Source organism: Promicromonospora sukumoe (assembly GCF_014137995.1).
Classification (GTDB): domain Bacteria; phylum Actinomycetota; class Actinomycetes; order Actinomycetales; family Cellulomonadaceae; genus Promicromonospora; species Promicromonospora sukumoe.
Genome location: NZ_JACGWV010000002.1, coordinates 1 through 57,076, shown reverse-complemented (window position 1 = coordinate 57,076; position 57,076 = coordinate 1). Strand labels below are relative to the sequence as shown.

Annotated in this window: 52 protein-coding genes (1 of these 52 cut by a window edge); 34 read left to right on the top strand and 18 right to left on the bottom strand. The window is 73.3% G+C overall.

Annotated features, from left to right (window positions below; all coding sequences use genetic code 11):
* Positions 1–428, bottom strand: partial view of a DUF559 domain-containing protein gene (locus FHX71_RS30130; protein WP_182618825.1) — the 5' portion only. Its footprint begins 460 nt before the window's first position; the window shows 428 of its 888 coding nt (coding positions 1–428); it begins with the start codon at positions 426–428; its stop codon lies beyond the left edge, outside the window.
* Positions 429–561: 133 nt separating this feature from the next.
* A complete protein-coding gene (locus FHX71_RS17495) occupies positions 562–2,316 on the bottom strand; it encodes a helicase HerA-like domain-containing protein (protein WP_182618824.1) in 1,755 nt (584 codons plus the stop codon).
* Between the two features lie 93 nt (positions 2,317–2,409).
* Here FHX71_RS17495 and FHX71_RS17490 point away from each other — a divergent pair, with 93 nt between their 5' ends.
* Positions 2,410–3,291 carry a DegV family protein gene (locus FHX71_RS17490; protein WP_220490181.1) on the top strand — a complete coding sequence of 294 codons (882 nt, stop codon included), beginning with the start codon at positions 2,410–2,412 and terminating at the stop codon, positions 3,289–3,291.
* A 111-nt stretch (positions 3,292–3,402) separates the two neighbouring features.
* On the opposite strand, the gene FHX71_RS17485 is transcribed toward FHX71_RS17490, so the two are convergent.
* Positions 3,403–4,272: an alpha/beta fold hydrolase gene (locus tag FHX71_RS17485; protein ID WP_182618823.1), complete on the bottom strand. Its 870-nt coding sequence runs from the start codon at positions 4,270–4,272 to the stop codon at positions 3,403–3,405.
* Positions 4,273–4,534: 262 nt separating this feature from the next.
* Here FHX71_RS17485 and FHX71_RS29380 point away from each other — a divergent pair, with 262 nt between their 5' ends.
* From FHX71_RS29380 to holA, 6 genes are all read left to right on the top strand, one after another.
* Positions 4,535–5,536 (top strand): helix-hairpin-helix domain-containing protein, encoded by a 1,002-nt coding sequence (locus FHX71_RS29380; RefSeq protein ID WP_246403311.1) that lies wholly within the window; start codon positions 4,535–4,537, stop codon positions 5,534–5,536.
* Positions 5,533–8,028, top strand: coding sequence for a ComEC/Rec2 family competence protein (locus tag FHX71_RS17475; protein WP_182618822.1), 2,496 nt, complete (start codon positions 5,533–5,535; stop codon positions 8,026–8,028). The genes FHX71_RS29380 and FHX71_RS17475 overlap by 4 nt, the downstream gene beginning before the upstream one ends.
* Before the next feature lie 184 nt (positions 8,029–8,212).
* On the top strand, positions 8,213–8,959 hold the full coding sequence (locus FHX71_RS17470) for a hypothetical protein (RefSeq protein ID WP_182618821.1): 747 nt from the start codon (positions 8,213–8,215) through the stop codon (positions 8,957–8,959).
* A 10-nt stretch (positions 8,960–8,969) separates the two neighbouring features.
* Positions 8,970–9,659 carry an N-acetylmuramoyl-L-alanine amidase gene (locus FHX71_RS17465; RefSeq protein WP_182618820.1) on the top strand — a complete coding sequence of 230 codons (690 nt, stop codon included), beginning with the start codon at positions 8,970–8,972 and terminating at the stop codon, positions 9,657–9,659.
* Positions 9,656–10,519 carry a neocarzinostatin apoprotein domain-containing protein gene (locus tag FHX71_RS30125; protein ID WP_182618819.1) on the top strand — a complete coding sequence of 288 codons (864 nt, stop codon included), beginning with the start codon at positions 9,656–9,658 and terminating at the stop codon, positions 10,517–10,519. Before FHX71_RS17465 ends, FHX71_RS30125 begins: the two co-directional genes overlap by 4 nt.
* Positions 10,520–10,630: 111 nt before the next feature.
* Positions 10,631–11,572 (top strand): DNA polymerase III subunit delta, encoded by a 942-nt coding sequence (holA, locus tag FHX71_RS17455; protein ID WP_182618818.1) that lies wholly within the window; start codon positions 10,631–10,633, stop codon positions 11,570–11,572.
* A 205-nt stretch (positions 11,573–11,777) separates the two neighbouring features.
* On the opposite strand, the gene rpsT is transcribed toward holA, so the two are convergent.
* Positions 11,778–12,038, bottom strand: a complete 261-nt coding sequence (rpsT, locus tag FHX71_RS17450) for a 30S ribosomal protein S20 (protein WP_026365415.1) — start codon at positions 12,036–12,038, stop codon at positions 11,778–11,780.
* Between the two features lie 244 nt (positions 12,039–12,282).
* On the opposite strand from rpsT, the gene FHX71_RS17445 reads away from it, so the two are divergent.
* Entirely contained in the window at positions 12,283–13,404 is a 1,122-nt protein-coding gene (locus FHX71_RS17445) for a calcium:cation antiporter (protein ID WP_182618817.1), read from the top strand.
* A 112-nt stretch (positions 13,405–13,516) separates the two neighbouring features.
* Here FHX71_RS17445 and FHX71_RS17440 read toward each other — a convergent pair whose 3' ends face one another.
* The 3 genes from FHX71_RS17440 to FHX71_RS17430 form a co-directional block, all read right to left on the bottom strand.
* Positions 13,517–14,086, bottom strand: a complete 570-nt coding sequence (locus FHX71_RS17440; protein ID WP_312877099.1) for a type II toxin-antitoxin system PemK/MazF family toxin — start codon at positions 14,084–14,086, stop codon at positions 13,517–13,519.
* A gap of 102 nt (positions 14,087–14,188) precedes the next feature.
* The gene (locus FHX71_RS17435; protein WP_182618816.1) at positions 14,189–14,623 is read right to left on the bottom strand and encodes a type II toxin-antitoxin system PemK/MazF family toxin; all 435 of its coding nucleotides are present in this window, start codon (positions 14,621–14,623) and stop codon (positions 14,189–14,191) included.
* Positions 14,624–14,694: 71 nt separating this feature from the next.
* A complete protein-coding gene (locus FHX71_RS17430) occupies positions 14,695–15,483 on the bottom strand; it encodes an alpha/beta fold hydrolase (protein ID WP_182618815.1) in 789 nt (262 codons plus the stop codon).
* 87 nt (positions 15,484–15,570) lie between these two features.
* On the opposite strand from FHX71_RS17430, the gene FHX71_RS17425 reads away from it, so the two are divergent.
* Positions 15,571–16,461, top strand: a complete 891-nt coding sequence (locus FHX71_RS17425) for an aminoglycoside phosphotransferase family protein (RefSeq protein WP_182618814.1) — start codon at positions 15,571–15,573, stop codon at positions 16,459–16,461.
* Positions 16,462–16,468: 7 nt separating this feature from the next.
* Here FHX71_RS17425 and FHX71_RS17420 read toward each other — a convergent pair whose 3' ends face one another.
* The gene (locus FHX71_RS17420) at positions 16,469–17,209 is read right to left on the bottom strand and encodes a maleylpyruvate isomerase N-terminal domain-containing protein (RefSeq protein WP_182618813.1); all 741 of its coding nucleotides are present in this window, start codon (positions 17,207–17,209) and stop codon (positions 16,469–16,471) included.
* A 287-nt stretch (positions 17,210–17,496) separates the two neighbouring features.
* On the opposite strand from FHX71_RS17420, the gene FHX71_RS17415 reads away from it, so the two are divergent.
* Positions 17,497–18,906, top strand: coding sequence for a hemolysin family protein (locus FHX71_RS17415; protein WP_182618812.1), 1,410 nt, complete (start codon positions 17,497–17,499; stop codon positions 18,904–18,906).
* On the top strand, positions 18,903–19,949 hold the full coding sequence (locus FHX71_RS17410) for a hemolysin family protein (protein WP_182618811.1): 1,047 nt from the start codon (positions 18,903–18,905) through the stop codon (positions 19,947–19,949). Before FHX71_RS17415 ends, FHX71_RS17410 begins: the two co-directional genes overlap by 4 nt.
* A 24-nt stretch (positions 19,950–19,973) precedes the next feature.
* Here FHX71_RS17410 and FHX71_RS17405 read toward each other — a convergent pair whose 3' ends face one another.
* Entirely contained in the window at positions 19,974–20,546 is a 573-nt protein-coding gene (locus FHX71_RS17405; protein WP_182618810.1) for a type 1 glutamine amidotransferase domain-containing protein, read from the bottom strand.
* A 144-nt stretch (positions 20,547–20,690) separates the two neighbouring features.
* On the opposite strand from FHX71_RS17405, the gene lepA reads away from it, so the two are divergent.
* From lepA to FHX71_RS17385, 4 genes are all read left to right on the top strand, one after another.
* The gene (gene lepA / locus FHX71_RS17400; RefSeq protein WP_281383850.1) at positions 20,691–22,556 is read left to right on the top strand and encodes a translation elongation factor 4; all 1,866 of its coding nucleotides are present in this window, start codon (positions 20,691–20,693) and stop codon (positions 22,554–22,556) included.
* The gene (hemW, locus tag FHX71_RS17395; RefSeq protein WP_182618809.1) at positions 22,557–23,912 is read left to right on the top strand and encodes a radical SAM family heme chaperone HemW; all 1,356 of its coding nucleotides are present in this window, start codon (positions 22,557–22,559) and stop codon (positions 23,910–23,912) included.
* 139 nt (positions 23,913–24,051) lie between these two features.
* On the top strand, positions 24,052–25,071 hold the full coding sequence (locus FHX71_RS17390) for a hypothetical protein (protein WP_182618808.1): 1,020 nt from the start codon (positions 24,052–24,054) through the stop codon (positions 25,069–25,071).
* 92 nt (positions 25,072–25,163) lie between these two features.
* The gene (locus FHX71_RS17385; RefSeq protein ID WP_182618807.1) at positions 25,164–26,159 is read left to right on the top strand and encodes a DUF2189 domain-containing protein; all 996 of its coding nucleotides are present in this window, start codon (positions 25,164–25,166) and stop codon (positions 26,157–26,159) included.
* Between the two features lie 118 nt (positions 26,160–26,277).
* On the opposite strand, the gene FHX71_RS17380 is transcribed toward FHX71_RS17385, so the two are convergent.
* The 3 genes from FHX71_RS17380 to FHX71_RS17370 all read right to left on the bottom strand — a co-directional run bounded on the left by FHX71_RS17380 (position 26,278) and on the right by FHX71_RS17370 (position 27,996).
* Positions 26,278–26,802 (bottom strand): DUF4870 domain-containing protein, encoded by a 525-nt coding sequence (locus tag FHX71_RS17380; RefSeq protein WP_182618806.1) that lies wholly within the window; start codon positions 26,800–26,802, stop codon positions 26,278–26,280.
* A 24-nt stretch (positions 26,803–26,826) separates the two neighbouring features.
* Positions 26,827–27,690: a DUF3097 domain-containing protein gene (locus tag FHX71_RS17375; protein ID WP_182618805.1), complete on the bottom strand. Its 864-nt coding sequence runs from the start codon at positions 27,688–27,690 to the stop codon at positions 26,827–26,829.
* Positions 27,691–27,810: 120 nt separating this feature from the next.
* Positions 27,811–27,996 carry a hypothetical protein gene (locus tag FHX71_RS17370; protein ID WP_182618804.1) on the bottom strand — a complete coding sequence of 62 codons (186 nt, stop codon included), beginning with the start codon at positions 27,994–27,996 and terminating at the stop codon, positions 27,811–27,813.
* Positions 27,997–28,383: 387 nt separating this feature from the next.
* On the opposite strand from FHX71_RS17370, the gene hrcA reads away from it, so the two are divergent.
* From hrcA to FHX71_RS17355, 3 genes are read left to right on the top strand one after another with little or no spacing between them, the layout of a single operon-like run.
* Positions 28,384–29,403 (top strand): heat-inducible transcriptional repressor HrcA, encoded by a 1,020-nt coding sequence (hrcA, locus tag FHX71_RS17365; RefSeq protein ID WP_182618803.1) that lies wholly within the window; start codon positions 28,384–28,386, stop codon positions 29,401–29,403.
* Between the two features lie 28 nt (positions 29,404–29,431).
* On the top strand, positions 29,432–30,553 hold the full coding sequence (gene dnaJ / locus FHX71_RS17360; protein ID WP_182618802.1) for a molecular chaperone DnaJ: 1,122 nt from the start codon (positions 29,432–29,434) through the stop codon (positions 30,551–30,553).
* Between the two features lie 10 nt (positions 30,554–30,563).
* Positions 30,564–31,328: a 16S rRNA (uracil(1498)-N(3))-methyltransferase gene (locus FHX71_RS17355; RefSeq protein WP_182618801.1), complete on the top strand. Its 765-nt coding sequence runs from the start codon at positions 30,564–30,566 to the stop codon at positions 31,326–31,328.
* Positions 31,329–31,412: 84 nt separating this feature from the next.
* On the opposite strand, the gene FHX71_RS17350 is transcribed toward FHX71_RS17355, so the two are convergent.
* Entirely contained in the window at positions 31,413–32,312 is a 900-nt protein-coding gene (locus FHX71_RS17350) for an OmpA family protein (RefSeq protein ID WP_182618800.1), read from the bottom strand.
* The gene (locus FHX71_RS30120) at positions 32,309–34,249 is read right to left on the bottom strand and encodes a helix-hairpin-helix domain-containing protein (RefSeq protein ID WP_182618799.1); all 1,941 of its coding nucleotides are present in this window, start codon (positions 34,247–34,249) and stop codon (positions 32,309–32,311) included. Before FHX71_RS30120 ends, FHX71_RS17350 begins: the two co-directional genes overlap by 4 nt.
* A 254-nt stretch (positions 34,250–34,503) precedes the next feature.
* Here FHX71_RS30120 and FHX71_RS17340 point away from each other — a divergent pair, with 254 nt between their 5' ends.
* From FHX71_RS17340 to FHX71_RS17310, 7 genes are all read left to right on the top strand, one after another.
* On the top strand, positions 34,504–34,854 hold the full coding sequence (locus FHX71_RS17340) for a histidine triad nucleotide-binding protein (RefSeq protein WP_182618798.1): 351 nt from the start codon (positions 34,504–34,506) through the stop codon (positions 34,852–34,854).
* Between the two features lie 115 nt (positions 34,855–34,969).
* Positions 34,970–36,025: a PhoH family protein gene (locus FHX71_RS17335; protein WP_182618797.1), complete on the top strand. Its 1,056-nt coding sequence runs from the start codon at positions 34,970–34,972 to the stop codon at positions 36,023–36,025.
* Positions 36,022–36,474: an rRNA maturation RNase YbeY gene (gene ybeY / locus FHX71_RS17330; RefSeq protein ID WP_182618796.1), complete on the top strand. Its 453-nt coding sequence runs from the start codon at positions 36,022–36,024 to the stop codon at positions 36,472–36,474. Before FHX71_RS17335 ends, ybeY begins: the two co-directional genes overlap by 4 nt.
* A 5-nt stretch (positions 36,475–36,479) precedes the next feature.
* A complete protein-coding gene (locus FHX71_RS17325) occupies positions 36,480–37,859 on the top strand; it encodes a hemolysin family protein (protein ID WP_312877098.1) in 1,380 nt (459 codons plus the stop codon).
* Complete coding sequence (gene era, locus FHX71_RS17320) at positions 37,856–38,824, top strand: GTPase Era (protein ID WP_220490180.1); 969 nt, start codon at positions 37,856–37,858, stop codon at positions 38,822–38,824. The genes FHX71_RS17325 and era overlap by 4 nt, the downstream gene beginning before the upstream one ends.
* A 77-nt stretch (positions 38,825–38,901) precedes the next feature.
* The gene (locus FHX71_RS17315; protein ID WP_182618794.1) at positions 38,902–40,029 is read left to right on the top strand and encodes an ATP-binding protein; all 1,128 of its coding nucleotides are present in this window, start codon (positions 38,902–38,904) and stop codon (positions 40,027–40,029) included.
* A 56-nt stretch (positions 40,030–40,085) separates the two neighbouring features.
* On the top strand, positions 40,086–41,366 hold the full coding sequence (locus tag FHX71_RS17310) for a cytochrome P450 family protein (RefSeq protein ID WP_182618793.1): 1,281 nt from the start codon (positions 40,086–40,088) through the stop codon (positions 41,364–41,366).
* 80 nt (positions 41,367–41,446) lie between these two features.
* On the opposite strand, the gene FHX71_RS17305 is transcribed toward FHX71_RS17310, so the two are convergent.
* Positions 41,447–42,709 (bottom strand): FAD-dependent oxidoreductase, encoded by a 1,263-nt coding sequence (locus tag FHX71_RS17305; RefSeq protein WP_182618792.1) that lies wholly within the window; start codon positions 42,707–42,709, stop codon positions 41,447–41,449.
* 62 nt (positions 42,710–42,771) lie between these two features.
* Between FHX71_RS17305 and FHX71_RS17300 the strand changes: the two genes are divergently transcribed.
* On the top strand, positions 42,772–43,377 hold the full coding sequence (locus FHX71_RS17300; RefSeq protein ID WP_220490179.1) for a PadR family transcriptional regulator: 606 nt from the start codon (positions 42,772–42,774) through the stop codon (positions 43,375–43,377).
* Between the two features lie 53 nt (positions 43,378–43,430).
* Positions 43,431–45,011, top strand: coding sequence for an alpha/beta hydrolase family protein (locus FHX71_RS17295; RefSeq protein ID WP_182618791.1), 1,581 nt, complete (start codon positions 43,431–43,433; stop codon positions 45,009–45,011).
* A gap of 87 nt (positions 45,012–45,098) precedes the next feature.
* Here the strand turns inward: FHX71_RS17295 and FHX71_RS30115 are convergent, their stop codons facing one another.
* Entirely contained in the window at positions 45,099–45,992 is an 894-nt protein-coding gene (locus FHX71_RS30115; RefSeq protein WP_182618790.1) for a 4'-phosphopantetheinyl transferase family protein, read from the bottom strand.
* 221 nt (positions 45,993–46,213) lie between these two features.
* Between FHX71_RS30115 and FHX71_RS17285 the strand changes: the two genes are divergently transcribed.
* From FHX71_RS17285 to FHX71_RS17275, 3 genes are all read left to right on the top strand, one after another.
* The gene (locus FHX71_RS17285) at positions 46,214–48,373 is read left to right on the top strand and encodes a DUF7937 domain-containing protein (protein ID WP_182620084.1); all 2,160 of its coding nucleotides are present in this window, start codon (positions 46,214–46,216) and stop codon (positions 48,371–48,373) included.
* 256 nt (positions 48,374–48,629) lie between these two features.
* Positions 48,630–50,459, top strand: a complete 1,830-nt coding sequence (gene leuA / locus FHX71_RS17280) for a 2-isopropylmalate synthase (protein ID WP_376770141.1) — start codon at positions 48,630–48,632, stop codon at positions 50,457–50,459.
* 118 nt (positions 50,460–50,577) lie between these two features.
* A complete protein-coding gene (locus tag FHX71_RS17275) occupies positions 50,578–51,369 on the top strand; it encodes a DUF3626 domain-containing protein (protein ID WP_182618789.1) in 792 nt (263 codons plus the stop codon).
* On the opposite strand, the gene FHX71_RS17270 is transcribed toward FHX71_RS17275, so the two are convergent.
* Together FHX71_RS17270 and FHX71_RS17265 are read right to left on the bottom strand one after the other, a co-directional pair.
* Entirely contained in the window at positions 51,320–51,973 is a 654-nt protein-coding gene (locus tag FHX71_RS17270) for a GNAT family N-acetyltransferase (RefSeq protein ID WP_182618788.1), read from the bottom strand. The genes FHX71_RS17275 and FHX71_RS17270 overlap by 50 nt on opposite strands.
* The gene (locus FHX71_RS17265; protein WP_182618787.1) at positions 51,970–52,899 is read right to left on the bottom strand and encodes a DMT family transporter; all 930 of its coding nucleotides are present in this window, start codon (positions 52,897–52,899) and stop codon (positions 51,970–51,972) included. The genes FHX71_RS17270 and FHX71_RS17265 overlap by 4 nt, the downstream gene beginning before the upstream one ends.
* A 72-nt stretch (positions 52,900–52,971) precedes the next feature.
* On the opposite strand from FHX71_RS17265, the gene FHX71_RS17260 reads away from it, so the two are divergent.
* From FHX71_RS17260 to FHX71_RS17245, 4 genes are all read left to right on the top strand, one after another.
* Positions 52,972–53,544, top strand: a complete 573-nt coding sequence (locus tag FHX71_RS17260; protein ID WP_182618786.1) for a TetR/AcrR family transcriptional regulator — start codon at positions 52,972–52,974, stop codon at positions 53,542–53,544.
* Positions 53,545–53,625: 81 nt separating this feature from the next.
* Positions 53,626–55,293 (top strand): FAD-dependent monooxygenase, encoded by a 1,668-nt coding sequence (locus tag FHX71_RS17255; protein WP_182618785.1) that lies wholly within the window; start codon positions 53,626–53,628, stop codon positions 55,291–55,293.
* On the top strand, positions 55,290–55,913 hold the full coding sequence (locus tag FHX71_RS17250; protein WP_182618784.1) for a TetR/AcrR family transcriptional regulator: 624 nt from the start codon (positions 55,290–55,292) through the stop codon (positions 55,911–55,913). The genes FHX71_RS17255 and FHX71_RS17250 overlap by 4 nt, the downstream gene beginning before the upstream one ends.
* Before the next feature lie 55 nt (positions 55,914–55,968).
* Positions 55,969–57,076 (top strand): acetamidase/formamidase family protein (locus tag FHX71_RS17245; RefSeq protein ID WP_312877097.1); only part of this gene is annotated, 1,108 nt, incomplete at its 3' end.

Genomic DNA, 57,076 nt, shown 5'->3' with positions numbered 1-57,076 from the left:
GCGTCCCCCAGACCGACGAGACTGTCGCGGTCCAAGTTGTGTGCGACCTGGAGCCAGGTCTGAGCCGCCGACGTGATGCGTAGGCCGAACCGGTCGACGACATCGAGCTGCTTCTGACCGCAGAAGTGCGGTCTGATCGCGTATCGCTGCGGCCGCTCGCTTCTACGCGGTGTCACGACATGAACTGCCTGATCGTCCGCGAGCTGCCAGGGGAGGTCGACGCCGAGCAGCCGCAGGGCCGTCGTGCGGGCGAAGGCGGCGTTCGGATGCACCACGCGCGTGATCGCGCGGCAGCGGTCGATGAGCGACGGGTCGGCGTCATCGATGCGCACGCCCGACGTCGGAGCCGTGAACCGTACGGTTCGCAAGAGATGAGGACTGATATCGAGGTCTGGCGCCTCGGACACCGTGAAGATGCTGTTTGCCACCTCGTCAGGTTGCTCTGCCCCAGGTAGCCCCGCTGCTTGTCCACAGCCCCCGTTCCCTCTCCCCGTTGAGTGCTGGCTATTTGCGGAGATCCCTGCGTCAGGACAACAAATAGCCAGCACTCAACGAAAGGCTTTAACGCTTGCGGGTGCCGAAGAGGGAGCGGGTCAGCTCGCGGACCAGCACCGTGCCCGCCGTCTTCGCCAGCGAGCCCACCACGCGGTTCCGGTCCCGCGCGGCCTGCTCCTTGTGCCGGGCCTCCGTGCGCTCCCGGGTCGCGGTCTCCTTCTCGAGCCGGGCCCGCTCCTTGGCGAGCTCCTGCTCGTCCTCGGCCGCGGTCGCGGACCCCTCGGCGGCGGCACGGGCGGCCTCCTGCTCCTGCGCCTTCGCCTGGAGCAGCTCGAACGCCGACTCCGCGTCGACCGCGGCGCCGTACCTGGCCTGTCCGGGCGAGGCCGCGACCACGCGGTCGATCTCCGCGTCGCCGGCCGGGTCCATCGAGGCCTGCGGCGCACGCACCCGCGTCCATGCGACGGGCGACGGCGCGCCCTTCTCGGTCAGCACCGTGACCACCGCCTCGCCGGTACCGAGCTCCTGCAGCAGCCGCTCCAGGTCGTACGGCGACGTCGGGAACGTGCGGGCGGCGGCCCGCAGCGCGGTGGCGTCGTCGGGCGTGAAGGCGCGCAGCGCGTGCTGCACCCGGTTGCCGAGCTGCGCCAGGACGTCGGACGGCACGTCCTTGGGCGACTGCGTCACGAAGAAGACCCCGACCCCCTTGGACCGGATCAGCCGCACGGTCTGCACCACCTGCTGCAGGAAGTCCTTGGACGCGTCCGTGAACAGCAGGTGCGCCTCGTCGAAGAAGAACACCAGCTTGGGCTTGTCGGCGTCGCCCACCTCGGGCAGGTCCTGGAAGAGGTCCGCGAGCAGCCACATGAGGAACGTCGAGAAGAGCTGCGGCCGGTCCTGGACGGCGGGCAGCTCCAGCACGCTCAGCACGCCGAGGTCGCCCTTGGTCGCGATGAGGTCCGACGTCGAGAACGCGGGCTCGCCGAAGAACGCGTCGGCGCCCTGCCCCTCCAGCCCCACGATCTCGCGCAGGATGACGCCCGCCGTGGCCGCCGAGACACCGCCGATGCCCTTGAGCTCGCCCTTGCCCTCGTCCGAGGTGAGGTAGGCGATCACCGACTGCAGGTCCTTGAGGTCGAGCAGCGCCAGGCCCTTCTTGTCGGCCCAGTGGAAGATCAGCGTGAGGCTCGACTCCTGCGTCTCGTTCAGGCCGAGCACCTTGGACATCAGCAGCGGACCGAAGTCGGTGACCGTCGTCCGGATCGGCACGCCCTTGCCGATCCCGCCCAGCGAGTAGAACTCCACCGGGTACTGCGTGGGACGCCAGTCCTGCCCGATGCTCGCGGCGCGCTCCGCGACCTTCGGGTTGTCCGGGCCGGGCAGCGCGAGACCTGACAGGTCGCCCTTGACGTCCGCCAGGAACACCGGCACCCCGGCCAGCGAGAGCCCCTCGGCCATGCCCTGCAGCGTCTTGGTCTTGCCGGTTCCCGTGGCGCCCGCCACCAGGCCGTGCCGGTTCAGCATCGACAGCGCGAAACCCACCTGGACCTGCGGGTTCGGCGTCGCCTCCCCGCCGGGCTCGCCCTCCAGGAGGGCGCCGAGCGGCAGCGTGGCCTCCGCCGCGTAGCCCGCGGCGACCTCGGCCGCGTAGCCCGCGAGCGGGGCGGCGTCGTCCGCGGTCGCGCCCGCCGGGGGTGGTGCGGGGGCTTCGGGCGCCGACGGCGCCGGTTCGGCCGCACTTTCCGCGTCCTCAAGGGCCTTCTGGGCCGCCGCTGCTGCCGCCCGCAGAGCGGCGAGGTCTGGCGTCGATGCATCGGACATGTCTCGGATGCTAAGTCGGCCTCTGGTGCCGCGCGCGGGGAGGCCGTACGCGTTTCGCCGTCGGGTAACCGGCACGGTTAGAGTGTCGCGGTCATGCGCAACCGTCGTCGTCCTTCCCGCCCGGCACCCCAGGAGGTGCGGGTCGTCACCGACTCCACGGCCTGCCTGCCCGCCGGGCTGCCGGGCGGCCCGGTCGTGGTGCCGCTGCGCGTCCTGGTCGGTGACGAGGCGTACGCCGAGGGCGAGGACATCACGCCCGACCGCCTGGCCGAGCTCGTCTCCGCGGGCCGGCACGTGACCACCTCGCAGCCCTCGCCCGAGGCGTTCGCGGCGGTCTACCGCACCCTCGGCGAGCAGGGCGTCCGGTCGGTCGTGTCTGTGCACCTGTCCGGGGCGCTGTCGGGCACCGTCGGCTCCGCCGGTACGGCTGCCGCGCGCTCGCCGCTGCAGGTCCGCGCCGTGGACTCGCGGACGGCGGCGGCGGGCCTCGGCTTCGCCGCGCGTGCCGCCGCCGAGTGCGCCGCCGCCGGGGCCGACGCGGCCCACGTCGCCGCCCGGGCCATCGAGGTCGCCGGGACGGCCCATGCCATGTTCGTCGTCGACACGCTGGAGCACCTGCGGCGCGGCGGCCGGCTCTCCGGCCCGGCGGCGGCGCTCGGCACCGTCCTGGGAGTCAAGCCGATCCTGCGGCTGTCCGACGGCGCGATCGAGCTGGCCCAGCGGGTGCGCACCCGCGCGGCCGGCGCCGAACGGCTGCTGGAGCAGGCCGCCGGGTACGTCGCCGGGGCGACACGGCCCGTCGTCGCCGTCCACCACTTCGGCGCGCACGACCGGGCGCTCGCCCTGGCCGGCCGCCTGCACACCCGGACGCGCGCGGACGTCGAGGTCACGCCGCTGAGTGCCGTCCTCGGGGTGCACGTCGGCCCGGGCACGCTCGCCGTCGTCGTCGCGGACCTGGGCGACCACGCGCACTGAGCTGGGGTTCGGTGAGCCGGTGATCGGCAGTTCGTCAGGTGGTCGGCAGTTCGAACTGCCGACCACCTGACGAACTGCCGATCACGACCCCCGTTGTCGGCTCAGCACCCCTCAGCGGGCCAGGACCTCGCGGAGCCTTGCCGCGAACTCCACCGGCTTGTCGGCCGGCTGGCCGTACTCCCCGCCGCTGAAGCCGCCGTGACCGCCGGGGAAGACGAGCGCCTCGGTGTCGAGCCGTGCTGCCGTCGCGCGTGCGGCCCGCCCGGTGATCTCCTCGCCCGTGTCCTCGCCGACGGCGAGCAGGACCTCGGGCGCACCGGCCTTGAGGGCGGCCCAGGCGGGCTCGTACCGGGGCAGCGTCACCATGTTCACGCCCAGCATCAGGTCGTTGCGGGTGCCGTCGTCCTCCGTGGGCATGCCGAACATCGCCGGGTCGGGGTCGGCCTGCTCCGTGTAGTCCGCGGGGATCTCGCCCGTGGCCATGACCAGCGCGATGAACTTGGCCATCCCCGCGCCGAAGCCCTTCGCCTGGTACGTGTCGTGCACGTCGGTCATGGCCGCGATCACGGCATCGCGGTCCGGCAGCACGCCGGGCAGCGGGGGCTCGTGCGCGACGACGGTCCGCACGTCCTCCGGGTGGGTCGCGGCGAGCTCGAGCGCGACGACGGCGCCGCCGCTGGAGGCGAAGAGGTCCACGGGGCCGCCGCCCACGGCCTCGATGATCCGGTGCACGTCGTCGGCGTGGTGCTCGATCACGGGAAGGTCGTCGCCCGTGCGGGTGCTGCGCTCCACACCGCGCGGGTCGTAGGTCACCACGGTCCGGTCGGTGAAGTGGCCCGACAGGGTGTTGAAACCCTCCGCGCCCATCGGCAGGCCGATGAGCACCAGCGGCGGCTCGTCGGTCGGGGTCTGCGCCGCGCGCACGTCATAGGTCAGGACGGCGCCCGGCACGTCCAGGGTGTGGGTCTTCTTGTCGGTCATGGTGCTCGCTCCTGATCTCTTCCGCGCGGCCCGGGTCTGCGGGGGTGCCGTCCGGTTCGCGCATGCTCGTCAGGTCCGACGACGGCGCCACGGCGAACTCATCGGTGCGCCCAGACGAAACTTGGTTCGGCTCGGGAACAGACCCTCGTGACGGCGTGGTGCCGCTCCGAGCACGACCACAGGGGCCTTTTTCGGAGGTCTGTGCACAGGTCGGTGCTAGGCCTCGTCCGAGGGGTGCCGGGCACGCCTAGCGTCCTGGGACATGCAGCCAGAGACCGCGCAGCAGCGCCGCCCCGACCCCTGGCCGTTCGGCCCGGTGCGCGGGTCCGACGGCCCGCCTCCCCCGGACGTCGAACCGGACGAACCAGCCCTGACGGCGACAGCGCACGAGGACGAGGCGCGGACCGAGGCAGACGACCTCGTGGCCCGCCTGCGCGCCCGCCGGTCCACGTCGGGCGTCGCGGCTGCGTACGCGGCGGCGCACGGGCATCCCGCCGATCCCCGGGCCGAGCAGGGCGCCCGCCGGTGGGCCCTGACCGGCACGACGGCGGTGGTCGCCGTCGTGGCCGTGCTCCTGCTCGGGGTGGTCGCGGCAGCGCTCTCGATGCGCGGCGGCGGCGTCGAGGCGCTTGCGCCTGTCGCGGAGAAGGGCCTGGACGGCGGGTCGGCGAGCGCCCCCGCCGCGGACGGCGAGGGCGATCCTGCCGTGCTGCCGGACGCTGTCGCCCCGGACGCCGAGGCCCCAGGCGCGGCGAGCGGCGCGCCGTCGGGCGAGGCCGCGAGCGGCGGCCTGCTGGTTCACGTGGTCGGCGAGGTGGCCCGGCCCGGCTTGGTCACGCTGGCCGACGGCGCCCGGGTGGCCGATGCCGTGGAGGCGGCCGGTGGTGTGACCCGCAAGGGCGACCTGACCGCCGTGAACCTGGCCCGCACCGTGGTCGACGGCGAGCAGCTGTACGTGCCAAAGCCCGGGGAGCCGGTGCCCGGAGTGGCGGGGCCCGGCGGGAGCGGTTCGGCTGCCTCGGGCGCCGGTGCGGGTGGTGCGGCGTCGGGCGCGGCAGGCAGCGGCGGCACCATCGACATCAACACGGCCGATGCCGTCGGCCTGGAGGCGCTCCCCGGCGTCGGGCCGTCGATCGCTCAGGCGATCGTCGAGTGGCGCGAGACGAACGGCGCGTTCGCGAGCGTGGACGAGCTCGACGACGTGCCGGGGATCGGTCCGGCCACCCTGGACGAGCTCCGCGACAGCGCGCGGGTGGGCCCATGACCGACCTCCGGATGGCGCCCGCCGCCCTCGCGGCCTGGGTCGCCGCCTGGCTGCTGACCGGGCCGGGGGAGACCTGGAGCGGCCTCGCGGCCGGGCTGGGCGCGGCCCTCGTGGCGGTGGCGTGCCTGGTGCTGACGGCCGTCCGCCCCGCGGCGCGCGCTCTCCCTGGACGCGCCACCGTCCCGTTGCGCGTCGCGTTCCCCGCGCACGCCGCACTCGTCGCGGCCTGCGTCCTGGCGGTCACGGCGTCCGCCCACGTCCAGCTCGCCGGCCGCGCCCCGCTCGCCGTACTGGCCGAACAGCGGGTGACGGCGACGCTGACCGGCATCGTGGTGTCCCAGCCCGAACCGTTCTCGTTCGCCCCGGGCGCGGGACAGCACCGCTGGGTGCTCGCCGCGCGCACAGCGGACGCCCGCGGGGTCGTGTCGACGGCGCGGGCTCACGTGCAGGTGCTGTCGGACGACGTGCCCCGGTACGGGGCGACCGTGAGCGTCTCGGGCGGACTGCGTCCCGCCGACCCCGGCGCGGCCGAGACGGCCCGCCTGAGCGGGAGCGGCGTCACCGAGATCCGGGCGCCGCCCTCGGCGCTCCGCGGGCTCGACACCCACCGGGCGGCGCTCCTCGACGTGACCGACCCGCTGTCCGCGCAGGCGCGCGGACTGGTGCCGGGTGCCGCGATCGGCGACACCACGCGGCTCCCGGACGACCTGGCCGAGGAGATGAAGGCATCGGGACTCGCTCACATCACGGCGGTCTCGGGTGGGCACTTCGCCGTGGTGGTCACCGTCCTGACCCTGCTCTGCTCGGCGGCCCGGCTGCCGAGACCCGTCCGGGTGCTCGTGGTCGCGCTCGCGTCCCTCGCCTTCGTGCTGCTGGTCCGGCCCGAGCCCGCCGTGCTCCGGGCAGCGGTCATGGCGACGTTCGCCCTCACCGGGGTGGCGCTCGGGCGACCCTCCCAGGCCGTCCCGGCGCTCGCCGCGTCGGTGATCGGGCTGCTGGTGGTCGACCCGTGGCTGGCCCGCTCCTTCGGGTTCGCGCTGTCCGCGGCGGCGACGGCGGGGCTCGTGCTGCTCGCGGCTCCGCTGGCCGCACGCCTGGCGCCCTGGACGGGGGAGGCCATGGCGTTCGCGCTGGCGGTACCGCTCGCCGCGCAGGCCGCGTGCGGACCGGTGCTGGTGCTGCTCGACCCGTCGGTGTCCACGGTCTCGGTGCTCGCCAACCTCCTGGCGGGTCCTGCGCTCTTCCCGGCCACGGTGCTGGGCCTGGTCGCGACGGTGCTCGCACCCTGGCTCCCGGCCGTCGCCGGTGTCGTGGCCTGGCTGGCGAGCGGCGCCACCTGGTGGATCGCCGTGGTCGCGCACCGGAGCGCCACGCTCCCCGGTGCGGCGGCCCCCTGGCCCGGCGGGCCTGCGGGTGCCATCTTGCTGGCCGTGCTCACGGCGGTGGTCCTGTGGGTCGTGCTGCGCCGCGCGCCGCACCCCGGCTGGCCCGAGTCGTGGCGCGCGACAGCGCGGTCCGGCCTGGGCGAGATCAGGCGCGAGATTCGGCGCGGCCCGTGTCCCGGCCGGCGCGACGACCTACGCGAAGGACGTCGGACCAGACGCGACGACCCCCGTGAGCCCCTGCTCGAATCTCTCCTTGCACGACGGCGAACCATGACCCGCGCACGGTTTGCCGTGCTCGTTGCGGCAGCCGCGGCGGCCGCGCTGGTCATCGCCGTCGCCGTGCCACGACTGGCCGCCCGCTCCGGCATGCCGCAGGACTGGCAGGTCGCGGCGTGCGACGTCGGGCAGGGGGATTCGCTCGCCCTACGGACGGGACCGGCGTCGGCCGTGGTGGTGGACGTCGGGCCGGACGGGGCCGCCGCGGGCCGCTGCCTCGACCAGCTCGGCGTCACCCGGGTGGACCTGCTCGTGCTCAGCCACTTCCACGCGGACCACGTCGGCGGCCTCGGCCCGGTGCTCGCCGGACGCGAGGTCACGTCAGCGCTGGTGTCCCCGGTGCCCGAGCCCGCCGGGAGCGCCGTCGCTGTCGAGGCGGAGCTGGCCGCCGCCGGCGTGCCGGTCCGCACCGCGCGGACCGGCGACCGGGGAACTCCGGGGAGCCTCGCCTGGCAGGTGCTGCAGGCGGGCGCCGGGTCGGGCGCGAACGACTCGAGCGTCGTGCTCGCCGCCCGGGTCGCGGGGCTGGACGTGCTGCTGCTGGGCGACCTGGAGGACGCGGGCCAGGCCGCCCTGGTACCGCTGGCCGGGCGCGCCGACGTGGTGAAGATGGCCCACCACGGCTCCGCGGTCCAGTCCCGGGCACTCGCGGAACGGGTACGTCCCGCGGTCGCCCTCGTGTCGTCCGGCCGCGACAACGAGTACGGGCACCCCACGGACGAGGCGCTCGACCTCTACACCGGGGTCGGCGCGGCGGTGGTGCGTACGGACGAGTGCGGCACGGTCGCGCTCGTCGTCCGCGGAGGGGAGGTGTCGCTGGCCGGCTGCTGAGCGAGGGTCTCGCCCCAGGTCACGTACGCACCGGCGGAGCCGCGCGACACTTCCCGAAACGTTGCGGATCCTGCCCGCGCACTTAACGTGGGGGGTGAAAGACGGGAAGCCCCGTCATCACGTACCAGGGGGCAACGTGGTCGAACCAGGACTAACCGCCCGGCGGCACCGCCGGATCATCGCGGTGACAGCAGCAGTGGCACTTCTCGTCCCGGCGGCGGCGTTCAGCGCCGCCGGCCGGGACCAGGTCGGGGCGCAGCTCCAGCTCCAGCAGGAGCTGCTGGGGCAGTCGGTCGTCACCGACGTCGACGAGGCGGACCAGGTGGTCCGGGTCGACACCGCGCAGGACCCGGGGGCCGCGGAGGTGTGGCTGGACGAGTCGGCCGAGGTGCTGGACGGCTGGACCGTCGTCGTGGGCGGGACGGATTCCCTCTCCGGCGAGGAGCGTGCCGAGCTCGACCAGCAGGAGTCCGCGACCGACACGCCGCCGGACGCCTCGTGCCCGGAGCTCCCGGAGGGGCCGCGCTCGGAGGACGGGTCGACCACGCCCGTGCTGGGCTGCGGCACCGGCCAAGACGTCCAGCTCACCGCGGGCGCGGCGCCCGCGACCGAGGGCGGACCGACCCGGACCCTGGGGACCGCCGTCGACGACGTGCTCGCGTCCTACCTGCCGGGCGCGGACCTCGCCGCCACGAAGGTGCACCTCACCAAGGGTGAGGCCACGGTCGACGTCGCTGCCGGGTTCGAGCAGGCGCTGTCCGACGCCGGGGTCTACCCGGGCGACGTCTGGCAGGCGCTGCTGTTCACGGCGTACAGCAACGGTGCCGTCGACTCCGTGAGGTTCACGCTCGACGGGGACTGCCTGGCCTTCGCATACGCGACCGGTGGCGACATGTGCGCGTCGACCGACCTGCCGATCGACCTGGGCTGAGGGGGCGACGATGCGTACGACGTACCGACGGCTCGTCTCCGTGCTCACCGCCCTGCTCGTCGGCGCCGCGGGTCTGGTGGCCGCGGCCCCGCCGGCGTCCGCGGACGTGACCTACGTGCCGGACGACTGGAACGGCAAGGTGATCTACCTGTCCCAGGCGTGCCACGACCGAGGGGACACGGTCTGCCACGACAACACGGGGTGCAAGGGCTTCAGCGAGAACCGCAACTCCTACAAGCTCGCGATGTCGACCATCCGGGGCGGTGACACGAACCACCTGAGCCTCCTGGAGCGGGGCTACAAGGTGGTCCGGGGCAACGGCCTGACCAGGAAGAACATCGCCAGCTCGAACCGGGTCGGCGCCGACCTGCACGTCCCGCTGCACTCCAACGCCATCAGCGCCGCCTGCGAGTCCAAGCAGCCCGCGTCGCGGTACGGCACGCACGCGATGTACGTGTCGGGAGCGGGCAAGAAGTGCGCGGGCGAGATCGTGAAGCGGGTCGGCGCGAGCAGCCCCGGCACGAACGACACGCGCCAGTACCGTACCGACCTGGGTGAGCTCAACCAGACGAACGCCGTGGCGTGCTACCTGGAGCAGGAGTTCCACGTGTGGCAGCGGGGCACCAACTGGATGCACGACCGCGGCGCCTGGAGCTGGCGGCTGGCGGGCGCCATCGACGTCTACATGGGGTACCCGTGATCCGCGCGCGCGGCGTCGCGCCGCTCGCCGCCCTCGTCACGGCACTCGTCCTGCTGGCCGGGTGCACGGCGCCCCCGACGGCTCCGGACGGGTCCGGCCCTTCGGGAGGCGGCGGGGCGACGTCGAGCCCGTCCCCGTCGAGCACCCAGGACACCACGGACGGCCAGGACGGCGAGGACGGCGCCGACGAGCCCGCCATCACGGTCCGGGCCACCGGCAGCGCGTGGCTCGTGCGGGGCACGGGCTTCGAGGGCCGCAACCAGTACCTGGTCCAGTGCACGGGCGGCACGACGACGGGGGCGAGCGCCCTCGACGAGTGCGACATGTCGACCAGCGAGCAGGTGGTCGCCGACGGAAGCGGCCGCTTCTCCGCGACCCGCCAGGCGCGGGCGTTCGTCAACATCGGCTCGGTCTCCGAGGTGGACTGCACGGACGACCCGTGCGCGCTGGCCGTCGCCGACCTGTCGGACCGGGTGCTCGCGGCGGCCGACGCGCCGCTGCCCGGCGGCGCCGAGCCGCCGGACGCGCCCACGCTGGAGCTGTCCGAGCAGCGGTTCGGCGCCGACTCCGGCCGGGTCACCGTCACCGGGGCGGGCTACGCCGCGGGTGCCACGGTGCGGATCGTGCAGTGCGCGACCGCGCCGGGCGGCGGTGTCGACGGTGACGACTGCCTGTACGACGACGGGAAGCGCGTGGTCGCCGACCGCACGGGCACCGTCGTCACGCGGCTCCGGGTCGAGCGGGAGATCAAGCTCGTCGACGGGGGGACCGCGGACTGCGCCGAGGAGGGGGCCTGCGTGGTCGCGAACGCGTGGACCGACGGCGGCCGGATGTCCCTGGCCGACCTGGTCTGGGAGTAGGTGCGGGGCGAGGACGGTGTCGGTGTCGCGTGGCAGGCTGTGTCCGTGCCTCCTGCGACCCGACGCCGAACCGCCACCGCTCCCGCCGGCCGGAGCTGGGACGAGCCCACCGTGGCTCCCATCGTCCTGGTGCGCGGCGCGGAGCCGCTCCTGACGGAGCGCGCGGTGGACGGCGTCGTGCGGCTCGTGCGCGAGCGCGACCCCGACGTCGAGAAGGTAGAGCTGGAAGGGGCCACGTACGGCACCGGCCAGCTCATGGTCGCGGCGAGCCCGTCCCTGTTCGGCGAGGCCAAGGTGGTCGTGGTCCGCTCCTCCGAGTCGGGCACCGAGGACCTGATGGCCGACCTCATCGCGTACGTCGGCTCCCCGGACGAGGAGACCACGGTCGTCGTCGTGCACGGCGGGGGGCAGCGCGGCAAGAAGATGCTCGACACCATCACGTCCTCGGGGGCGCCGGTCATGGTCTGCGAGCCCGTGACGAAGGACGCCGAGAAGGCGTCGTTCGTGGTGGGGGAGTTCAAGGCGGCCCGACGCCGGGCGGACGCCGAGGGCGTGCGTGCCCTGGTCGACGCGCTCGGCAGTGACCTGCGCGAGCTCGCCGCGGCCTGCTCGCAGCTCGTCGCCGACACCACGGGCACGATCACCGCGAGCACGGTCGACCGGTACTACGGCGGCCGGGTCGAGGCCACGGGCTTCCGGGTGGCCGACGCCGCGGTCGCCGGCGACGCCGGTGGCGCCGTCGCCCTGCTGCGGCACGCGCTGGACACCGGTCTCGACCCCGTGCCGATCGTGGCGGCCCTGGCGCTGCGCCTGCGAAACCTCGCCAAGGTCGCGTCGATGCGGGGCGGCGGGCTGTCGGCGCGCGACCTGGGCATGGCGCCCTGGCAGGTGGACCGCGCCCGCAAGGACCTGCGCGCCTGGACGCCGGAGGGGCTCGCGGCGGCGATCTCCGCCGTCGCGCAGGCCGACGCCGACGTGAAGGGCGAGGCCCGGGACACCGTGTTCGCCGTCGAACGCGCGGTCATGACGATCGCCCGCTCCCGCCGCGCGTGACCCGCTGGGCGGGCGCCGTCGCGAAGTGCTCCTCTACCCAGTCATTGGGCCCGGAATCAGCGCGATTCCGGGCCCAATGACTGGGTAGAAGCGCACCTCGGCGCGGCCCCGCGTCCAGGGGTACCCCGTCGCCGTCAGCGCGCGCCGTCGGCGCATACGAAAGACGCCGTCCGCCCGAGGGCGAACGGCGTCCGACGAAGTGTGCTCAGAGAGCAGCGACCGACTTCGCGATGGCCGACTTGCGGTTCGCGGCCTGGTTCGCGTGGATGACGCCCTTGGCGACAGCCTTGTCGAGCTTGCGCGACGCGGTGGCAAGGGCGACCGTCGCGGTCTCCTTGTCGCCGGCTGCGACGGCCTCGCGCACCTTGCGCACGTGGGTCTTCAGCTCCGACTTGACGGACTTGTTGCGCAGACGAGCCTTCTCGTTCGTCTTGATGCGCTTCATCTGGGACTTGATGTTTGCCACGAGTGGACTTCCTGGTGTGTTCGCCTGACGGCGAGCGGATAGGTCGTAGAGGGCGGTCACAGCTCCGGGACTGGGGTGGGGACCCGTGGAGAGGAGCTGGGACTGTGCCCGCCGACCTGGGCGGACACGCGACCTCCAAGGTTACCAGAGGGCGGGCCCTCCGGCGGGGCGCCAGAATGTGACTCCGGCGACGGCAGGCATCGACCGGTAAAGGGCTCCTGACGAGGCACCATAGAATTCGGCTATGAGTACCAGGACGCTCCGGGGCCGTTTCCAGTGGACCGTGGTGGTCCCCATCCTTGCCCTGGTGCTCCTCGTCGCCACGTGGAGCAACCACGAGCACCCGGTGATCCTCTCGGCGATCGGGGCAGCGCTGGTCGGCGCCGTCCTCGCCGCGGTGCACCACGCGGAGGTGGTGGCCCACAAGGTCGGCGAGCCGTTCGGCTCCCTCATTCTCGCGGTCGCGGTGACCGTGATCGAGGTCGGCCTGATCCTCATGCTGATGAGCAGCGGCGGCGAGGCCGCGAGCACCTACGCCCGCGACACCGTCTTCGCCGCCGTGATGATCACCTTCAACGGCATCGTCGGCCTGTCCCTGCTGGTGGGGGCGAGCAAGCACCACCTGGTCAGCTTCAACGCCTCGGGCACGGGGTCCGCGCTGGCCACCGTGGTGGCGCTGGCCGGGGTCACCCTGGTCCTGCCCAGCTTCACGACGTCGGCCGAGGGCGGCGCCTACACCGCCTTCCAGCTCGGCTTCGCCGCGGTGGCGTCGCTGCTGCTGTACGGCGCGTTCGTGTTCACGCAGACCGTCCGGCACCGCGACTTCTTCCTGCCCGTCTCCAGCGACAAGTACGGCCGGATGACCGGGCTCCTCGACGAGGACGGCGACAGCCACGCCGACCCGCCTCCCGCCAAGGAGGCGTGGTTCAGCCTCGGGCTGCTGGTCGTCGCGCTGGTCTCCGTGGTCTTCCTGGCCAAGATGCTCTCGCCGACCATCGAGTACGGGGTCAAGGCCGCCGGCCTGCCCTACACCGTCGTCGGTGTGGTGATCGCGCTGCTCGTGCTCGCGCCCGAGTCGATCGCCGCCGTCCGCAACGCGCTGCGCAACCGCGTGCAGACCAGCCTCAACCTCGCCTACGGCTCCGCCATGGCGTCGATCGGCCTGACCATCCCGACCATCGCCGTCGCGATGATCTGGATGGACGGCCCGCTCACGCTCGGCCTCGAGCCGACCCAGATGGTGCTGCTCGCGGTCTCGGTCGTCGTGGCGATGCTGAGCATCACCCCGGGCCGGGCCAAGACGCTTCAGGGCGTGGTGCACCTGGTGCTGCTCGCCGCGTTCCTGGTGGTCTCGGTCCAGCCGTAGCCAGCCCCAGCCCGCCGCAGCCCTCAACGTGTCAGACCCTCAGGTCACCCGGGTGACCTGAGGGTCTGACACGTCTCGGACGTGCGTCAGAGCGCGGCGTCAGGGGGCAGGGTCAGAGCGCGCCGGTGACCCTGTCGAAGATCGCGCGGTCCAGGATCGCGCCCTCGCGGCGGACGGCGTCCGGGTGGATGCGGATCACGCGGTTCAGGCGCACCTCGGACGGGCGGCCGGAGCTGTCCCAGCCGCCGGAGCCGATGTCCATCCAGCGGCGTCCGGCGCGGGCCTCCTGCTCGGCGTCCCGGTCGTGGTCCTGGCTGGTGAGCTGCAGCGCGAGGAGCCAGGGCCCGTCGTTGCCCACGATCAGGACCGGCCGGTCCTTGCCCTGGCTGTGATCTTCCTCATAGGGAACCCACGACCAGACGACCTCGCCGGGGTCGGGCTCGCCGTCCAGCTCCGGGCGGTAGACGGGCTTGACCTTGCCCTCGAAGTCGCCCGGGTAGCCGTCGGTCTCGGGGACGTCGCGGCCCGACGGCCGAGGCGCCCGCGGCGTCGGCCGGTCGCCCGACGGCCGGGAGCCGGCGGGCCTGTCACCGCCGGAGCGGCTGTCGTTCTGGTCGCCGAGGGCACGGGCCACGGCCTCGACGACGTCGCCGAGCAGCTTGATCCACGGGTTCTGGTTCACGCAGGGCAGGGTAGCCCGACGTCGGCCCGCGAGCAGGCGGGCCGACGCCGGGCGGGGCGCCCCGGGCCCGGGCCGGAGCGAGCCGACGCCGCGGTGCGTGGCTCAGGTCAGGTCGAGCGCCCGGTCCATGTACTTCACGACCTCGTTGAACCTGGCCTCGTCCAGCACGTCGCCCTCGCGGCGCACGTCGTCGGGGTCGATGCGGATGACGCGGTTGATCTGCACCTCCGACTCCCGGCCCGAGCGGTCCCACTTGCCGGTGCCGACGTCCATCCAGATACGTCCGGCGCGCGCCTCGTCGAGCAGGTCGTCGCGGTCGTGGTCCTGGCTGGTGAGCTGGAGGCCCAGCAGCCAGGGTCCGTCGTGGCCCACGAGCAGCACCGGACGGTCCTTGCCCTGGCTGTGGTCCTCCTCGAACGGGACCCAGGTCCAGACCACCTCGCCGGGGTCCGGCTCGCCGTCGAGCTGGGGGTGGTAGACGGGGTGGACATCGCCCTCGTAGTCGCCGGGGTAGCTGTTCTCTGATGCGAAGGTCACGCCTGGAACCGTACCGGAACGGGTTAACCGCACATCCGAGACTTACCGCCGTCGGGCCGCCCTGCGCAGGCTCACCCCGCGCTCGCCCGCGCGAACTCCGCCAGCTCCGCCGCCATGGGCCCCGGCTCCCAGCTGTGCATCGCGCCCGGCATCTCCTTCTCGGTGCCCTTCGGCGCCTGCGCCACGATGCTCGCCGCGGCCACGGGCATCTCGGGGAACGTCTCCGTCCCGTACATCGCCAGGACCGGGACCGTGACGTCGAGCGTGCCGTCCTCCAGCGCGCGCTGTGCCCACGCGAGCGACTGGGCGTCGGCCCGGTAGGCGGCCACCACGCTCGCGAGCGCCGGCCAGGCGGGGGAGGCCTCCATCCCGGCGAGCCACTCCGGCGGCATGTCCTTCATGTAGTGCCGCATGGCGTTCTCGGTGTCGCCGGCGTCGAGCAGGCGCTCGATCTCGTCGGCCCACGCCTGCGTCGTCGCGGCGGGGTCGCCCAGCGGCGCCTCCCAGAGGGCGAGGCCCGTGACGGGCAGCCCGGCCTCGGCGGCCCGGAGGCTCACGGAGCAGCCGGACGAGTGCCCGACCAGGACGGCGGACCCGCCCGCGACCTCGATCATCGCGGCCACGGCGGCCAGCTCGCGGTCCAGGCCGAGGCGCCCCTCGGCGGGGCTCTCCCCGCGCCCGAGCCGGTCGAACGTCACGGTGGTCAGGCCGGCGTCGGCGGCGAGCCGGGCGGTCTCGGCGGTGACCGGGTCGTCGGCGCGGTCCGGTCCCGCGCCCGTCACGAAGACGAGGGCGGGCCCGGTGCCGCGCAGGTCGTAGGCGACACGGTCGCCCTGGCTGGTGGTCGCGTAGTCAGTCATGACGGTCCGACGACGGTGCCGCGGGGAACTCATCGGTCGGGGTAAATGTGCTGGCTCGCCGGTCGGGCCGGCTGCCACGGTGTGCCCATGCGCCTTCATGACGACGAGTTCGTCTCCACGCCCGACCTCGTGCGCCGGTTGGTCGTCGCCCAGCAGCCGCAGTGGGCCGGGCTGACCGTGCGGCCCGGGCCGCAGGGCGGCACCGATCACCACCTGTTCCGGCTCGGCGACGACCTGCTGGTCCGGATGCCCAAGATCGCCTGGGCGCAGGACCATGCGCTCGCCGACGCGCGCTGGCTCCCGCTCCTCGCCGCACACCTGCCGGTCGAGATCCCCGCGCCCCTGGCGGTGGGGGAGCCCGGCGAGGGCTTCCCGTACCGCTGGTCGGTGGTGCCGTGGCTGGAGGGCGAGCCGCCCGTGACCGGCGGGCTCGGCGCCGACGCCACCCGTGACCTGGGCGAGGTGGTCGCCGCCCTGCGCACCGTGCCCACCGACGGCGGGCCCGTCAAGGAGGGCACGTCCCGCGGCGTCCCGCTCTCCCGCCTGGACGACGACGTCCGCGCGGCGATCACCGCCTCCGGCAACCGCATCGACGGCCCGGCCGTCACGAAGGTGTGGGAGAGGGCGCTCGACGCCCGCCCGGCGGCGGAGCAGACCTGGCTGCACGGCGACCTGCTGCCCGGCAACCTGCTGGCGCGGGACGGTCGGCTCACCGGCGTCATCGACTGGGGCGCCATGGGCGTGGGCGACCCGGCCGCCGACCTGATCCCCGCCTGGGGCCTGCCCCTGGCGGACGCCGAGCGCGCCGACTTCCGCGCCACGGCCACCGCCGGCCTCGCCGACCCCGACGACGCGTGGCAGCGCGGGCGCGGCTGGATGCTGGTGCAGGCCGTCATCGCCCTGCCCTACTACTGGGACCGCTGGCCCGCCTTCGCCCGCGCGAGCCAGGCCCGGGCCGCGGCGGCCGTGGCGAACTGACGCGGACTCACGGCACGATCGGCTGCGCCAGGGCCGCCTCGAGGTCGGCGCGGTCGCCCGTCACGACGAGCCCCGCCTCGTCCGGCGTCAGGCGGCGCCACAGCGTCAGCGCGAGCGCCTCGGCCGTGCCGGCGACGAGGACGTCGGGCGCCACCTCGTCCGCGCGCTCGCCCGGGGCGCCGAGCACCCACAGGGGCGCGCCGGGCAGGTCGGTCGCCACGAGCGAGACCGGGAAGCGGAGCGGCTCCATGCGCCCCAGGCCGACCTGACGGGGCTGGAACACGGTGACGACCTCGTCGACGGCGTCGGCCCAGACCTCGGGCTCGGCGCCGACCAGGCCGATCGACGGTTGGCCCTCGCCGGCGGCCAGCAGGTCGTGCAGGTGCACGAGGGTCTCGTGGGTCTGCCGGCGGTGCCAGAACCGCACCGGGCCGGGTCCGAGGGGCTTCGGATGGGCCAGGACCCGGCAGTCGGCCGCGGGGTCGAGCTCCCCGAACGTCTCGCGCAGCAGGGCTGCCTGCGCGGCGTAGTGCGGGGCCAGGTCGAAGGGACCGTCGCCGAGGGCCTTGCCCTTGACCCCGCGGGCGTTGCCCGCGGCCCAGTGGTGCACGTCCGCGAGGTGCACCACGAGCTCGCGCACGGTCCAGTCGCCGCAGGCGGGGATGCGCGCGTCGGGGTCTGCGTCGGGCACCGCGGCGAGGAACGCGTCCTGGAACCGGGCCAGCAGCGACAGGTGGTCGAGGGTCATGCGCCGAAAGGTACCGCGCCCCACCGACACCCTCGCACCGCCCGCACGGCGGACCACGCGCGGAGCGGTACGCCGGGCAGGACCACCCTCCGGATGACGACTTCGTCGCACCGTGGAACCGTAGAACCGGCTCCGTCGTTCTCCACGCGATGCGCACGGCGCATCCGGCCGGAGACCTCCGGTCCGAGACACGAACCGCACCACGACAAGTGAAGGATCATGGACCCCGACAGTCATAGTCCCGGCCCGAACGCACGTCTCCGCACCGCCGAGGGGAGGTGGATGCGTTGACCTGGGTGATCTCCCTCCTGCTGGGGGTCGTGGTGATCCTGGCGATCACCGCCGTGACGGGTTACTTCGTCGCGCAGGAGTTCGCGTACATGGCGGTCGACCGCGCACGTCTCGCGGCCCGCTCCGAGGCCGGCGACGCGGGGGCACGGCGTGCGCTCGGCGTGACCCGGCGCACCAGCTTCATGCTCTCGGGCGCGCAGCTCGGCATCACCGTCACCGGCCTGCTCGTCGGCTACGTCGCCGAACCGCTCGTCGGTGAGGCGCTGGGCGAGGCCCTGGGTGGCGTCGGCGTGCCGATGGGCACCGGCGTCGCGATCGGCACCATCTTCGCGCTCGTCCTCTCGACGCTCGTCCAGATGCTGTTCGGCGAGCTCGTCCCGAAGAACCTCGCCATCGCGCGTCCGGAGCCGGTCGCGCTGTGGCTGGCCCGCTCGACGACCATCTACCTGGCCGTCTTCGGCTGGCTCATCAAGGTGTTCGACGCCGCGTCCAACGCGCTCCTGCGCCTGCTGCGCATCGAGCCCGTGCACGACGTCGAGCACTCGGCCACCGCCCGCGACCTGGAGCACATCGTCGCGGACTCCCGTGCCAGCGGCGACCTGCCCGGCGACCTGTCGGTGCTGCTGGACCGCATCCTCGACTTCCCGCGCCAGGACGTCGAGCACGCCATGATCCCGCGCGCCCGCGTGGGCGTGGTGCACAGCAAGGACACGCTCGCGCAGGTGCGCGAGCTGATGGCGGCGGGCCACTCCCGCTACCCGGTGGTGGACGACGACGGCGAGGTCACCGGTGTCGTGCACCTGACCGACCTGCTCGCGGCGCCGTCGTCGGAGACCACGGTCGCGGAGCTGCTGCGCCCCGCGCTCGTGCTGCCCACCTCGATGGCGCTGCCCGACGCGCTGCGGGAGCTGTCCTCCACGCGCAACCAGATGGCGTGCGTCGTGGACGAGTACGGCGGCTTCGCCGGCGTGCTGACCGTCGAGGACCTCGCCGAGGAGCTCGTCGGCGAGATCACCGACGAGCACGACGACGAGATCGACCCCGTGACCGCGGCGTCGGACGGCGTGTGGGTCATGGCCGGCGACGTGCACCTCGACGAGGTCGAGCGCGCCGTCGAGCGCGACCTGCCGGAGGGCGACCACGAGACGATCGCGGGCCTCGCCATCGCCGTGCACGGCTCGCTGCCCGCGGCGGGCGACGTCGTCGACGTCGCGCTGCCCACGGACCCCGCCACCCTGGTGGCGTCCGAGCCGCCGCCCGCGGAGGTGCTCCGGATCGAGGTGCTCGACGTGGAGCGGCACGTGCCGTCCCACGTCCGGGTCACCGTCGTCGAGGCGCCCCCTGAGGACGAGGCGGAGACCCCCGCCGGCCACCACGCAGGTTCCGCGAACGAGGAGACCCGATGAGCAACCCCTGGGTCGTCCTCGCCGCGACCGTCCTGATCATCGCGCTGAGCGCGTTCTTCGTGGCCGTGGAGTTCGCGCTCCTGGCCGCCAAGCGGCACCGCCTGGAGGACGCCGCACCGACCAGCCGCTCCGCGCGGGCGGCGCTGCGCAGCGCCAACGAGCTGACCGTGCTCCTGGCCGGTTCGCAGCTCGGCATCACGGTGTGCACCCTGGCGCTCGGTGCCATCACCAAGCCGGCCGTGCACCACTGGCTCACGCCCGTGTTCGAGACGTGGGGCGCGCCCTACTGGGCCGCCGACGTCGCGGGCTTCGTGCTCGCCCTGATCATCGTCACGTTCCTGCACCTCGTGGTGGGTGAGATGGCGCCCAAGTCGTGGGCCATCGCCCACCCCGAGGCCAGCGCGACGATGCTGGCGCTGCCGATGCGGGCGTTCATGGTCGTGACCCGGCCGGTGCTCGTGGCGCTCAACGGCGCCGCGAACTGGTGCCTGCGGCGCGTCGGCGTCGAGCCGGCGGACCAGGTCGCCTCCGGGCAGAACCCGGAGGACCTGCGGCACCTCGTCGAGCACTCCGTGAGCGTGGGCGCGCTCGACCTGGCCTACTCGACGCAGCTCTCGGGCGCGCTCGACCTGCGCCGCCTGACGGTCGAGGACCTGCTGGCCGACCACGCGGCGCCGTCCGCCGTCGGCCACCACGCGACGGCCGCGCAGGTGCAGGAGGCGTCCCGCGCCTCCGGCCACCTGCGCATCCTCGTGCAGGGCGAGGGCGGGCGGCCGGAGGGCGTGGTGCACGTGCGCGACACGCTCCTGCTGGCCGACGACGCGCCCGTCACGGACGTGACGCGGCCCGTGTTCGAGCTGGCCGCGGACGTGCCGCTGCACACCGCTCTGACGAGCATGCGCGAGACGGGCAACCACCTCGCCGTCGTGCCGCGGTCGGACGCCGACGGGCCGGACGGGCCCGCGGCGGACTTCGGCGTGGTCACCCTCGCCGACGTGCTGCGGCGCCTCCTGCCGCGCACGACGGCGGGCCAGCCGGTCTGACGGTGCCGACGCGGTGCCGGGCGCTCAGTCGCCCGGCACCGCGTCGTCGTCCAGCACCGCGTCGACCTCCCGGAGGAACGCGGGCAGGTCGCCCGGGTCGCGCGACGTGACCAGCGGGAACCCGGCGCCGTCGTCGCGCACCACCTCCTGGTCCACCCAGGTACCGCCCGCGTTTCGGATGTCGGTGGCCAGGGACGGGTAGCTCGTGAGCGTGGCGCCCTTGACCCGGCCGGCCTCCACGAGGGCCCACGGGCCGTGGCAGATCGCCGCGATCGGCCGGCCGGAGGAGGCGAACGCCTCGACGGCGGCCACCGCGTCAGGTCGCAGGCGCAGTGCGTCCGCGTTGAGGGTGCCGCCCGGCACCAGCAGCAGGTCGAAGCCCGCGGTGTCGACGTCGTCGATGGTGGTGTCCGGCCGGACCGTCTCGCCGGGTTTCTCGTCGCTCACCAGGGTGCGGACGTCGCCCGGCTGCGCCGCGGCGACGGTCACCACCGCCCCGTGGTCGCGCAGGTGCCGTACGGGCACCAGGAGCTCGTCCTGCTCGACGCCGTAGTTGGTCACGATGGCCAGGACTTGCCTGCTGGTCAGGTGCGCCATGGTTCTCCTCCGTCGACGGGGTGTCGCTGTCCCGCGACCGTAAGCACGACCGCGCCCCGCTCGCACGGGACGTGGGAGAATGACGGTTGGCCCCGCCTGGCCACGATCCTGACGACCTCACCCTGACGACGGAGCGAGAACGCTTTGCCCATCCCCGGTCCTGCGCTCACGGCGCGCATCCAGCCGAATGCCACCGCGCCCGAGCTGATCCGCAACTTCTGCATCATCGCGCACATCGACCACGGCAAGTCGACCCTGGCCGACCGCATGCTCCAGCTCACGGGTGTCGTCGACGCGCGCGCCATGCGCGCCCAGTACCTGGACCGGATGGACATCGAGCGCGAGCGCGGCATCACCATCAAGTCGCAAGCGGTCCGGATGCCGTGGGAGCTCGACGGCACGCCGCACGCGCTGAACATGATCGACACGCCTGGCCACGTCGACTTCACGTACGAGGTCTCCCGGTCGCTCGCCGCCTGCGAGGGTGCCGTGCTGCTGGTCGACGCCGCGCAGGGCATCGAGGCGCAGACCCTGGCCAACCTGTACCTGGCCATGGAGAACGAGCTCGAGATCATCCCGGTCCTGAACAAGATCGACCTCCCCGCCGCCCAGCCGGAGAAGTACGCGGAGGAGCTGGCGAACCTCGTAGGCTCCGACCCGGCGGACGTGCTCAAGGTCAGCGGCAAGACGGGCGTGGGCGTCGAGGCCCTGCTCGACCGCATCGTGCAGCGCGTCCCGGCCCCGGTCGGCGACCCGAACGCCCCGGCGCGCGCCATGATCTTCGACTCGGTCTACGACACCTACCGCGGCGTCGTCACGTACGTGCGGGTGGTCGACGGTGACCTGAACCCGCGCGAGAAGATCGCCATGATGTCGACGAAGGCCACGCACGAGCTCCTGGAGATCGGCGTCAGCGCGCCCGAGCCGCACCCGACCAAGGGTCTGGGCGTCGGCGAGGTGGGCTACCTGATCACCGGCGTGAAGGACGTGCGCCAGTCCAAGGTCGGCGACACCGTGACCAACGCGGCCAAGCCCGCCACCGACGCGCTCGGCGGCTACAGCGACCCCAAGCCCATGGTGTTCTCGGGCCTGTACCCGATCGACGGCTCGGACTACCCGGTGCTGCGCGACGCCCTGGACAAGCTCAAGCTCAACGACGCCGCGCTCAACTACGAGCCCGAGACGTCGGTGGCCCTCGGCTTCGGCTTCCGCGTGGGCTTCCTCGGCCTGCTGCACCTCGAGATCGTGCGCGAGCGCCTGGAGCGCGAGTTCAACCTCGACCTCATCTCCACCGCCCCGAACGTCATCTACGACGTGACGCTGGAGGACAACACCCAGGTCGAGGTGACCAACCCGTCGGAGTTCCCCGGGGGCAGGATCAAGGAGGTCCGCGAGCCCGTCGTCAAGGCCACGATCCTCACCCCGGCCGAGTTCGTCGGCGCCGTCATGGAGCTCTCGCAGTCCAAGCGCGGCGACCTGCAGGGCATGGACTACCTGTCCGAGGACCGCGTCGAGATGCGCTACCACCTGCCGCTCGCCGAGATCGTCTTCGACTTCTTCGACCAGCTCAAGTCCAAGACCCGCGGCTACGCGTCCCTGGACTACGACACGTCCGGCGACCAGGTGGCCGACCTCGTCAAGGTCGACATCCTGCTGCAGGGCGAGCAGGTCGACGCGTTCAGCGCCATCGTGCACCGGGACAAGGCGTACTCCTACGGCGTCATGATGACGGCGAAGCTCAAGGAGCTCATCCCGCGTCAGCAGTACGAGGTGCCCATCCAGGCCGCGATCGGCGCGCGCGTCATCGCCCGCGAGACCATCCGCGCCATGCGCAAGGACGTGCTCGCCAAGTGCTACGGCGGCGACATCAGCCGGAAGCGCAAGCTGCTCGAGAAGCAGAAGGAGGGCAAGAAGCGCATGAAGAACATCGGCTCCGTCGAGGTGCCGAAGGACGCGTTCATCGCCGCGCTCTCCTCGGACTCGGACGGCCCCAAGGACAAGAAGAAGTAGGTGCCCGCACTTCCCCCCGGCATCCCCGTGCCCGACGACGGCGGGCTGCCCGCCTGGGCGCGCCCGTCGGGTGCGGTCGCCACCGCCGCGCCGTTCGGCGTGTACGTGCACGTGCCGTTCTGCACGGTGCGCTGCGGCTACTGCGACTTCAACACCTACACGGCGTCCGAGCTGGGCGGCGGCGCGAACCAGGCCGCCTACGCGACCACCGCGCTGCGTGAGGTCTCGCTCGCGCGCCAGGTGCTGGCCGACGCCGGACGGACCCCCGCAGCGGTCTCGACCGTCTTCTTCGGCGGCGGCACGCCGACGATGCTCCCCGCCGAGGACCTCGCACGGGTGCTGACCGGCATCGGGGACGCCTGGGGCCTGGCTGACCCTTCGACAGGCTCAGGGCAAGCTGTCGAGGTCACCACGGAGGCCAACCCGGACTCCGTGACCCCCGAGTCGCTGCGCGTGCTGGCCGACGCCGGCTTCACGCGCGTCTCGTTCGGCATGCAGTCCGCCGTGCCGCACGTCCTGGCGACGCTGGAGCGCACCCACGACCCGCTGCGCATCCCCGACGTCGTGCGGTGGGCCAAGGACGCCGGGCTGGACGTGTCCCTGGACCTCATCTACGGCACGCCCGGCGAGTCCCTGGATGACTGGCGCACCAGCGTCGAGGCGGCGCTGGCCACCGGCGTCGACCACGTGTCCGCGTACGCGCTGGTGGTGGAGCCCGGCACGAAGATGGCCGCCCAGGTGCGCCGCGGCGAGGTCACGCTGCCCGACGAGGACGACCAGGCCGCCAAGTACGAGCTGGCCGACGACCTGATCACCGCGGCCGGCCTGCGCTGGTACGAGGTGTCGAACTGGTCCCGGCCGGGGCACGAGTGCCGGCACAACGTGGGGTACTGGCGGGGTGACGACTGGTGGGGCGTAGGTCCCGGAGCGCACAGCTACGTGTCGGCGCCGTCGTCGTCGGTGCCGGCTCCGGCGCCTGATGCGGCGTCGGGCGAGACGACGACGGACGGCGAGCCCAGCGGCGAGCCGCCCGCCGGCGTCCGCTGGTGGAACGTGAAGCACCCCCGCGCCTACGCGACCCGCCTGGAGGCCGGGCACAGCCCGGGCGCCGGGCGCGAGCTGCTCACCCGCGAGGAGGCGCACCTGGAGCGCGTCATGCTCGGCGTGCGGCTGCGCGAGGGGCTGGACCTCGGCGTGCTCTCGGCGCCCGGCCGCACCGCGGTGGCGGGACTCGTGGCCCGGGGGCTGCTCGACGGGCACGCCGCCGTCGGCGCGGGCGGGGTGCCCCCGCGCGCCCTGCTGACGCGGCGCGGGCGGCTGCTCGCGGACGCCGTCGTGCGCGATCTGACGGCCTGATTTCCCCGCCCTTTTCCTTGCGCTTTCTCGCGTACGAGGGCTTTTTCGTTTGTTTGCGTGCCTGGTGAAATCGTCGATATCTTGTGCTGTTCATACCGTTACGGAGGCGGCTCGGTCCCGCCTGACAAGGGGCACGCGCATGAGCAACACCTATGGCGGCTGGCACCCGCAGGACTCCTCTCCCGGACAGCCGCCCTACGGACAGCCTCCCCACGGACAGCCTCACGGCCAGCAGCAGCCCTACGGCCAGCAGCCGCAGCAGGACCCGTACGGCCAGGTCCCGCAGAGCGGCCAGGCCGGCCAGCCGCTGGACCCGTACGGCCCGCGTGACCCGTACGGCCGCCCCGCCAACCCCTACGGGCGGCCGGACTACCAGCCCCCGCAGTATCCGCACGGCGGCTTCCAGCAACAGGCCGCGCCGCCCCAGCAGCCCCTGGCCCTGAGGCCGGTCGAGGCGGAGCCGGAGCCCCGCCCCGACGACGCGCCCCCCACCATCGGCCGGGCCTGGGGCTGGGCCTGGGGCGCATTCGGCGCGAGCTGGGGCACCTGGGTGCTGATGAGCCTGGCGCTCGGCGCGGCGCAGATCGCGGTGGTCCTCCTGTTCAGCCCGTCCACCCTGGACGGGCTGATGAACTCCACCGACCAGGCCGCGCTCGACGCCGCGCAGGCCGCCGGCCAGACGCTGGAGGCCAAGGCGCTGGGCGCGGCGGGGACCGCGATCACCTTCCTGCTGCAGGCCCTCCTGTACGCGGGCGCCCTCGCGGCGACCCGCACCCGCACGGTCCGGATCAGGGACTTCTTCTTCCTGCGCGGTTTCGGTGGCCTGCTGGCGTACGCGCTGCTCGCCGGGGTGATCGGCTTCGTCAGCGCCGCCGTGCCCGTGGTGGGCGGGCTGATCCAGGCGGTCTGCACACTGCTGCTGCTCCCGGTGCCCTTCCTGCTGCTGCGGCGGGTGGGCTTCGGCCGGGCGCTCGGGGGCGGCGTCGGCCTGGTGCTCTCCCACCTGGGGACGGCGCTCGGCGTCTTCGGGATCTTCGCCGGGCTGGCGATCGCGTCGATCTTCACGTGCGGGATCGGCCTCGTCGTGGTCGCCCCGGTGATGCTGCTGGTGGGGGCGTATCTGGTCCAGCGGTGGACCGGCGAGACGGTCCGGTCCTGACCCGCTGGTAACAACTCGGCAATTGCACATGCGGACATGCGGAGAAAAGGTGAAGGTGGCTACGGACACTGACGCATGACCTAGGGGAGCCCATGAGCGAGAACACTCCGCAGAACCCGTACGAGCCGAGCTCCGGCGGTCCCACGCCGCCGCAGAACCCGTACGGATCGAGTGCCGGCGGCCCGACGCCGCCCCAGGACCCGGCGGGTCCGGCCCAGCCGGCCGGCCCCGCGCAGCCGGGTGTGCCCGCGCAGCCGGGTCCCGCACAGCCGCCGCCCTACGGCGGCGCCACGCAGCCGCCCCCTTACGGTGGCGCGGGCCAGCCGCCGGCGTACGCCGGTCAGGGCTACGGGACGCAGCCGTCCGCGCCGTTCGCCGTCGGCGAGGCGCTGAGCTACGGGTGGAAGCGGTTCACGGGGAACTGGCTGTTCTGGGTGCTGTTCATCCTGCTCTCGTTTGCCGTGAGCGCGATCTTCAACGCCGGAAACTTCGGCGACTACCAGGAGATCAACCAGGCCGCGATGCGCGGCGACATCAGCAGCTCCACCGCGAACGGGGTGTCGTTCGGCAGCTCGCTGCTCGGGCTCGTCGGCTCGCTGATCAACTCCGTGCTCGGCGCCCTCGGGATCAACGCCGCGCTGCGTGAGGCCTCCGGCGAGAAGGCGACCTGGGGCACGCTCTTCAAGGTCAACAGCTACCCGATGATCATCCTGACGGCGCTGCTGCTCCTGGTGGCGGGCTTCGTGGGCGTGCTGCTGTGCGGCCTGGGCCTCATCGCCCTGGCGATCTTCGCGCCGTTCACCTACCACAACGTGGTCGACCGCAACCTGAACGCCTGGGACGCGCTGACCGGATCGTTCCGCCTGGTGGGGAAGAACTTCGGCTCGGTGTTCCTGCTCGAGCTCGCGCTCCTGGGCATCAACATCGTCGGTGCCCTGGTCTGCCTCGTGGGCCTGTTCGTCACCATCCCGCTCTCGCTGCTGACGCTGGCCTTCGCGTTCCGCCGGCTCACCGGCGGCCCGGTCGCGGCCATCGGGGCCGGCCCCGCGCCGGCCGGTCCCGCCCCGGCGGGCCCCGCCGTGGCCTGACGCCCGGCCGCGAGACGCTCGCGACACGGTCGCGAGACACAAGAACGACCATGCACCTGCTGCCGGTCCCGGACTCCGGCCGGCAGCAGGTGCATGGTCGTTCTGCGTCGCGCTGGTCCTACTTGATGAAGCGGATGTTCACCGGGTAGCGGTAGGGCGCGCCCTTACCGTTGGCGACGGCCGCCAGGATCATGAACACGATCGCGGCGATGAACGCCAGGTACACGATCCCGCCGATACCGAACGTGATGCCGGTGATGATCGCGGCGGCGACCTGCGCGATGGCCATGGTGATCTGGAAGTTCAGGGACTCCTTGGCCTCCTGGTCGACGAACCGGCTGCGGTCCTTGAGGACCAGCCAGATCACCAGGGGCGCGATGAACGACAGGAGGAACGGGCCGACCTGGGCCAGCACGGTCCACATGCGCTCGTCCGACGGCGTGAGCGGCTGCGGCTGGTACTGGCCGCTGTAGGCGGGGCCCGCCTGCGGGGGACCCTGGTAGGGCGACTGCCCGGGCTGCGGGTTGGGCGTCCCGTAGGCGGGGCCGTCCTGCGGCTGCGGGGCTGCGGGGCCGGGCGTCGGCTGCTGCGGCGCCGGGCCGGGCTGCTGAGGAGACTGCGGCTCCTGCGGGTTTTCGGACATATGCCCAACCGTAGAGGCTGCGCCTTACGAGATGGTCACGAAATCGATAAGTTCTTCGACACGTCCCAGCAGGGCGGGATCGAGGTCCCGGAAGTCGCGCACGGTGCCCAGGATGCGCTGCCAGCCACGGGCGACGTCTGCCTGCGTCTCCGCAGGCCAACCCAGGGAACGCAGGATGCCGAGCTTCCACTCGGTGCCGCGGTCGATCACGGGCCAGCGCTCCAGCCCGAGCCGCTCGGCGCGCACCGCCTGCCACACGTCCACATAGGGGTGGCCCAGCACCAGGACGGTGCCCGTCGGGACGGTGCGCAGCGCCTCGTCGGTGAGCCGCTGCTCCTTCGAGCCGGGCACCAGGTGGTCCACCAGCACGCCGACCCGGCGCTCGGCGTCGGGCCCGAACTCGGCGAGGCGTTCGGCGAGGTGGTCCACGCCGTCGAGCATCTCGACGACGACGCCCTCGACCCGCAGGTCGTCGCCCCAGACCTTCTCCACGAGCTCGGCGTCGTGCTTGCCCTCGACCCAGATGCGGCTGCCGCGGGCCACGCGCGCGCGGGCGCCGTGCACCGCGACGGAGCCGGAGGCCGTGCGTGTGGGCTGCGCGGGGGCGCGGTTCACGACGGGCGCGGTGAGCACGACGGGCTTGCCCTCGACCCAGAACCCCGGGCCGAGCGGGAAGGTGCGGGTGCGGCCGCGCCGGTCCTCCAGGACGACGACGTGCATGCCGCCCGACTTCTCGACGCGCACGATCGCGCCCACCCAGCCCGTCTCGACCTCCTCGACCACGAGGCCCAGCTCGGCGGGCGTGGGCTGCGACGTCGGCCGCCGCCCTCGCTGCGCGCCGGGAAACTGGGGGGAGAGCACGTCGGACCCATACCGTTCGTCGACCACCCGGTGAGCCTAGGTCGCCCCCCTCGCTGAGTGCTGGATATTCGCCCCTCCGGAGTGTCATCCAGGGCGAATATCCAGCACTCAACGAGGGGGGCGGGGTTTGCGCGGTGCCCGGCACGGTCAGGCGGCGCGCGGGCGGATGGCGTCGGCCGCCTTGGCTCGGCTCGCGCGCTCGGCGGTGCGCCGAGCGGCGGCCTGCCGGCGGGCGGCGTCCTTCTGCTCGCGGGCCATGCGGGCCCGCTCGTTGCGCTGGTCGAGCTCCCGCTCGTTGCGGCGGTACTCGGCGTAGTCCGAAAAGCCGAACATGGTGGTTCCTCCTGGTGTCGCCCCGGCCACTCGCCGGCGGTGATTCCAGGTTTGTCTGTGAGGTACGTCGCCCGGATCGGGCGGTCGCCGCATCTTTCGCGACGGGTTCGTGCCACGGGCTGGGCGCGCCTAAGGCATCGCCCTATGCTCGGTGCTCAGCCGTCGGCGAACGGTAGGACGCGCAGGTCAGCGGCGGGTTCTGCCGGGCAGGACCGGGTGTGCGGTACGGGCGGCGCCGCCGTGCGGCGGGTCGGGGACCCGGCCGGTCGCGCACGCCGCGTAGGATTGGCACTCGGTCGGTGAGAGTGCTGGAAGGCAGTGTCGGAGAGCGGGCCGGAACCCGGGTACACGTCCCGGACGTTCTACCTGGGGACGGAGGTGAGCGCGGTGAGCGAGGAACGCAGGCTCGATGTCCTGCGGGCGATCGTGGAGGACTATGTCCGCACGCGTGAACCCGTCGGCTCGCGCATCCTGACGGAGCGCCACCAGCTCGGCGTATCGCCCGCCACCGTGCGCAACGACATGGCGGCACTGGAGGAGGCCGGGCTCATCGCCCAGCCCCACACGTCCGCCGGTCGCATCCCCACCGACAAGGGCTACCGCCTCTTCGTCGACCAGCTCGCGGAGGTGCGGCCCCTGTCCGTGCCCCAGCGGCGCGCCATCGAGACGTTCCTGTCCCAGGCCGTCGACCTGGACGACGTCGTGGCGCGCGCCGGGCGGCTCATCGCCCAGCTCACCGGGCAGGTCGCCGTCGTGCAGTACCCGTCGCTGCGCCGGTCCGGGCTGCGGCACCTGGAGCTCGTGCCCACGGCCGAGGGCCGGCTCCTCGTCGTCGTCATCACGGACACCGGCCGGGTGGAGCAGCGCTTCCTCGACGTCCCCGTCGACCTGGACGACGGGACGCTCGGCGAGCTGCGCGCCCGCCTGAACGCCGCGACCGCCGGCCGCCGCCTCGCCGACATCGGCGACGCGTTCGCCGGCGTCGCCGAGGCCATGGCGCCCGAGCACCGGCCGCTGGCGACCGCCGTGGCCGAGGTGGTCACCGCCGCGCTCGGCGAGGAGAGCGAGGAACGCATCGTGCTGACCGGCCAGGCCAACCTGGCGCGGTCGAGCATGCGGTTCGAGCAGGGGCTGCGGCCCGTCCTGGAGGCGCTCGAGGAGCAGGTCGTCCTGCTCGGTCTCCTCACCGACATGACCGACGACGCCGGGGTGGCGGTGAGCATCGGCCACGAGAACCGGCTGGCGGGACTGGCGGAGACCTCCGTCGTCACGTCCGGCTACGGCTCGTCCGACGGCGACACCGTCGCGATCCTGAGCTCGATCGGCCCCACCCGTATGGACTATCCGGGCACCATCGCCGCGGTGCGCGCCGTCGCGCGCTACCTGTCACGAGTGCTGCCCAGCTAGATACTCAACTCATCACGAAGAGAGACCTGTGACCGACTACTACGAGATTCTCGGTGTTCCGCGCGACGCCTCGCCCGAGCAGATCAAGAAGGCATACCGCAAGCTCGCCCGTGAGCTGCACCCGGACGTGGCCGGCGACGTGGGCGAGGACCGGTTCAAGGACGTCGCGCGCGCGTACGAGGTGCTCTCCAACCCCGACAAGCGCCAGCAGTACGACATGGGCGTGGACCCCACGTCCCCCGGTGGCGGCGCGGGCGGCGGCTTCGGCGCCGGGTTCGGGTTCCAGGACATCTTCGAGACCTTCTTCGGCGGCGGGCAGCCGACCGGGCCGGTCCCGCGCGCCCGGCGCGGCAACGACGCGCTCGTGCGCCTCGACCTCGACCTCGCCGAGGCCGTGTTCGGCGCCAAGCGCGAGATCCAGGTCGACACCGCGGTGGTCTGCAACACCTGCGGTGGCGACGGCGCGCGGCCGGGCACCCACGCCCGCACCTGTGACGTCTGCCAGGGCCGCGGCTCCGTGCAGCGCGTCGCCCGCTCGTTCCTCGGCCAGGTCATGACCAACCAGCCGTGCTCCGCCTGCGGCGGCTTCGGCACCGTGATCCCCGAGCCCTGCACCGACTGCTCCGGCGAGGGCCGGGTGCGGTCGCGCCGCACCATCTCGGTGAACGTGCCCGCGGGCGTCGACACCGGCACGCGCATCAAGCTCTCCGCGCAGGGCGAGGTGGGCCCCGGCGGCGGCCCCGCCGGCGACCTGTACGTCGAGATCCGCGAGCGCGCGCACGACACGTTCGTGCGGCGCGGCGACGAGCTGCACTGCACCCTCCAGGTGCCGATGACGGCGGCGGCGCTCGGCACCGTGCTCGAGCTCGACACCCTCGACGGCCTGCAGGAGATCGACCTGCGCCCGGGCACGCAGCCCGGCCAGGTCATGACCCTCAAGGGCCTGGGCGTCGGGCACCTGCACTCCAGCGGGCGCGGCGACCTCAACGTGCACATCGAGGTCCATGTGCCCACGTCGCTGGACGAGGAGCAGACCGCGCTCATGCAGCAGCTCGCCACGCTCCGCGGCGAGGAGCGGCCCGAGCCGCGTCTCGCGACGGTCCAGGGCGGCGTCTTCTCGCGCCTGCGCGACAAGCTCAGCGGGCGCTGACCCCGCGGCCATGAGCGCGCCAGTCTTTCTCGCGGAGGCGTCCGCCGCCCATCCGCTGTCCGGGTACGCCGCGGGCGCGGTGTACGTGCTCGACGGCGCCGAGGGCCGGCACGCCGGTGTGGTCCAGCGGCGCGGTCCGGGGGAGCGCATCGACGTCGTCGACGGCGCGGGCGTCCGCCTGCGGACCGTCGTCGAGAGCGTGCAGGGCGCCGAGGTGCACCTGCGCGTCGAGCAGGCCGACGTCGAGCCTGTGCCCGACGTCGTCGTCACGCTCGTCCAGGCTCTCGCCAAGGGCGACCGCGACGAGATGGCCATCGAGGCCGCGACCGAGACCGGCGCGGACGCGATCATCCCGTGGCAGGCCGAACGGTCCGTCGTGGTGTGGCGCGGCGACCGCGCGGCGAAGTCGCGGGCCCGCTGGGTCAGCACCGTGCGGGCCGCGACCAAGCAGGCCCGCCGGGCGCGCATCCCCGCCGTCGACGTGCCGCTGAGCAGCAAGCAGCTCGCCGCCCGGACCCGTGAGGTCGTCGCGGCGGGCGGCGCCGTCGTCGTGCTGCACGAGGAGGCGACGGCCGGCCTCGCGTCGGTCGCGCTGCCCGACGCCGGCCCCCTGCTTCTCGTCGTCGGCCCCGAGGGCGGCATCTCCGAGACGGAGGTCGCCCTGCTCACGGAGGCGGGCGCCACCACGGCCCGCCTAGGCCCCCACGTCCTGCGTACGTCCACGGCGGGCCCGATAGCGATCGCCCTGCTGAGCGAACGCCTGGGCCGCTGGTAACCCCCACGCGAAACAGTTGAGTGCTGGGTATTTGCGGGTTTCCGACCCGGAAACCCGCAAATACCCAGCACTCAACGAGTGGGGTCAGTTGCGGACTATGAACTCCACGCGGCGGTTCTTCTCCAGGTCCTCGAACGTGCGCGGGACGACCAGCGGGTCCGACTCGCCGAAGCCCTTCCACGTCAGCCGGTCGCGCTCGACGCCCAGGTCCACCAGCTCGTCCACGACCTGCTCCGCGCGGCGCTCGCTGAGCCGCTGGTTGTGCTCGTCGCTGCCCACCGAGTCGGTGTGGCCCTCGACGCGTACCTCGACCTCCGGGTGCTCCGCGAGCACCTCCGCGGCCTCCCGCACCACGCGACGGCCGTCCTTGGTCAGCCGGGCGCTGTCCGTGACGAACGTGATGTTCGGGATCTCGACGAGGTCCTCCTGCGCCTGCTCCCGCTCCTCGCGGGTCGGCTCGCGCTTGGGCTCGTCCTTGTCGTCGTCCTTGTCGTCGGCGGCATCGTCGGTCGCGCCGTCCGTCGCCTCGTCCTCGGTCGCCTCGTCGTCGCTCGTCCCGTCGCCCGACGTCGCCTCGCTCGCCTCGGGCGACGCGATCGCGTCGGCCAGGGCGTCCGTCGCGGCGTCGGTGACGTCGTCGGTCTCGTCCTCGGTCTCCGCCGGCTCCGCGGCCTCCGCGGGGCCGGGCTCGCCCGAGACCAGGCCGTCCGGCCCGTAGGCCGCGGCGGTCCGGACGCCGGTCACCCCGCCGACGACCTCCGCGGCGGTCAGCGCCTCCGCGTCGCTCGGCGCGGTCACGTCGGCGTCGCGGCCCGCGAACCGGACGTCCGCGCCCTCGATGCCCGCGGCGGAGAGGGCCCCCTGCGCGCTCTCCGTCAGCGTGGTCTCGATGTGCTCACGGAACCCCGTGTTCTGGACGCTCGACAGGGCGCCCAGGCCGAGGACCACGATGATCACCGGCGGGAGCACGACCTTCAGGTTCATGCCTTCACCTCGGACTGCGTGGGCTCGTCGTCCTCAGACTTCTCGGCCCCGGCGCTCTCGGCCTCGCTGCTCTCGTCAGCCTCGGCGGCCTCGGCCTTCGCCTCGTCCTCGGCGATCGCCTCGGCCTTGGCCGCGGTGCCCTCGACCTCGTCGACGTCCGTGTAGTCGACGTCCTTGCGGAACTTGGCGGCGCGGTCCTGGCCGCCGATGAGGTAGTCCTGGAACTCCTGCAGGCCGGTCTCGTCGCCGTCGGCCAGGTACTGGGCCTGGTCGGCCCAGCTCGCGGCCGCCGGGGCGAACGTGATGCCGCCCGTGGCGAGCGCCGCGCGCAGCTCGTCCTCGCTCGCGGCGGCGATCTTCGCGTAGGTCGTGAAGCCGGCGGCGTGAAGCGTGGACTCGATCTTGGGGCCGATGCCCTCGATGCGCTGCAGGTCCTGCGGCTCGGGCTCCGGGGCGGGCTCGGGCTCCGGCTCGACGACGGGCGCCGCCGCGGCCTCCGCCTCGTCCTGCGCGAGCGCGGCGGCCTTGGCGGCTGCGCCCTCGATCTCGTCGACGTCGGTGTAGTCGACGTTCTCGTTGAACTTCGCGCGCCGCTCCTGGCCGCCGATGAGGTAGTCCTGGTACTCCTTGAGGCCGTCCTCGTCGCCGTCCACCAGGTACTGGGCCTGGTCGGCCCAGGTCGTGGCGGCCGGCGCGAACGTGATGCCGCTCGCGGTCAGGGCCGCGCGCAGGTCGTCCTCGCTCGCCGCGGCGACCTTGGCGTACGTCGTGTAGCCGGCAGCCTGCAGGGCCGCCTCGATCTTGGGGCCGATGCCCTCGATGCGCTGCAGGTCCTGCGGCTCGGGCTCCGGCGTGGGCTCGGGCTCCGGCACGACGACGGCCGCGGCCGCGGCGGCCGCCTCGTCCTCGGCGAGCGCGGCGGCCTTAGCGGCTGCGCCCTCGATCTCGTCGACGTCGGTGTAGTCGACGTTCTCGTTGAACTTCGCGCGCCGCTCCTGGCCGCCCACGAGGTAGTCCTGGTACTCCTCCAGGCCCTTCGCGTCGTTGTCCACGAGGTACTGCGCCTGGTCGGCCCAGCTCGCGGCCGCCGGGGCGAACTTGATGCCCTGGCCCGCGACGGCCTCCCGGAGCTCGGCCTCGGTCGCGCCCGCGATCTTCGCGTACGTGGTGTAGCCGGCCGCCTTCAGCGCCGCGGCGATCTTCGGGCCGACGCCCTCCAGACGCTGCAGATCGTCCGCGGCCTCGGCGGCCTCGGGCACGACGGCGGTCTCGGCGTCGCCCCCGGCCTCGAGCCGTGCCGCGGCCTGCGCGGCGGCAGCCTCGGCGGCCTCGCGCGCGACGGCCTCCGCCTCGGCGACGACGTCGGACTCGGCGGACGTGACCTCGTCCTCCGCGCCCTGCTCCTTCGTGGCGTCCTGCTTCGCGTCCGCGGCCTCGGTGTCACCGGCCCCGTCGGTCGCGTCGGCACCCGCGCCGGAGTTCCCGTCCGTCGCCTCGTCGGCCTTGTCGGCGCCCGCGCCGGCGATGCTCTCGGCGTCGGCCTTCGCGCCGTCGTTCTCGCCAGCAGTAGCGGAAGTCGCCGCCGCGGTCCCGGCGGTCGCGGCAGCGAGGGCGGGCACCGCCTCGGCGTCCGCCTTCTCCGCCTCAGCCGGCTCCGCCTCAGCCGGCTCCGCCTCAACAGACTCCGCCTCAGCGGTCCCGGCCGCGTCCGCCTTGGCGGCACCAGTCCCGCCGTCCGCGCTCGCCTCGTCGCCCGAGGCCTCCGTGGCAGCCGAGGAAGCACCGGCCGAACGCGCGGCGGCCTCGGCCTTCTCCGCGGTGTGCTTGCCCCTGGCGCGGCGGCCCCAGACGACCCAGCCGATCCAGATGCCGATCGCGAGGCCGATCAGGGCCGCGATGATGATGAATGCGAGCGATTGGGCGATGAACCAACCCACGCGAACCTCCAGGTGAAAGCAGAGTGTGAAGTGAGGGCGACCGACGGGACCCGCGAGGTTGGACGGCGACTAAACGCTGCCTCAGTACCCCAATCTCCATCGAACGCCGCAAACTCTCCCACATCCCCTTCACCCGGGCATTTCGAGCCAGGTAACGGGACGGGAACATCACGGAGCGTCGTCCAAAGCACCGTCCAAACCGCCCCGGACGCCTGCGGGCGCGAGCCACGGACCCCCGCCGGTAGCCTGCCGACATGACGAGTACCGACAGCCCCGACTGCCTCTTCTGCAAGATCGTCGCGGGGGACATCCCGGCCGACGTCGTCGCGTCGTCGGACACCGCCATCGCCTTCCGGGACATCGCGCCCAAGGCGCCGGTGCACGTCCTCGTGGTGCCCAAGGAGCACTACCCGGACGTGCCCGCGTTCGCGGCGTCGGACCCCGAGGGCCTCGCGAGCCTGATCGCGCTGGCGGACGGCGTGGCCTCCGAGGTGGCCGACGGCCAGTACCGCCTGGTCTTCAACACCGGGCCCAAGGCCGGCCAGAGCGTGTTCCACGTGCACGCCCACCTGCTCGCCGGTGCCGACCTCCCCGGGTTTGCCTGAACCTCCCCTCGACGCGGTACGGGAAAGACCGTGGCGTGACCCGGTCCTGTCGATAGGATGAGGCTGTCGTCATCCCTACCGCATAAGGAGCGGATCGGCCCCGCGGGGCCGGCTCATGACAACTTCGTCCAGCACACAGTCCCAGACCCGGATCGAGCACAAGATCGTCGTCCCGGCCCACATCCCGACGGTCGCGCTCCTCGGGAGCCGGGACTCGGTGCTGCGGGCCGTCGAGGAGGGCTTTCCCGGCGTCGACGTCCATGCCCGTGGCAACGAGATAGCGGTGAACGGACCGGCGGGCGACGTCGCCCTGGTCACCCAGCTGCTCGACGAGCTGATCGAGGTCGTCGAGGCCGGCACCCAGCTCACCCCCGAGGTCGTCAAGCGTTCGGTGGCGATGCTGAGCGACGCGTCCAAGTCGCGGCCCGCCGAGGTCCTCACGTTCAACATCCTGTCCAGCCGGGGCCGCACCATCCGCCCCAAGACGGTCGGGCAGAAGGCGTACGTGGACGCCATCGACACCAACACCATCACCTTCGGCATCGGCCCGGCCGGCACCGGCAAGACCTACCTCGCCATGGCCAAGGCCGTCCAGGCGCTGCAGGCCAAGCAGGTCAACCGGATCATCCTGACGCGCCCGGCCGTCGAGGCCGGGGAGCGCCTCGGGTTCCTGCCCGGCACGCTGTCCGAGAAGATCGACCCCTACCTGCGCCCGCTCTACGACGCGCTGCACGACATGGTCGACCCCGAGCAGGTGCCCAAGCTCATCGAGGCGGGCACCATCGAGGTCGCGCCCCTGGCGTACATGCGCGGCCGGTCGCTCAACGACTCGTTCATCGTGCTGGACGAGGCGCAGAACACCTCCACCGAGCAGATGAAGATGTTCCTGACCCGCCTGGGCTTCGGCTCCAAGATGGTGATCACCGGCGACGCGACCCAGGTCGACCTGCCGGGCGGCACCACCTCCGGCCTGCGCGTCGTCGAGGACATCCTGCTCGGCGTCGACGACGTCGAGTTCTGCCGCCTGACGTCGTCCGACGTCGTGCGGCACCGTCTGGTCAGCGACATCATCGACGCGTACGCGCGGTGGGACGTGCTCACGGACGACCGTCGTCCGGGCCGCCAGCCGCAGGACCATCGTTCGGGAAGCAACAAGAGGCAGCGCCGGTGAGCATCGAGGTCAACAACGAGTCGGGGTTCGAGGTCGACGAGGCGGAGTTCGCCGCGCTCGGCCGCTTCGTCATCGACGCCATGCGCGTACACCCCCAGTCGGAGCTGTCGATCATCTTCGTCGACACCACCGTCATGTCCGACCTGCACGTGCAGTGGATGGACGAGCCAGGGCCCACCGACGTCCTCTCGTTCCCCATGGACGAGCTCCGGCCGGGGCGTGACGGCGACGTCACCCCGGCCGGAACGCTCGGCGACATCGTGCTGTGCCCGGAGGTCGCGGTCACCCAGGCCAAGGCCGCCGGCCACTCCACGACGGAGGAGCTGCTGCTCCTGACGACGCACGGCATCCTGCACCTGCTGGGCTACGACCACGCGGAGCCGGAGGAGGAGAAGGAGATGTTCGCCCTGCAGCGCAAGCTCCTGCTCACCTTCCTCGCGACGCGGTGACCGGCGTGATCGTCCTTCTCCTGACCCTCGTCATGCTGGTCGGCCTCTCGCTGGCGGGCATGCTCTCCGCCGGCGAGGCAGCGCTCCTGCGCGTCACCCGCGCGTCCCTCACGGAGGCGCTCGCGGAGGCCGAGCTGGGGCAGTCGCCCGACCCGGAGCGCGCCGGCCGGATCCGGCGCGCCCAGGCCCTCGTCGTCGACCCGCCGGCGACCGTCGCCTCCTTCGCGCTCGTGCGCGTGATGGCGGAGGTCGTGGCCATCGCGGCCGGGACCCTGCTCGTGCAGCAGGCGATCCCGGGCGAGGGCGTGCCCAACGAGCTGCCGGTCATGCTCATCGCGCTCGTCGTCGGCGTGGTGGTCGGTGTCATCTTCGTGCGGGTCTCGCCGCGCGCGCTCGGCTTCCGCCGCCCCGTCGCGGTGCTGGTCGCGCTGGTGGGCCCGCTGAGCGGCGTCTCGCGCGCCGTCGCCTGGCTGACCCGCATCTCGGTGCCGCACGTCGACCCGTCGCCGCCCACCGAGGCCGAGCTGCGCGACATCGCGGACCGGCTGGGGGAGTCCAGCGCCTTCGAGGAGTCCGACCGCGAGCTGCTCCGGTCGGTGATCGAGCTCGGCGGCACCATCACGCGCGAGGTCATGGTGCCCCGCACCGACATGGTGACCGTCACGGCAGACACCTCGCTCGACAAGGTGCTGCGGCTGTTCCTGCGCTCCGGCTTCTCGCGGGTGCCCGTCGTCGGCGAGTCGGTGGACGACGTCGTCGGCGTCGCCTACTTCAAGGACGTCGTGGCCGCGGTGCACTGGCCCGTCGACGACGGCGGCGCCCGGGAACCGTCCCGGCGCCCCGCCTCCGACGTCGCCCGCGACGCCGTCTTCGTGCCCGAGTCGAAGCCGATCGACGACCTGCTGCGCGAGATGCAGGCCTCGGCCAGCCACATCGCGCTCGTGGTCGACGAGTACGGTGGGGTCGCGGGCCTGGTGACCATCGAGGACCTCCTGGAGGAGGTCGTCGGCGAGCTCACCGACGAGCACGACACCGTGCCCGTCCAGGAGATCGAGGACCTGGGCGGCGGCGTGCTGCGCGTGCCGGCCCGTCTTCCGGTGGACGAGCTCGGCGACCTGTTCGACCTGCGCCTGGACGACGACGACGTGGACACCGCCGGTGGCCTGCTCGCCAAGGCGCTCGGCAAGGTGCCGCTCGCCGGGGCGTCCGTCGAGGTGGGCGGCGTGCACCTGGAGGCAGAACGGGTCGAGGGGCGGCGCAAGCAGATCTCGACCATCCTCGTGCACCGCACGGAACCGGTGGGCGAGCCGGACGACAGCAACGGCGGTCTCGACCAGCACGACCGCCGTGATCAGAAGCGTGACCAGAAGGAAGTGACCTCTTGAGCGAGCAGCCCGCAGTGCGACAGACCGCCGAGCACCGGAGCGGGTTCGCCTGCCTGGTGGGCCGCCCCAACGCCGGCAAGTCGACCCTGACGAACGCGCTGGTGGGGCAGAAGGTCGCGATCATGTCGGCGCGGCCGCAGACCACCCGGCACACCATCCGCGGGATCGTGCACCGGCCGGACGCGCAGCTCGTGCTCGTGGACACCCCGGGTCTGCACCGGCCCCGCACGCTGCTGGGCGAGCGGCTCAACGACCTGGTGCGCGACACGCTCTCCGAGGTGGACGTCATCGCGTTCTGCCTGCCCGCGGACCAGAAGGTGGGCCCCGGCGACCGCTACATCGCGGCGCAGCTCGCCGAGCTGATGACGGGGCGCCGCGGCGTGCCCGTCGTCGCCGTCGTGACCAAGGCCGACCTGGTGCCGCGCCCCGACCTGGTGGAGCACCTGCTCTCCGTCGAGCAGCTCGCGAAGTCCGTGGACCGCGAGTGGGCCGACATCGTGCCCGTCTCGGCCAAGGACGGGTACCAGGTCGAGGAGCTCGAGGCCGTCCTGATCTCCCACCTGCCCGAGGGTCCCGACCTGTACCCGGACGGCGAGCTGACCGACGAGCCCGAGGCCGTCATGGTGGCTGAGCTGGTGCGCGAGGCCGCCCTGGAGGGCGTGCGCGACGAGCTGCCGCACTCGCTTGCCGTGGTCGTCGAGGAGATCGTCGAGCGCGAGGGCTCGGGCGACCCGGCCAAGGGGAAGCCGCCGCTCCTGGACGTGCGCGTCAATCTGTTCGTGGAGCGCGACTCGCAGAAGGCGATCATCATCGGGCGCGGCGGGTCCCGGCTGCGGTCCGTCGGCACCGAGGCGCGGCAGGGCATCGAGAAGCTGCTGGGCACGCGCGTCTACCTCGACCTGCACGTCAAGGTCGCCAAGGACTGGCAGCGCGACCCGAAGCAGCTGCGCCGGCTGGGCTTCTGACGCCGCCGGCTTGTTGCCGGAGTCCTAGGGCCCCCTTAGAGTCAGAAGAAATAAGAAACTCTAAGAAAGGCTCCTGGATGGCGGCGTCGAGGAACCCGTTCAAACCGTCGGCCGGTGCCACGCCACCCCATCTGGTGGGCCGCGACGACCAGATCGCCGCGGTGGCCGACGGGCTCGACGAGGGGCCGGGCTCGCCTGGACGGCTCACGATCTTCACGGGTGCACGCGGTGTGGGCAAGACGACCCTGCTGAATGCGGTCGACGACGTCGCGCTGGAACACGGATGGCTGTTCGTCGACGAGACGGCGACCACGGGCCTCATGGGCAGGCTCGACGAGCACGTCAGCCACATGCTGGAGGAGCGCCGGCCGCGCCCCAAGCGACGTCTGACAGGTATCAACCTGCCGGCGTCGTTCGGTGGGGTCTCTACCGAGCTGACCCCCGAGCTTTCCGCGGGGCTGCGGCGCAAGCTCAACGCGCTGCTCGACGACCTCGAACGCCACGACTCCGGTCTGCTGCTCACGATCGACGAGGTGCACGTCTCGCTGCCGGACATGCGGGAGATCGCGGCTCTCGCCCAGCACATGGTGCGGGAGCAACGCCAGTTCGCGCTCGTGATGGCCGGTCTTCCGTCCGCGGTGTCCGGCCTGTTGTCGGACGGCGTCCTGACCTTCCTGCGGCGAGCGGACAAGCACGTGCTGGGTGACGTGAGCATCGACGAGGTGCACGACGCCCTGGTCGCCACGTTCGAGGAGAACGGCCGGGCGATGACTCCGGAAGCGAGCGAGCTGGCCGCCGAGGCCACGTTCGGCTACCCGTTCCTGATCCAGCTCGTGGGCTATCACGTCTGGCGTGCCACCGACGGGGGCGTCGCCGACCTCGACGCCGTGGACGCGGGGATCAGCGCGGCGCGTCGTCGGCTGGGCAGCCTGGTCCACGAGACGGCGCTCGCCGACCTCTCCGACCTGGACCGGACCTTCCTCGTCGCCATGTCCGTCGACGACGGCCCGTCGCAGATGGCGGACCTGCGACGGCGGATGGGCGAGGTGAGCCCGCAGCATGCCAACACCTACCGTCGGCGACTGATGGCGGCCGGCATGATCGAGCAGGTGTCGCACGGCAAGGTCGCGTTCGCGCTGCCCTACCTCCGGGACTTCCTGCGGGAGCACGGCGCCGCCTACGGACTGGGGCCCGACGAGCTCTGACTCGAATATCGCAGCCACGATCAAGGGCAATCCGGACACTGTGCTGTGATGGCGCGATGGAGACAGTGGTCGTTCGGGCGGCGCCCGTCGAGCTCGCGGGCCTGACCGGGCTCACCCCCCTGTCGGCGACGACGGGTGGCACGGACTCGCAGGAGATCTACGACGTGCTGCGGTCCAGGTGGGGCGTCGTGGCGCCCGTCGACATGGAGCCGGGCGTGCCCGTGTGGCTGGTCATGGGGCACGCGGAGATCTGCGAGATCACGCGGAACGAGTCGCAGTTCTCCCGCGACCCGCGCAACTGGCGCTGGCACTACGACGGGCTGCTGTCGGAGCGGTCGGCGCTACTCGGGATCTCGCCGCGGGAGCCGCGCAACTCGTCGTACCACCATGACGGGGAGCGCCGTCGTCGGCTGCGCCAGCCGCTGGACGACGCGCTGGAGGCGCTGCCGGAGAAGCTGGTGGTGGCGCAGGTCGAGGAGGTCAGCCGGCGGCTGGTCGAGGAGCTCGGCTCCAGCGGCGAGGCCGACCTGGTCCCGCACTGGGCCAAGAAGGTGGGCTTCCTCGCGGTGACGGCGCTGTTCGGCTTCGACCAGGACACGGCGGAGCAGATGATGGCCGACTCGGCGCACATCATGAACCACACGAGCGAGGCGCCGCAGGCGCGCGACCGGATGGGCCGCAACCTGATGGCGCACGTCCAGGACCGGAAGACGACGGCGGGGGCGGACCTGACGTCGTCGTTCGTGCGGCACCCGAGCTTCCACGACGACCGGGAGATCGCGGACTCGATGTCGGTGCCGCTGATCGCGGCCAGCGAGTTCCTCACGGCGTGGATCGCCCTGACCCTGCGGCTGCTGCTCACGGACCAGCGGTTCGCCGCGCGCTGGACGGGCGGCCGGATCGCCCTGGACGAGGCGCTGGACGAGGTGCTGTGGCGCGAGGCGCCCGCCGCGAACCCGCCGCTGCCCCGGTACGCGATGAACGACCTGGAGCTCGACGGCAAGCTGGTCCGCAAGGGTGACGCGCTGATCATGGCGGTGGCCGCGGCGAACCAGGACCCGCTGGTGCACACCGGCAACATGTGGGACGAGGTCGGCAACCGGGCGCACCTGGCCTGGGGCGTGGGGCCGCACCGCTGCCCGGCGTCGCGCCAGGCGCGGATCATCGCGCGCGTGGCGATCAGCCGGCTGCTGACCGAGCTCGACCTGGAGCTGGCGGTCGAGGACCACGACCTGGCGTGGGTGCCGTCGCCGTGGGTGCGGCACCCGCAGGCGCTGCCGGTCCGGTACAGCCGGGCGCGGTCATCGGGCACGGAGATCTACGAGGTCGCGCGCTGACGTGCCCCCCGGTCGCTCCCGATCGTTGAGTGCTGGATATTCGCCCTTCTCCGTGTGCGAGAAGGGCGAATATCCAGCACTCAACGAGGGGTGGGGGTTGGGGTGGTCGGGGTGTTCCAGTCGATGCGGTAGTCCGTGACCCAGTCGCGCGTGCTGCGGGCGGCGGCTCGGCTCACCAGCGGCAGGATGACCCGGTCGCGCAGCACCCGGGTCAGCGGGTTGGGGATCTTCTGGTTCGAGGTGCGCTTCGCCTGCGCGATCAGCCGCTCGACCCGACCTCGCCGCAACTCCTCGAAGGCCGCGAACGCCTCCGCGGGGTCGCGGTGGTCCCGCAGGAACCGCGCGAGCAGCACGCCGTCCTCGATCGCGAGCGAGGCCCCCTGGCCCGACGTCGGCGAGATGCCGTGCGCCGCGTCGCCGACCAGCCCGATCGGCCCGCGGTGCCAGACCGGCACCCGGGGCAGGTCGAGCGTGTTCCACGGGCCGATGACCTGCGGCGTCGCGGCGATCAGCTCCAGCGCGGGCCCGGCGTCGTCGGCGAACAGGCGCTCCAGCTCGGCGCGCCAGCGCTCCGGCGTCCAGGCGGCGAGCTCGTCGGCGCTCGCCTCGCGGGCCCGCGGCACGTTCGCGAACCACCAGACGTCGCCCGGCCCGCGGTTCGCGTAGGCGAAGAAGGCCCGCTTGCCGAACGTCATCGTGAACACGCCCCGGGGGCCGTCCACGGTCACGCCCGAGGCGTAGCCGCCCGTGTTCAGCAGGCCGGTGTAGCGCGGCGGCGGGCAGGCCGGGTCGAGGATCGCCCGGGTGCGGGAGTGCAGGCCGTCGGCCCCGATCAGCAGGTCGCCCTCGGCGGTGGTCCCGTCCGCGAAGGAGGCGACGACGCCGGCCGCGCCGGCACCAGGCGGGCCGACGACGCCGGCTGCCCCCGCAGCCCTGCTGCCCGCGCCCGGCACGACCGTGGCGTCGACCAGCCGCTTGCCGTACTCGACCGAGATGCCGCGCCGCACGGCCTCGTCCCGGAGCCGGGTGTAGAGGTCGGAGCGCCGGACGGTCTGGCTGACCGTGCCGGCGTCGTCGTCCCGGCCCATGCCGAGGCGCGCCAAGACGCGGCCGCCGGACCCCCGCAGCTCCAGCGCGGGCGTGTCGAAGCCGCCCAGGTCGTGGTGGTCGATGTCCAGCACCTGCAGGGCGGCGAGCCCGTTCGGGGCCAGGGTCAGGTAGGCGCCGACGCCGTCCGCGGTGCGGTCGTAGGCCTCGTGCACCGTCGCCTCGATGCCGGCCTTCTGCAGGGCCATGGCGGTCACGGGTCCGGTGATGCCCGCTCCGACGATGATCGCTCTCATGTGCTCACCATAAAATGGGTAACCATAAGATGGCAAGGTGTTGGCCGCTTAGGCTGGGCGCCGTGACCCAGGACTCCCGGCCGCGCTCGCCGCTCGCCATGGTGCTGCTCGCGCTGCTCGCGGAGGAGCCGATGCACGCCTACCGCATGCAGCGGCTGATCAAGACCCGGCGCAAGGACGACGTCGTCAACGTGGCCCGCAGCAACAGCGTCTACCAGTCGATCGAGCGGCTGCTGCGCGACGGTCTCATCGCGGTCCACGAGAAGCAGGCGGCCGACGCCGGACCGGCCCGGATCGTCTACGCGCTGACCCCCGACGGGTCCGCCGCCCTGCGCCGCTGGATGGACGCCGCGCTCGCGACGCCGGCGCGCGAGTTCCCCGAGTTCCGGGCGGTGCTGGCCGTCGTCGCGATCACCGGGCCCGACCTGGTGCGCGACCGGCTCGCGGAGCGCGTCACGGCCCTCGAAGTAGCCCTGGCGGAGGCGGAGCGCGAGGCCGCCACCGCCCAGGAGTGGGGCCTGCCGCGGGTGCTCCTGCTGGAGCACGAGCACCTCCTGGTCACCCTGCGCGCGGAGCTGGGCTGGGTGCGCGGGATTGTCGCCGACCTGCGGTCGGGCGCGCTGACGTGGGACACCGAGGAGATGCTCGCCTCCCGCCCGCCGGAGTGACCCGCCGACGCCGTCGGATCGAGCGAACGGGGCCGCAGGCGTAGCATCCGAAGGTGTTGTTTCGGACCGTCGCCACCTCCGCCGCGATCCTGGTCGCGCTGGCCGTCGCGGGTGCTGTCGCGGGTCCCGTCTGGGAGCCGGAGCCGGTGACCGACCACCTGCGGCTCGCCTCCTCCGACACGGCGATCGGGGGCGCCTCGCCCGACGCCGGTGAGCCCGGCGACCACGACGTGCGCGAGACGCCCGTCATCATCCCGCTGGCCGACGGCCGCGAGGTGGGCGGCCTGCTCCGCGAGCCGGTCGAACGGGGCACGGACACCGACCCGGGCGACGCCCCCGACGCCGACGACCACCCCGGCCGCCCCGGCATCGTCTTCGTGCACGGCGCGGGCACCGGCAAGGCCGCCGACGCGTTCACGCAGGCCGCGACGTCGCTCGCGAGCGCGGGGATCACCACGCTGGTGCCCGACAAGCGGCTCGACAACTACTCCACGCGGCACCGGGACTACGAGGCGATGGCGCGCGACTACGCCTTCTCGGTGCGCTTCCTGCGGGACGTCCCGGGCGTCGACCCGGACGACGTGGGCCTGTACGCCGAGTCGGAGGGCGCGTGGGTGTCCCCGGTGATGATGGTGAACGACCCGCGGCTCGCGTTCCAGATCCTCGTCTCCGCGCCGATCGTGCCGCCGCGGCAGCAGGCCGCCTACGCCGTCGACAACTACCTGCGGAACACGGACGTGCCCGCCGGGGTGTTCCGCGCGATCCCGCGCGCCGTCGGCATGAAGGTGCCCGGCGGCGGGTTCGAGTACGCGGACTTCGACGTGCGGCCGTGGCTCCGGCAGCAGCAGGACCCGATCCTCGCCGTCTACGGCACCGACGACGCCTCGATGCCGCTCGAGCAGGGCACGCGCGAGCTCCTGGCCGACGCCGACGACGTGACCGTCCGCTTCTACGACCACGCCAACCACGGCATCAACGTCCAGACGCCGGGCGGCCTGGTGCTGCACCCCGACTTCGCGCGCGACGTCGCCGACTGGGTGCTCGGCCTGCCGGCGACGGCGTCCGCCCCGCCGCAGGTCGCGGGGGCCCAGCCCGAGCAGCTCTACCTCGCGGCGCCCGTGCCGCAGCCGCACTGGTACGGCGACGGCGACTGGCTGGTCGGCGTGGTCGTCACCGCCGCCGGGCTGCTCGTCGTGGGCTCGCTGCTGCTCGGGGGAGTGGCCGTCGTCCGGAGCCTGGCCCGACGACGTTCGGGTCGCCCGGGCGTGCGCCTCGCGCGCGGGCTGCGCGGACCCCTGGCCTGGCTGGCCCTCGGAGCCGTGGTGACGTCGCTCGGGCTCGCCGCGTATCTCGGGGTCGTCGCCCGGCTCGCGCTGGACTACGAGAAGAACGACCTGGTGGTGCAGGGCGGCTGGATCGCCGTGCGCGTGCTCGGGCTGGTCGCCGTCGTCGCGGCGGCGCTGCTGGTCAACCGGCTGCGCGACCGGCGGATGTCGCTGGTCGAGCCCGACGGTCCCGAGCCGCGCCGGCCCGCCGTCGCCGTGGTGTCGACGGGCTTCTGGGCCACCGTGCTGGGCTCGACGGCGCTCCTGGTCACGCTGGCCTACTGGGGCGCCTACCAGCTCGGCATCTGAGGTCTCCCCGGGCTGAGGGAGATTCAGCAGGCCGGGGACGACCGTATCCCGGCCGGTAGCGGCCGTCCCCGGCCTGATGAGTCCGGCTCAGTAGGTGGGCCGTGCCGCCGTCCCGGTCAGCGGCCGGGACGGGTGCGCCGGGTGCGCGGTCCGGGGCGACGGCACGGCGCGGGGGACCGCCAGGCTCGGTACCGACGGGCCCGGGACCGCGAGGCTCGGGACGGACGGGCGCGGGACGGCAGCGCGCGGCGCCACCGCCACAGCCTCCGGCAGCGCGTCCGGCAGGCGCAGGTGCCGCACCTGGTCCACGTGCGTCGTCGTCGCCAGCGCCGCGCTGTGCCCCGCCGGCGCGGGCACGTGCGTCAGGTACGGCCGGGGGTGGGGGAGCCGGACCGACGGGTCGGCCGTCACCAGGCTGGGGCGCGGCCCGGTCACGTCGAGGTCTCGCAGGGGGATCGCCAGGCCGTGCCCCACCAGCTTGGTCGTCGCCTCCTTGCGGGTCCACGACGCGAGCAGCGCGTCGGCCCGGTCCCGCGCCGGCAGGCGGCGCCACGCGTGGTGCTCGGCCCGTGTGAGCGCGGCCGCCGCGAGGTCGTCCAGGTCGCCGACCTCCGGCCGGGCGTCGAGGTTCGCGCCCACGCGGCCCTCGCCCACCACCGCGACCAGCACCCACGCCCGCGTGTGCGACACCGAGTAGTCCAGGGCGGCGTCCTTGACGTGGGGGCGGCCGTGCTGCGGGTCGCCGCAGCGATCGCACGCCCGGTCCACCACGACGTCCTGCGGCGCCAGGCCGAGATACCGGGCCAGGATCAGCCGCTGGGCCGCGCGCGACGTCAGGTGGACGTCCGTCGCCAGTGCGTCCAGGCCCACGAGCTGCTCCCGATCCGGTACGGTCAGCAGGCGCGTCCAGGCTTCCCGGCGTCGGACCGGGACCAGCCAGACGTCGCAGGTGCGGGGTGCCGGTGCGGCGGCTGAGTCCACTGCGTTCTCCTGTGACCTGGGTGTGCCGACGGCGCTCGCCGACGGCGGATGTTCCACACGCACCAGATGTGATGGACGTGCGCAGAAATACAGGTGTGACCGGACTCGCCGTGGCACGGCCTGACAGAGCCGGTACCCAACGGGTAGAAACGTGATGGGCCCCAGCGCCGCCAGCCACACTTCCCCAGTCTCGACCAGCGGCGTTATCGAGGAGTGAACGGATGATGGACCAGCACGCTTCGGAGCGTGACGAGAGAACTTCGGGCGACGTCGCGGACGACGCGAACGGCGCACCGACCGAGAGTCTCGGCCACGAGCACGTCACGACCTCTCCGCACGAGACCGGGCCCGGCACCGCCGCCGACGGCTCCGGCGACGTCCGGCCCTTCGCCAACATCGCGGCCGCCGACTACGTGCGAGACGCCGTCGCCGCGCTCGCCCTGCTCGTGTCGCTCGCGCTCCCGTGGAACCTGCTGGACCGCTCCGCGGACCGGGTCGAGGTGGTCCTCGCGGTCGCGCTGTCGCTCGCGTCGCTGACCCTGCCCTACCTCGCGCGGTTCTCCGTGCTCCCCGTGACGTGGACCGTGCACTCGACACGCCGCGCACGCCTGCTCGCCGGGCTCCCGCTCGCCGTGATCGGCCTGGTGCACCTCGTGCTCGACGTGCGCAGCGGCGCCGGCGTCGGCACCGGCCTGGGCCTCGCGCTCGCCGGCGCGGCGCTCGCGGCCACCCCGCGCGACAGCGAGCTCGGGCCCGTCGACGAGGACGGCGCCGTCGTCCGTGCCTGGCGGTTCGGCCTCGCCGGCGTCGGCGCGCTCATCGCGCTGGGCGCCGTGCTCTCGACGCTGCTCGCCGAGCTCGCCGACGGCGCCACCCTGGGCGACCGGCTGCTGGCGCCCGTGTGGCTGGTGCTCTCGCTCGGCCTCGTGTGGCTCCTCGTGGGCGGCACCGTGCGGCACGACCGGCCCTCGCGCCTGGTGCTCGTCGCCGTCGGCATCGTGCTGGCGCTCCTGTTCGTCTTCACCTCGGGCGGCGCCCTGACCGGCATGGAGTCCATGCAGCCGGGCGTCACCGACCCGAGCCGCTTCGGCCTGGTGCTGCTCCCGCTCGCCGCCGCCGTGGCGGGCTCGCCCGCCGTCCGCCGCGACCCCGCGGCCGCCGACGCCGAGGAGAGCACCGAGCACGCCGCCGGCGTCTGGGTGCGGGTCGCGATCCGCGCGTTCGACGTCATCGTTCTCCTGGCCGCGTGCAGCGCGCTCGCCGCGCTCGTCCAGCTCATCGACCCCGGCTTCATCGGGTCCGGCGCCGGCGTCACGCTGGTGCTGCGGCTCGTGCTCGGCGTCGTCGTCGCCGGCATCGCCTGGTTCGCGCGCCGCTCCCTGAAGCGCGACCCGAACACCGGCCACGTGCCCGCCGTCGGCGCAGCGTGCGTCGCGGGCGTGCTGGGCCTCGTCGTCGTCATCGCGACGTCGGGCGCCAGCCTGGGCGTGAACCTCGGCGACCTGCTCATGGCGCTCGCCCTGCCCATCGTCGCGGCCAGCGCGCTCATGGTGCCCAAGGCGGTGCGCGAGCACTTCCAGACCGCCGGCATCGGCGGCGAGGTCGACGCCGACCGCAGCCAGGCCTACGTCTGGTCCCCGCCGCGGCCCAAGGGTGACAAGGCCGCGCCGGTCGCCCTCCCGGAGGAGCCCGTGCGGCCCGCCCCCGAGCTGCGACGCCCGGCCGAGCCGCGCCGCGTCAGCTCCACGGGCGCCGTGCGGACGGTCGCCGGTGCCGCCGCCGCCCAGCGCGGCGTGGTCCCGGTGCAGACGGCGCAGCCGACGTCGGGCGAGGTCTCGCTCGGCTCGATGCGCACGGTCGAGGAGATGCCGGCCGCGTCCGGCCCCGTCGACGCGACCGCGACGATGCCGCCGGTCCGCTCCGGTGCAACGCCGGTCGCCGCGCAGCCGGCGCCGGACACCCAGCGGACGGCGCACCCCACCGCGCACCCGACCGCGCGCATCCGGCCCATGGGGAACGGCCAGCAGGCCGCCGCGGACGGCTCGACCGGGCTCGACGAGGCCCAGGAGCACGCGACGCGCCCGGTCGTGCCCGGGCAGGGCGCACAGGGCGGTCAGGGGAACGGCGCCGCGGCGTCGGACTACGGCTCGGAGTCCGGGCACACCGCCGTGCTGCCGCCCGTGGTGGCAGGCGGCCGGTGGAACCCCGCCCAGGCGCTCGACCCGGCCACGCCGCTCGCGGACCTGGCCAAGATCGTGCAGGAGGCCCCGCACCTGCGTCCGCAGGTCGCGGCCAACCCGTCGACGTACCCGGCGCTGCTGGACTGGCTGGGCGCCCTGGGCGACCCCCAGGTCGACGCGGCCCTGCGCAACCGCCGCTGACCCCTCCACGTGTCAGACGTACAGGTCCCTCCGGGGACCTGTACGTCTGACACGTGTGGGAGGGGCGCCGCTCCTGTACGTGGGGTCAGGTCCGGATCGTGGGCGTGACTGGCGCCCCCGGTCCGGGCGGGGGGTACAGTGGCGGCGTGCGCCTGACGGTGATCCTTCTCCTTCGCTGCCGCGACGAGGCCTAGACAGGCCGGTCCCTCGTCGCGGAGGCTTGGTGTGCCGGCCAACCTCACCGAGCGAAGGACACATGATGGAGAACAGCATCACCGCCACCACCCCCGGCGGAGTTCACGAGACAGCAGTGCACGGCGCCGCAGGCGGGATCATCGAGGACAACCCGCAGCAGACGTCGGGCATGCCTACCCAGAAGTACCGGCCCTTCCACGAGCAGATCAGCCTCGAGCTGCCTGACCGTACGTGGCCCGCCAAGCGCATCGAGAAGGCCCCGCGCTGGTGCGCGGTGGACCTGCGCGACGGCAACCAGGCCCTGATCGAGCCGATGGACGCGGAGCGCAAGCTGCGGATGTTCGAGCTGCTGGTCCAGATGGGCTACAAGGAGATCGAGGTCGGTTTCCCGTCGGCGAGCCAGACGGACTACGACTTCGTGCGCAAGCTGATCGACGAGAACCGGATCCCCGACGACGTGGTCATCCAGGTCCTCACCCAGGCCCGGGCCCACCTGATCGAGCGCACCTACGAGGCGATCACCGGCGCCAAGCAGGCGATCGTCCACCTCTACAACTCGACGTCCGTGCTGCAGCGGGAGGTCGTCTTCCGCTCCGACCAGGACGGCATCGTCGACATCGCGCTCGACGGCGCCAAGCTGTGCCGCAAGCTGGAGGAGACCGTCCCGGGCACGCGCATCTACTACGAGTACTCCCCGGAGTCGTACACCGGCACCGAGCTGGAGTTCGCGGTCCGCATCTGCAACGAGGTCATCGAGATCTTCGAGCCGACGCCGGAGCGCAAGGTCATCATCAACCTGCCGGCGACCGTCGAGATGGCGACGCCGAACGTCTACGCCGACTCGATCGAGTGGATGAGCCGCCACCTGGCCCACCGCGAGAACGTCATCCTGTCGCTGCACCCGCACAACGACCGCGGCACGGCCGTGGCCGCCGCCGAGCTGGGCTACCTGGCCGGCGCCGACCGCATCGAGGGCTGCCTGTTCGGCAACGGCGAGCGCACCGGCAACGTCGACCTGGTGACCCTGGGCATGAACCTGTTCTCGCAGGGGATCGACCCGCAGATCGACTTCAGCGACATCGACGGCATCCGCCGCACGGTCGAGCACTGCAACCAGATGCCCGTGCACGAGCGTCACCCCTACGTGGGCGACCTGGTGTTCACGGCGTTCTCGGGCTCGCACCAGGACGCCATCAAGAAGGGCTTCGAGCACATGGCCGGGCGCGCCGAGGCGGCCGGCGTGAGCGTCGACGACCTGGACTGGGGCGTGCCGTACCTGCCGATCGACCCGCGCGACGTCGGCCGGTCCTACGAGGCCGTCATCCGCGTGAACTCGCAGTCCGGCAAGGGCGGCGTGTCCTACCTGCTCAAGAGCGAGCACAACCTGGACCTGCCGCGCCGGCTGCAGATCGAGTTCTCGCACGCCGTGCAGCAGGTGACCGACGAGCAGGGCACCGAGGTCACCGGCGCGGACATCTGGCGCATCTTCACCGACGAGTACCTGCCGGTCGAGGAGAACGCGACGTCGGGCCTGGAGCACTGGGGCCGGCTCACGCTGCGCGGCACCCGTGCCGTCTCCGCCGAGGGCGAGCAGGACACGCTCGAGGTGGACGTCACCGACCGCGGCAAGGAGCTGACGCTGACCGGATCCGGCAACGGGCCGATCGACGCCTTCGTCAACGCGATCGCCCAGGTCGGCGTCGACGTACGCGTGCTGGACTACACCGAGCACGCCCTGTCCGAGGGAGGCGACGCCAGCGCGGCGGCGTACGTCGAGTGCGCGGTGGGCGACGACGTCCTGTGGGGCGTCGGCATCGACCCGTCGATCACCCTGTCGTCCCTGAAGGCGATCGTCTCGGCCGTCAACCGCGCGGAGCGCGCGGCGGTCTGACCCGCCGGGCTCTGGCCGCCCGAGTCAGATCGGCCGCTTGCAACGAGACCGGTCCATCGCCGGACCGATCTCGACGCAAGCGGCCGATCTGATGCACACCCCGGGGTAACCTCCCCGCATGAGCTGGCCGGTCACCATCAACTTCCACCCCGACCGGCTGGTCGCCGACGGCAGCGAGACGCTGGTCGAGCGCCTCGCCCACGACCGGGTGTGGCGGTCCCAGTTCGAGACCGGCACCAGCAACGGCGGCCTCACCGCGCACCGCGGCGGCGACCGCTGGGTCTGGGAGCAGCGCATGTTCGACGGCTGGTACGACGACGCCGCTCCCCACCTGCGCCCACGCTACGGCGCGCTGAACCACCGGGGCCGCGCTGCGGGCGGCGCCGTCCGCTTCGGGTCCGCGCACCTGCGGCTGCGCCCGCACGTGCTGGAGCGCACCACGTTCTGCTACCCGGACTCCTTCCTGGAGCCGGAGCACTTCGCCGCCGCGGACCCGACGCCGCTGGTCACGATGGCGGACGCCGACACCGCGGCCGGCGTCCACGACCTGCTGGACGACTACGTCGAGGCCCAGGTGCACGGCGTCGTCGCCCTGCCGGACGACGTCGAGGCGCTGGTCCTGGACCCCTCCTACCGCGGCACCGCGGTGGCCGACGCCGCGGCGCGACTCGGCGTCACCGTCGAGTGGCACCACGGGCTCCGGCTGCACGTCGACGAGGTGGCCGCGCGCCCCGAGTTCCGAGGTCCGGAGATCGTGGAGGTGGCGCGCGCGGTCGCCGTCGGGCGCACGACGGGCGGCTGGCTCGACGCCCGGGTGATCGGCGAGGCCGTGCGCGCCGGGGAGCACCACCCGCAGGACCTCAAGAAGGTGTGGCACCACGTGGCGCGGTGGGGAGATGCCCAGCCCTGACCGCTGGCCGACGCATCTTCCAGATGGGCGGTGCTCCTGGGAGGAGCTCGTCGATCGTCTCGGTGATCTCGAAGCCGTGCTGTCGGCAGAACCCGATCTCTTCTGGTGCGGTCGCCAGCAGCGAGACCGGCTGGCCGTCGAGGTCGGCCTCGGCGAGACCGTCGCGCAGGAGGGCGCCGTCGATGTCAACGCCCTGGTGGTCGGGGTGGACCGCGAGGGCGCTGAGGATCCATCCCGTCTCGCCCTCGAACACGGGGCGCAGCGCGGTGTGCACGGCGACAAGGTGGGCCCACGCGTCCCCGATGCGTCGCTCGAGCCGGCCGGTGACGTGGGCCAGGCGCGGGTCGATCGGTTCGTGGGTCTCGTTCTTCATGACGTTGACCCAGTGGCACAGTCCGATGATCCGTCCGTCCTGCACGGCGACCCGCGCGGCCTGCGCGGGCGTGATCAGACGCAGTGCCTCACGGAAATGGATCAGGGTGGGCAATGCGCGCCGCTTGGCGTCCGGCACCATGTAGATGGTGAGCGGGTCGTCGGTGGTAGCCGCCGCCACGAGCCGAGCGGCCTCCTTGCTCTGCCGCGGCCGGAAGTCGGTGATCCTCACGGCCCGGAGCGTACCGAGACCTCGGGCACCTCAGGCCGGGTTTCATCCGGGGACCGCCGCCCCGGCCGGGTCAGCAGCACGCCCGCCAGGCTGACCACGAAGCCGGCGACCGTCAGCAGCGGCAGGTCCTGGCCGAACATCGCCCAGGCCCACGCGGCGGAGACGGCGGGCGTGAGGTAGAGCCAGGTGCTCACCGCGACCGGCCCGCGGGTGCGCAGCACGTACAGGTACATGCCGTAGCCGCCCAGGAACGCCAGCCCGACGAGCCAGGCGATCGCGAGCCAGAACGTCGGGTCGGCGGGCGGACCGGCGTCTCCGCTCGCGAACGCCAGCGCCGCGAAGATCCCGAGCGCCACGACGCCCTGCACGGCCAGCGAGTCCAGCACGTCGTGCTTCTCGGCCTCCGTCGGCGCGGGCCACAGGTCGCCCAGCACCGTGGCGGCCGAGAGCGACAGCATGCCGAGCACGGCCCAGAGCGCGCCCGCGGCACCGGCGCCGGCGGCGACGTCGGGCCCGACGGCGAGGGCGACGCCCGCGAACCCGACGGCCAGGCCGACGGCCTGGCGACGTCCGCCACCGTTGCCGCGGCCCGACGCGGACAGGACCACCGCGACCAGCGGCGGCTGGAGCGAGGCGAGCAGGGCGGCGGTCCCGGCGGGCAGGCCCTCCTCGACCGCGCGGAACACGCCGTACAGGTAGCCGGCCTGGCCGAGCGCGCCGAGCACCGCCTCGCGCCGCAGGTAGCGCGGGCCGTAGCGTCGGCCCAGCGCGAGCACGATCACCACCATCAGCAGGGCGGCGACGACATAGCGCCACAGGAGCGTGGTCGTGGCCGGCGCGACCGGGGCCGCGAACGTGGCGCCCACGAAGCCGGAGCTCCACATGACCACGAGCAGGGCGGGGGCGAGGTGCCGGAGAAGGCTCATGCCCAGCAGGTAACCATACAGGTCCGTATACTCGCAGTATCCCCCGTATCCCAGCAGGTCAGGAGAGGTCCCGTGGCACGACGCAGCCCCAACCCCGACACCCCGGCCGGCGAGCGGATCCTCGCCACGGCCAGCGAGCTGTTCTACGAGCGGGGCATCCGCGGCGTCGGCGTCGACCTGATCGCCGACCAGGCCGGGGTCACCAAGAAGACGCTGTACGACCGGTTCGGCTCCAAGGACGCGCTGGTGGCCGCCTACCTGACCCGGCGGCACGAGCGCTGGGCGGCGTGGTTCGAGCGGCGGCTCGCGGAGCGCCGCGCGTCGGGCCTCGACCAGGTGCTCGTGGCCCTGGAGGTCGCCGAGGAGTGGGCCGACGAGAACGTGCGCGGGTGCGCGTTCGTCAATGCCCACGGCGAGATCGGCGGCATCGACCACCCCGGCAACGCCGTGATCCTGGCCGACAAGCAGTACATGCTCGCCGAGTTCCAGCGGCTGCTGCGCGACGCCGGCCACCCCGACCCGGATGGTGTCGGTGCGCAGATCCACCTCCTGTACGAGGGCGCGATGGTGGCGCACACCACGCGCGCCCAGCCGGACGCCTTCGGCACTGCCCGGGCGGCGGTCCGGGCGCTGCTGCGGGACTGAAGGCGCGGAGGAGGCTTCCGATGCTGCCGCGCCGGCGCTATATTGTTAACGGTACCGTTCCGTTAATAAATGGAGGTAGGCATGGCCGACGCCGAGGTCATCGACGTGCTGGTGGTCGGGGCAGGACCCACGGGTCTCGCCCTGGCCTGCGGCCTGCGGCTGCAGGGGGTCGGGGTGCGCGTGGTGGACCGTCGGGCGGCCCCGGCGACGACGTCGCGCGCCAACTTCGTGCACGCGCGCGGGTCGGAGGTCCTCGACCGGCTGGGCGCGCTGGGCGACCTGCCGGAGCGCTCGGTGCGCGCCATGCGGATCACGACCTACCTGGGCGACCGGCCCATGATGCGCGTCCGGTTCGGCGACCCCGGGCTGCGCACCGCCGCACCGCCCATGGTGGTCTCGCAGGCACTCGTCGAGGACGGCCTGCGGCGCCGTCTCGCGGAGCTGGGCGGCGCCCCGGAGTGGGGCGCGCGGCTGACCGGTGCGCTGCAGGACGACGACGGCGTCACCGCCGAGCTCTCCGACGGACGAACCGTGCGGGCCCGGTGGCTCGTCGGCTGCGACGGCACCGACAGCGCGGTCCGCGCGGCCGCCGGGATCAGCGCCCCGGGCGTGCGCCTCAGCGAGCGGTTCCTCCTGGCCGACCTGCACCTGGACTGGGACCTTGACCGTGCCGGGACGTCAGGCTGGGTGCACCCGGACGGGATGCTCGGCGTGATGCCCATGCCCGACCCCGACGGGCGGGCCGACCTGTGGCGCCTGATCGCGTACGACCCGGACGGTGCGGCGGGGGAGCAGGCCACGGGGATGCCGGACGACGCCGCGGACGCCGCGGGCACGAAGGCCACCGCGGACGCCGCGCAGTGGGCCGCCGACGCCTACGGCCGGCGGAGCCGCCTCACCGAGGAGCAGATCCTGGACCGGTTCCGCGCGATCCTCCCCGGGCGCACCGGCCGCCAGGTCCGGGTGCTGGAGCCCGTGTGGCTCTCCGAGTTCACGATCCACCGCCGGCTGGCCGACCGGTACCGGAGCGGGCGCGTCCTCGTCGCGGGCGACGCCGCGCACGCGCACGCGCCGTTCGGCGGCCAGGGCATGCTCACGGGCCTGGGCGACGCCGAGAACCTCGCCTGGAAGCTGGGCCTCGTGGTGCGGGGCCTCGCGTCGAAGGCGCTGGTGGACACCTACGAGGCGGAGCGGCGTCCGCTGGCCGCCGAGGTGCTGCGGGGCACGGCGAACGTGACCAAGGTGAACGTGGCGCGCAGCGCCGCGGGCCGGTTCCTGCGGGACCAGGTGCTCGTCCGGCTCTTCAACCAGCCCTGGGTCCAGCGCTGGGCCACCTTCACGACCTCCCAGCTCTGGGTCAGCTACCGGTCGGGGCCGCTCGGGGCCGGGCCGGGCGAGCGGACGGCGGCGCGGCTGACCCGGCGGGTCTGCGTCGGCGACCGCGTGCCGAGCCTCGCCTGCACCCGGGCCGACGGCCGGGCGACCCGCCTGCACGACGAGCTCGGCGGGCGGTGGGCCCTGCTCGTGCCGCCGGCGGAGACCGGGCCGGGAAGCGTCCGGCCCGGGCCGGACGACGTCGGGCCGGACGTCGAACCGGACGACGTCGAACCGACCCGTCTCTCCCGCACCGACGGCGTGCCCGAGGCCTGGCTGGTACGCCCCGACGGGCACCTGGCCTGGCGCGGGACCGACCCGGCGGGCGCCGGGCCCTGGCTGGCCGGCCTGCTGCGCGACGGGCGGGTCCGATGACGGCGCCCGCCGGGCAGAGGGGCCGGGGCCGCCCGCGGGACCCACGCACGGACCAGGCGATCCTGGCCGCGGCGCTCGAGCTGTTCACCGAGCACGGCCACGCCGGGACCAGCATCGAGCAGATCGCGCGGCGGGCCGGCGTCGGCAAGCTGACCGTGTACCGGCGCTGGGGCAGCAAGGACGAGCTGATCGCGGCGGCGGTCGAGTCGGCGCGCGGCGAGATCCCGTCGCCGGGCATCGGCGACCTCGACGGCATGTCGTACGCCCAGATCTCGCAGGTGATCGCCGAAGCCCTGCCGGGGAGCGCCCGCACCCTCGCCGAGCCCGGCTACCGCGCCATGCTCGCCCAGGTGTTCGGCTCCAGCGTCACGCATCCCGGCCTGATGGCGGCGTTCTGGAACGACCACATCCTGCCCCGGCGCCGCACCGCGCACCTGGCGCTGTCGCGGGCCGTCGACGAGGGGGTGCTGCCCCCGGAGACCGACATCGAGGCGCTCATCGACATGACCGTCGGCGCCGTCGTCTACCGGCTGCTGCGCCCCGAGCCGCCGGACGCCGACGAGCTGCTGGCCTACCTGCGCTCCGTCTACGAGCAGGCCGGGATGATCCCGCGGCGGTGACCGCCCGGTGCTGAGCAGCGTCGGGCGCGCAACACCCGCTGTGTACTCTCGGCCCGTGCACCAGCAGACGATCCTCCAGCCAGGTACGGGCACCAGCGCGGACGCCGGCACCGCCGTCGTCGACGGGGCGGCCTACCTGCCCACGTCGGCCGAGACCGCCTACTGGGGCCGCCTGCCCTGCGCCGCGGACAGCGCCGTGCTCACGGTCGACCCGGGCCAGGAGGTCGTGGTCGACACCCTGTCCCACGAGGGCATCCTCGAGGACCAGGGCGGCGACCCGCTCGGGTGGTTCGCGGAGCGCGGCGTCGCCGAGGACGCGGTGCTCGCGGACGCCGTGGAGCTCGCCGCCGTCCGCCGCTCGCGGCTGGGCGACCGCACGCCCGGGCTGCCCGACGTCCCGGGCGCGCACGGCGGCCACGTCGTGACCGGGCCGATCGAGGTGCGCGGCGCGCGGCCCGGCGACCTGCTCGCGATCCGCGTGCTGTCGACGGACCCGCGCGTGCCGTACGGCGTCATCTCCAACCGGCACGGCCGCGGGTCGCTGCCGGGCGAGTACCCGGCCGGCGGCGCCGACATCGTCAGCGTGTTCGCGCAGGTGGACTCGTGGGCCGACGGCGCGGGTCGCGGCTCGATCCCGCTCGCCGAGGGCTCCGAGCGTCGCGTGGGCTTCGACCTGCACCCGTTCCTCGGCATCATGGGCGTCGCCGCGGCCGGGGACGAGCGGCCGCACTCGGTGCCGCCGGGGCCGTTCGGCGGCAACATCGACATCAACCTGCTGGGCGCCGGGTCCACCCTGTACCTGCCGGTGCAGGTGGCCGGCGCGCTCGCCTACGTGGGCGACCCGCACTTCGCGCAGGGCGACGGCGAGGTGGCGCTCACCGCGTTCGAGGCCTCGCTGCGCGTGCGGCTGGGCTTCGACCTGATCCCGGCCGCCGACGCCGTCGCGGCGTTCGGCGACCTGGCCGGCCCGCTCGGCGAGACCGCCGAGTACCTGGTGCCGACCGGGCTGGACCGCGACCTCGACGTCGCCGTGCAGAACTGCGTGCGCGCCGCGATCGCGCTGCTGGGGGTGCGGTACGGGATGTCGCCCGCGCACGCCTACGCGTACCTGTCCGCCGCGACGGACTTCGACATCTCGCAGGTCGTCGACGTGGTCAAGGGCA

Excerpts from the sequence above, each read along its gene's own strand:
- FHX71_RS17495 (WP_182618824.1), bottom strand. The coding sequence starts at position 2,316 with ATGTCCGATGCATCGACGCCAGACCTCGCCGCTCTGCGGGCGGCAGCA.
- FHX71_RS17490 (WP_220490181.1), top strand. The coding sequence starts at position 2,410 with ATGCGCAACCGTCGTCGTCCTTCCCGCCCGGCACCCCAGGAGGTGCGG.
- FHX71_RS17485 (WP_182618823.1), bottom strand. The coding sequence starts at position 4,272 with ATGACCGACAAGAAGACCCACACCCTGGACGTGCCGGGCGCCGTCCTG.
- FHX71_RS29380 (WP_246403311.1), top strand. The coding sequence starts at position 4,535 with ATGCAGCCAGAGACCGCGCAGCAGCGCCGCCCCGACCCCTGGCCGTTC.
- FHX71_RS17475 (WP_182618822.1), top strand. The coding sequence starts at position 5,533 with ATGACCGACCTCCGGATGGCGCCCGCCGCCCTCGCGGCCTGGGTCGCC.
- FHX71_RS17465 (WP_182618820.1), top strand. The coding sequence starts at position 8,970 with ATGCGTACGACGTACCGACGGCTCGTCTCCGTGCTCACCGCCCTGCTC.
- FHX71_RS17445 (WP_182618817.1), top strand. The coding sequence starts at position 12,283 with ATGAGTACCAGGACGCTCCGGGGCCGTTTCCAGTGGACCGTGGTGGTC.
- FHX71_RS17430 (WP_182618815.1), bottom strand. The coding sequence starts at position 15,483 with ATGACTGACTACGCGACCACCAGCCAGGGCGACCGTGTCGCCTACGAC.
- FHX71_RS17425 (WP_182618814.1), top strand. The coding sequence starts at position 15,571 with ATGCGCCTTCATGACGACGAGTTCGTCTCCACGCCCGACCTCGTGCGC.
- FHX71_RS17420 (WP_182618813.1), bottom strand. The coding sequence starts at position 17,209 with ATGACCCTCGACCACCTGTCGCTGCTGGCCCGGTTCCAGGACGCGTTC.
- FHX71_RS17410 (WP_182618811.1), top strand. The coding sequence starts at position 18,903 with ATGAGCAACCCCTGGGTCGTCCTCGCCGCGACCGTCCTGATCATCGCG.
- FHX71_RS17405 (WP_182618810.1), bottom strand. The coding sequence starts at position 20,546 with ATGGCGCACCTGACCAGCAGGCAAGTCCTGGCCATCGTGACCAACTAC.
- FHX71_RS17390 (WP_182618808.1), top strand. The coding sequence starts at position 24,052 with ATGAGCAACACCTATGGCGGCTGGCACCCGCAGGACTCCTCTCCCGGA.
- FHX71_RS17385 (WP_182618807.1), top strand. The coding sequence starts at position 25,164 with ATGAGCGAGAACACTCCGCAGAACCCGTACGAGCCGAGCTCCGGCGGT.
- FHX71_RS17380 (WP_182618806.1), bottom strand. The coding sequence starts at position 26,802 with ATGTCCGAAAACCCGCAGGAGCCGCAGTCTCCTCAGCAGCCCGGCCCG.
- FHX71_RS17370 (WP_182618804.1), bottom strand. The coding sequence starts at position 27,996 with ATGTTCGGCTTTTCGGACTACGCCGAGTACCGCCGCAACGAGCGGGAG.
- FHX71_RS17355 (WP_182618801.1), top strand. The coding sequence starts at position 30,564 with ATGAGCGCGCCAGTCTTTCTCGCGGAGGCGTCCGCCGCCCATCCGCTG.
- FHX71_RS17350 (WP_182618800.1), bottom strand. The coding sequence starts at position 32,312 with ATGAACCTGAAGGTCGTGCTCCCGCCGGTGATCATCGTGGTCCTCGGC.
- FHX71_RS17340 (WP_182618798.1), top strand. The coding sequence starts at position 34,504 with ATGACGAGTACCGACAGCCCCGACTGCCTCTTCTGCAAGATCGTCGCG.
- FHX71_RS17335 (WP_182618797.1), top strand. The coding sequence starts at position 34,970 with ATGACAACTTCGTCCAGCACACAGTCCCAGACCCGGATCGAGCACAAG.
- FHX71_RS17315 (WP_182618794.1), top strand. The coding sequence starts at position 38,902 with ATGGCGGCGTCGAGGAACCCGTTCAAACCGTCGGCCGGTGCCACGCCA.
- FHX71_RS17310 (WP_182618793.1), top strand. The coding sequence starts at position 40,086 with ATGGAGACAGTGGTCGTTCGGGCGGCGCCCGTCGAGCTCGCGGGCCTG.
- FHX71_RS17305 (WP_182618792.1), bottom strand. The coding sequence starts at position 42,709 with ATGAGAGCGATCATCGTCGGAGCGGGCATCACCGGACCCGTGACCGCC.
- FHX71_RS17285 (WP_182620084.1), top strand. The coding sequence starts at position 46,214 with ATGATGGACCAGCACGCTTCGGAGCGTGACGAGAGAACTTCGGGCGAC.
- leuA (WP_376770141.1), top strand. The coding sequence starts at position 48,630 with ATGATGGAGAACAGCATCACCGCCACCACCCCCGGCGGAGTTCACGAG.
- FHX71_RS17275 (WP_182618789.1), top strand. The coding sequence starts at position 50,578 with ATGAGCTGGCCGGTCACCATCAACTTCCACCCCGACCGGCTGGTCGCC.
- FHX71_RS17265 (WP_182618787.1), bottom strand. The coding sequence starts at position 52,899 with ATGAGCCTTCTCCGGCACCTCGCCCCCGCCCTGCTCGTGGTCATGTGG.
- FHX71_RS17255 (WP_182618785.1), top strand. The coding sequence starts at position 53,626 with ATGGCCGACGCCGAGGTCATCGACGTGCTGGTGGTCGGGGCAGGACCC.
- FHX71_RS17250 (WP_182618784.1), top strand. The coding sequence starts at position 55,290 with ATGACGGCGCCCGCCGGGCAGAGGGGCCGGGGCCGCCCGCGGGACCCA.